Origin of the sequence: Kaistella solincola (assembly GCF_000812875.1) — a bacterium.
Classification (GTDB): Bacteria; Bacteroidota; Bacteroidia; order Flavobacteriales; family Weeksellaceae; genus Kaistella; species Kaistella solincola.
Map to the genome: position 1 here is coordinate 922746 of NZ_JSYK01000003.1, position 57671 is coordinate 980416.

Below are 57671 nucleotides of genomic sequence, written 5' to 3' on the forward strand. Positions count from 1 at the left end.
TCCACACGGATTTTTTCAAACTCGCTTTTTGCAGATTCCGAAGGATACGTAATCAGCACAATATCTTCGCTTTTTTTATGGAAAGAAAAGGAGCTGATGGCGTTGTAAATAATGATGTCGCGTTGTTGTAATTCTTCCAGAAACTTTTGCCATTCAGTTTGCAAATCTGTTTCGCTGAAATGCTGGCTTGGTAAAACTTTTTTCGCTTCGGCGTTAAAAATTTCCGGCTGTTCGTCGGTTTTTTCCAGCGCTGCGCTGATGCTGAATTTCGAAGCTTTTTTTTGAATTCCAGTTGGAGCAGAAGTTTTTTCGAAAGTTTTCGGAACTTCTACGTGATTTTCTGTTGGATTTTTTACCGGCTTTTCTGCTATTTTTTGTTCAATTTCTGTTTGAACATATTTAAGAAAAGGTGCTAAAATCAGGAATTTTTTTTTTTGGAATCTTGCTGATTTGCAGTGAGTGAGCACAATTGCATTAAAGCAATTTCTACCGTTAAACGCGGGTTTTTTGAGTTTTTATAATTGATGTCGGCGTGATTACAAATTTCCACCGCATCCACCAACTGTTGCGAAGACCATTTTCTGCTTTGCTCGGTGAACCTCTGTTTGGTTTTTTCTCCAACTTCAATTAAATCCACAGTTTGCGGTTGTTGCGCCATCATCAGATCACGGAAATGATTCCCTAAACCGGCAATAAAAATATGTGGATTAAAACCTTTTTTAATGATTTCGTTCAGCGCAAGCAAAGATTCAGCAATTTTGTTTTCGTGCGCAAGATCTACAATATTCAAATATTGCTCGTAATCAAGAACATTTAAAACTTCTGCAGCTTTTGCTAAAGTGATGTTTTTCTGGGAAAAAGTTGAAAGCCGGTCGAAAATTGAAAGCGCATCGCGAAGAGCACCGTCAGCTTTTTGCGCAATCAGATACAGTGCGTCGTCTTCGTAATTTATTCCCTCCTGTTCGGCTATTTTTTTTAAATGTAGCTGAATGTCTTCAATCGTAATTCTTTTAAAATCAAAAATCTGACATCGCGATAAAATCGTGGGAATAATTTTATGTTTTTCCGTGGTCGCTAAAATGAAAATCGCGTGCGCCGGCGGTTCTTCCAAAGTTTTCAAAAACGCATTGAAAGCGGCTGATGAAAGCATGTGAACCTCATCAATAATATAAATTTTATATTTCCCCACCTGCGGACCGAAACGCACCTGATCGGTAAGTTCGCGGATGTTGTCCACTGAATTGTTGGAAGCGGCATCTAATTCAAAAATATTGTAAGCAAAACCATCTTCGGAAGTTGAACCGTCGCGCTCATTTATTTTTCTTGCTAAAATTCGTGCGCAGGTGGTTTTTCCAACGCCGCGTGGACCGCAGAAAAGTAAGGCCTGCGCCAAATGGTTCGAAGTGATGGCATGTTCTAAAGTTTCTGTTATATGCGCCTGCCCCACAACAGTATCAAACTCTTGCGGACGGTATTTGCGGGCAGAAACTACGAAATTTTCCATGGGGTCAAAAATAGACAAATAAATGAGAAATAAAAAATTGTACTGCTAATTATTAAGCAGCAAAAAGGAGAAAAAACATCAAAATAGCGGCAAATAAATTCCAAGAAAAACTCCCGAAAAAATTCCGGGAGTTTTGGCATTTTTTTCTGAAATTCCTACCCTTCTTCAAGAAGTTCGCGGTTTTGATATTCCTGAACCAAATCAATCGCATTGGTCACTACATCGCTTAATGCGGTGATGAAAGTTCCTTCTTCCGCCATGCTCATTGCATGTTTCAGTGCTTCTATTTCTTTCGGAATGATTTCATAACTCACGTTTTTTCCGGCTTGCTGCATTCCGGTGATGATGAGTTCGTTTATTTCATCTTCAGTGCGGCCGCGCAAATGTTTTTCGTTGCGGATGATGATATAATCGAACATTCTACCGGCGATTTTTCCGCATTGGCGAATGTCTTCATCTCGTCGGTCGCCAACACCGGAAATAATTCCGATTTTTTTCGTGGCTTCTACGTTTTTCAGATATTCTTCAATTGCTTCGTACCCCGCTGGATTGTGCGCGAAATCAATAAGCACCTGGAATTTTTTAAATTTAAATATATTCAGCCTTCCTGGAGTAAGCGCGGGACTTGGTATAAATGTCCGAAGTGAATTCGCGATATCGTCAATAGCAAAACCGTGTAGATATGCGGATAAACTTGCAGCAAGGACGTTCGCGATCATGAACTTCGCTTTAGCTTCCATCGTAATCGGAACGTGTGTCGCTTTGATGATCCGGATTTTCCAATCGCCTTTTTTAATGGTGATAAAACCTTCTTCATAAACACAGGAAATTTTGCCTTCTTTGGCGTATTTTTTCATGTGCGGATTTTCTTCATCCAAACTGAAAAGTGCCACTCGGGATTCCAGTTCCGGCATCAAACGCATCGAATATTCGTCGTCGGCATTCATTACGCTCCAACCATCTTTTTTCACGGAATCCATCACCACACGTTTAACTTTGGTCAAATCGCGTAGATTGTGAATATCATTCATTCCCAAATGATCTTCTTTAATATTGGTCAAAACGCCAATATCACACGATTTAAAGCCCAGACCGGATCGTAAAATTCCGCCGCGCGCTGTTTCTAAAACTGCAAATTCTACGGTTGGATCTTTCAGCACAAATTCTGCAGAAATCGGTCCGGTCGTATCGCCTTTTGTAAGCATCACGTTCTGGATATAAATTCCGTCTGATGTCGTAAAGCCAACACGGTAACCGTTATTTTTTACGATGTGCGCAATTAATCTGGTGGTCGTTGTTTTTCCGTTGGTTCCGGTAACAGCGATAATTGGGATTTTAGCTGGTTTTCCGGGTGGATAAAGCATGTCAACAACAGGCGCAGCGACATTTCGTGGCAAACCTTCGCTGGGCGCCAAATGCATTCTAAATCCTGGTGCAGCATTCACTTCTAAAATTGCTCCGCCGCTTTCTTTCAGCGGTTGTGTAAGGTTTTCTGCCATGATATCGATTCCGCAAACATCGAGACCGATTATTCGGGAAACACGTTCTGCCATGGTGACATTTTCCGGGTGAACCATGTCCGTAACATCTATTGAAGTTCCGCCGGTGGAAAGATTTGCTGTAGATTTCAGATAAACAATTTCACCGTTTTTTGGAACAGATTCCAAAGTATAATGCAGTTTTTCCAGCAGCTCGTTGGTGTCTTTATCGACGGTAATTTCAGTTAGAACTTTTTCGTGACCGTAGCCGCGAAGCGGATTAAGATTTTCCTTGTCGATCAATTCCTGGATGTCGAGTTTTCCATCGCCTATAACATGTGCCGGTACGCGACGCGCCGCCGCAACCATTCTATGGTTTATGACTAAAATGCGGAAATCATAACCCGTGATATAACGTTCTACAATTACATTTTGTGAAAAATTCTGCGCATGCTGGAGACCAATTAAAGCAGTTTCGAAGTCATTAACGTTAATTGACGAACCTTTGCCATGGTTTCCATCCAGCGGCTTTAAAACAATCGGATAACCAATTTTTTCAATAACGGTCCGTAAACCTTCTTCGTCGGAAACCAAATCTCCCGACGGAACCGGAATTGCAGCCTGGTCCAGCATTCTTTTCGTCAGTTCTTTATTGCAGGCAATTTCCACCGCAATGGAGCTGGTATTTCCGGTAATTGTAGCTTGAAATCTTTGCTGATTTACGCCATATCCGAGCTGAACAAGAGAATTCCTACCCAAACGAATCCATGGAATTCTTCTGCTCACCGCTTCTTCCACAATACTTCCGGTTGATGGTCCCAAGCGGTGTCTTTCACGGATTTCTCTTAAATTCTGGATGCACGCATCAATGTCATAATCAATATTTTCAATAAGACATCTTGCAATTTCTACGGATTGCTCTGCCGCGTACACGCCGGAATTTTCTTCGAGGTAACTGAAAACCACATTATAAACGCCCGGAGTTTTCGTTTCTCTGGTTCGCCCAAAACCAGTATCCATGCCGGCAACGGTCTGAATTTCAAGCGCGATATGTTCGATCACGTGGCCCATCCACGTTCCCATTTCTACGCGCTGAAAAAATCCACCTTCCACACCTTCGGAACAGCGATGCGTAATTAAGGACGGAATCAAACGTTCCAGTCGTTCACGAAAACCCGGTATTTTATTGGTTGGTAAATGTTCTATTTCTTCTAAATCCAAACGCATCTGAATAAGATTTGGACGCCTGATGCTCCAAATATTCGGACCGCGTAAAACTTGTATTTTTTCAATTTTCATAGAGAATAACTGTCTTTTTTTTAATGCTTTTATGTTTTTTCTACAATCAAAGATAATAGAAAAGCATAATAAATGGTTAAAAATTATTTTCAACGCTGGTTGAAAACCTTTTTTCGGAGCTAAAAAGGCTCATTTTCAGACGGAATCAACTCCGAAAAATTAACGGCAGAAATGGTATTTTTTTCTACATTTGCAAATATGGAAGCAGTTGGAAAATTAATGATTATCGGTGGTGCAGTAAATAAAGGCAGCTTTTCGGAAACCGATTATGATCAAAATATAGAAAAAAACCTTAATTTCTTCGAACGCGGAATCCTCCGTAAAATCATCAACGAATCGCGGTTGAAAGAAGATTCCGTCATCGAGATTGTTACCACCGCTTCACAGATTCCGCAAATCGTGGGACCCGAATACAAAAAAGCTTTTGAATTTCTAGGCGCTAAAAACGTAAATATTTTAGACATTACAACACGCGAACATGCAAACAGCGACGTCATTACAGATCGGGCAACTGCAGCGGACGTCGTAATGTTTACCGGTGGAGATCAGCTGCGCCTCACTTCTATTTTAGGTGGCAGCCGTTTTCACGATATTATTTTAATGAAATATCTAAAGGAAGATTTCATTTATGCCGGAACTTCTGCAGGTGCCGCAGCAGCTTCCGAAAATATGATTTATCAGGGCTCCAGCGGTGAAGCTTTGCTAAAAGGTGAAATAAAAACCACCCAAGGTTTGGGTTTTATAGAAAACGTAATTGTGGATACGCATTTCGTGCAGCGCGGCAGAATTGGACGTTTGTTCCAGGCTGTGGTAAACAATCCGCGGACTTTGGGCATTGGTCTGGGTGAAGACACCGGTTTGTACATTTATAAAGACAATATGACCGCGATTGGTTCCGGGCTTGTAATTTTGGTGGATGGCCGTTTTATTAAAGATACTAATTTGACTAACGTTGAGCTTGGCCAACCGATTTCAATAGACAATCTTGTGGTCCACGTATTATCGCAAAACGATTTTTATGATTTGAAGACCAAAGACCTTACAATCGTTAATTCTCAGTACAACCCAATTCCCCAGGTGAATTAAAGTAGAAGTTATTTTATCATTATTTAAATATTAAACGAAATCGCAGTTTTCGTTTTTTTTATTGTTTTTATTCCAAGTTTTTTTTAATTAAATGTAACTTTACTTTAACCAAAAACACTCATTATGAAAACTTTAGCTTCAATTCTCGCACTTCTGTTCCTGGTAAATTGCTATTCTTACAAAGCGGTTTCTGATACTACTTCGACCGTTCCGGATGTAGATAAAACCTACGAAATCTCTCTGAAAAACAATGAAAAAATGCGCGTAACCGACCTGAGGAAAGACGGTGACCAATACACATACACCGACAAAGACGGGCAAACGAAAGCGATTTCTGAGGATTCCGTTCTGTTGCTTCGCGAAAAGAAATTTTCTTACGGAAAAACCATCGGTTTGGTCGCAGGAGCTGTAGGTGTCGTTGTAATTATTGCCGCAGGCATGGCGGTAGCCGAATTTGGTGGTGCCATTCAATAAATCTGCCTTTTTTAAAGCAAAAAAATATCTTTTTTGTTTAATTATATTTGGAGAAATAATACACGCTATGAAAATTATAATTCACGGTGGTTTTTTCTCGGAAAGCGACCAAAGTCACGAAGTAAAAGTTGCAAAACAGGATTCACTAAAATCCATAGTCAAAAAAGCTTTTGATTATCTGGAGACACACAGCGCGGCGGAAACTGCGGTTTTTGCCGTTACACTTCTGGAAGACGACGAACTTTATAACGCCGGAACCGGATCGCAAATTCAGAGCGACGGAAAAATACGGATGAGCGCTTCGCTGATGAATGGCGAGACGCAAAAATTCTCGGGCGTCATCAATATTCAAAATGTGAAAAATCCGGTGGAAATCGCGGAATTTTTAACGAAAGAAGACGACCGCGTTTTAGGAGATCAGGGAGCTAAAAACTATGCGACCAAAAACGGTTTTCCCGACTACTCTACCGAAACTGCGCAGCGCCGAAGAGAGTTCGAAGAAAAATCGAAAAACGGCGGCAAAGGAACGGTTGGTTGTGTGGCTTTCGACAAAAGGGGAAAAATTGCTGCTGCAACTTCTACGGGCGGAAAAGGTTTCGAGCTTGAAGGAAGAATTTCAGATTCCGCGACCGTTGCGGGTAATTTTGCAAATAAATTTTGCGGCGTAAGCTGCACTGGAGTTGGTGAAGATATCGTCAGTAATGCCACGGCAGCAAAAATTGTAATCCGCGTGACGGACGGAATGTCTATTAGTGAAGCTTTCGACAAAACATTTGCCGAGCTGAAAGAAATTGATGGTTTTGCAGGCGCAATTGCGATTGATCATTTAGGAAATATTCAGCACCGGGATTCTCATCCGACCATGGTTTTTGCAAGCTTCGACGGACAGCAATTCGAAGTTTTTGAATAGCTTTTTAAAAAGAAAAGATTTGCTGTTTTAAGGCCGAAAATTTTTAATTCTTCAAAACTGCATAATCTTTGCTGAACACTTCGGAACATTAAAAATATCATTATGAAAAAGTTGATTTTATTTGCCGTTTTAAGCGGAGTATTTTTCGGAAGCTGTGCGCAGAAAGAAGAACAGCGCGAAGAATACAAAGAAGAGCACAGCGTGGAAGAAAAGCGAAATGCGGGCGTAGATTCTGCGGCTTTCGATGATGAAGATCAGGTGGAAGATTCGCTTGAAGCAAGATAAAAATGCGTCGGTTGACGCATTTTTTTTAGTTAAAAATTTGCTGCTTTAAAGGCGTTTTTTTTCAAAATTTGAAAAAGAGAAAAATTTGATGTTTTAACGGCAAATTTTTCTGATTTAGAAAACAAAATTCGCTGTTTAAAAAGCAAATTTTTTCTGATTTAGAAAACGAAAATATTCATTGTTTTAGCGGCGGATTTTTTAAAGATAAAAACAAAAAAATTTGCTGTTTTAGCAGCAAATTTTTATTTCTAAAATATTTTTATTTCTAAAATTCAAATAAGACGGAACCCCAGGTAAATCCGCTTCCAAAAGCTGAAAGCAAAACCAGATCACCGCGCTTTATTTTTCCTTCCTGAATCGCTTCGCTCAAAGCAATAGGGATTGAAGCCGCCGTGGTATTTCCGAAACGCTGAATGTTGTTATACACTTTTTCGTCCGGCAAACCAAAACGTTGCTGAACGAACTGCGAAATACGCAGATTCGCCTGGTGTGGAATAAACATATCCAAATCTTCAGGAGTTTTTCCCGCTTGCTGCAAAGCTTCGTTCATGGTTTCCGGAAAGCGTGTTACCGCATGTTTAAAGACAAAATTTCCGTTCATTATCGGGTAAATTTCCGCATCGGTAACATTTTCAGGTTCCAGACGCATACGGTCGCTCCAGCCAAATTTTGAACCCGGGAATTTCGTACACAATTCTTCAGCATGTTTTCCTTCGGAATGCATATTCGTTGCTAAAATATCGCCGCTGTTTTCGTCTTCCGAAGCCGACAAAATTACAGCGCCGGCACCATCGCCAAAAATCACCGAAACTCCGCGGCCAGCATCAGAAAAATCAAGTCCGAAGGAATGAATTTCAGCACCGACGACGAGAATGTTTTTATACTGACCAGCTTTAATAAAAGCATTCGCCACGCTCATTGCATAAATAAATCCGGAACACTGATTGCGGACATCCAGCGCGCCGATGGTTTCGCAACCTAACATTTCCTGAAGCAAAACTCCACATCCCGGAAAAAAATAATCCGGCGAAAGTGTCGCGAAAACGATAAAATCCAAATCCTTAGCCTCAAGTCCGGCCATTTTTAAAGCCGCTTCCGAAGCTTTGAAACCGAGAAAAGCCGTAGTTTCTTCGGAGTCATTTCGGTTTTTGCGGTGGTGCCGTTCTTTGATGCCGGTTCTTTCGGTAATCCATTCATCATTTGTCGTCATTAATTTTGACAAATCATCGTTGGTCACTATATTTTCAGGGACGTAATGGCCGATCCCCTTGATGGAACTTTTTATCATAAACTTTAGGTTTTAACAAAGATAAAATATTTTGCACGATTGCCGGTTTTTTCCAGAAAAATCTAATTTTATCCTACATTTGTGTCATGGCGATAGAAATACTTTTTAAAAATTCAAAATGCGAGTGGGTTGATGTTGAGCACCCGACAGAAGAAGATTTCGCTTATCTGCAGCAAAGATATCAGATCAACAGCCTGCTTTTGGAAGATACGGTTGACGTGAATCATTTGCCTAAGTTCGAGCAGGACGGAAATGTTGAATTTTTTCTGATGCGCGAAAATACGCAGTCGGAACGCTCGAATTTAAATACCATCAGCGATGTATCAACAAAACTCGGTGTCTTTCTGCTTGATAAAGTGATTATCACAATTCACCGCATGAACAACCGAAGTATTTATGAATTTAAAAAAGAAATTCTGCTGCCGGAAAATAAAGATATTTCTCGCGACACGATTGCTCTGAATCTGGCTTTAAAGGTGATGAAATCGTATGATGACGAGTCGAATAATTTGATGGAAATTATGGACCAGCTTGAAAACGAGATATTTTTAAAGAACACGAATCATTCCACGCACATTCGTCGTTTGTACCGTTTGAAAAGAAAATCGGGACTGAACGCGAGAATTTTAAATATTTCATCTGTTTGGGTGGAAAAATTTAAAATGCTGGATTTGAAAGATGCTTCAGTTACGGATCTCAAAGATAAATATAAAGATGTCGTCGGAGATTTTGATCATTTGAATGCGCAGGTGACGAACTTAATTTCGATGTTTCTGGCGATGAGCGACCAGAAAGCAAACCAGGTGATGAAAGTGCTTGCGATCTATTCCATGTACTTTTTCCCGATTACTTTTATCGCCGGAATTTACGGAATGAATTTCGATGTGATGCCGGAACTTGAAGCGAAAAACGGTTATTTTATTACGCTCGGCGTGATGGGTGTAATCGCGCTTATAACTTTCGTTTATGTTCGCAAAAAAGGCTGGTAAATGCCACTTTATAAAACGGAAAAATCCCCGCTTTTAGCAGGGATTTTTTTTGATTTGAGTTTTTAGAAATTTAAAACACGAACTGCAATTCTGCGGTTTTGTGCTTTACATTCGTCGGTGTCGTTTGCCGGACAAACCGGGAATTGAGAGCCGTAACCTTCCGCTTCGATTCGGTCTGAAGCGATGCCTAATTCCAGCAATTTCAGTTTCGCAGACTGGGCACGAAGATTAGACAGTTTCATGTTGGTATCTTCATTTCCACTATTATCGGTGTAACCACCTAATTTAATTTTTGCATTTGGATAAGCGTTTAAAATTTCAGCTAAATTTTGCAGCTGCTGCTCTGCACCAGGTTTTAAATTACTGCTGCCGATTTCGAAAAATAAATTTTCCAGCGTGTACCAACGCTCCGGCACCAAGAGGGCTTTATCCTGCAGTTTCAATCCGTTATTGAGTGCATACAGCTGGCTGTTTTCGCCAAGCACGATGGATTTATCACCAACTTTTACTTCCTGCACATTTCCGGTGTCGTAAACATAATCGCCATCCTCATTTAAAGTTCCAACCGCAACAGCCGCAGGAACGCCTGCATCCATACCTTCAACAGCAACCGGCTGAACAGCAGCGCCGGACATTTTCTGAAGTGATTCCAGTTTCTCGGCTCTATTGCTGTCGATTGTGTCTTTATGTAAAACTGCAAGTGTAGGCGCGATTACCAAAGAAACGATTGACATTAATTTAATTAAAATATTCATCGACGGACCAGAAGTATCTTTGAAAGGATCACCAACAGTGTCACCAGTTACAGAAGCTTTATGAGGATCGGAACCTTTGTAATACATTTGTCCGTTGATATCTACGCCTTTTTCGAAAGATTTTTTAGCATTATCCCAAGCGCCACCGGCGTTATTTTGGAACATACCCATCAACACTCCGGAAACGGTTGCTCCTGCTAAAAATCCACCTAAAACTTCAGGACCGAAAATAAAGCCCATCAATAATGGAGAGACCAAAGCAATTGCGCCTGGCAGCAACATTTTTCTAATTGAAGCGTCAGTAGAAATAGCGACACATTTTTCATATTCCGGAACGGCTTTCCCTTCCAAAATTCCCGGAATTTCACGGAACTGGCGGCGAACCTCCTCTACCATCGCCATTGCAGCCTCTCCTACAGCCTTTATCGCCAAAGAAGAGAAAATGAATGGAATCATAGCGCCGACAAATAATCCGGCTAAAACATCGGCACGGTAAATATCAATACCATCAATTCCGGCAATACCTACGAACGCTGCAAATAAAGCAAGTGCTGTTAAAGCTGCAGAAGCGATTGCAAAACCTTTTCCGGTTGCAGCAGTTGTGTTTCCTACAGCATCTAAGATATCTGTTTTTTCACGAACTTCTTTTGGTAGTTCACTCATTTCGGCAATTCCACCTGCGTTATCAGCAATCGGTCCGAAAGCATCAATTGCAAGTTGCATCGCGGTAGTTGCCATCATCCCGGCAGCAGCAATGGCTACTCCATAAAGACCGGCACATAAATAAGATCCATAAATACCACCGGCAAGAACTAAAATAGGAAGAAAAGTAGATTCCATACCGACAGATAGCCCACCGATAATATTGGTAGCATGACCTGTTGAAGACTGCTTGATAATGCTTTTTACAGGACGTTTGCCCATTGCTGTATAATATTCCGTAATAATGCTCATCAGCGTACCTACAAGCAAACCAACCATTATGGCGCCGAAAACACCCATTTTGGTGAATTCATGACCACGAAGTGACATTGTATCCGGCATTAAATAATTAACCAGGAAATAAGATGAAATTGCGGTAAGCACAATACTCCCCCAGTTTCCGAGATTTAAAGCATTCTGAACCGGCGCAGTATCCAATTCGGTATTTTCGCTGATTTTCACGAATAAAGTACCGATCATTGAATAAATAATTCCGGTACCAGCGATTAGCATTGGTAAAAGAATCGGTGCAAAACCGCCAAAAGCATCATCGGAAAAAGTTTCGCGGCCTAAAACCATCGTTGCTAAAACCGTCGCAACATAAGAACCGAACAGATCGGCGCCCATACCGGCAACATCACCTACGTTATCACCAACATTGTCTGCAATAGTTGCAGGGTTTCGCGGATCATCTTCCGGAATACCCGCTTCAACTTTACCTACCAGGTCAGCACCAACGTCAGCAGCTTTTGTATAAATACCACCACCAACACGCGCAAAAAGTGCTATTGATTCAGCACCCAAAGAAAAGCCTGTTAAGATTTCGATGGTTCTTTCCATCTCTACAGAATCCACGCCGGCACCAGGTGCAAAAATTTGTTTCAGGATTAAATATAATCCGCCTAAACCTAAAACCGCTAAACCAGCAACACCCATTCCCATTACAGAACCGCCGGTGAAAGAAACTTTCAGCGCTTTTGAAAGGGAAGTCTTTGCAGCTTCTGCAGTTCTAACATTTGCTTTAGTCGCGATACGCATTCCGATAAAACCTGCTAAAGCGGAAAGAATGGCCCCTAAAATAAATGAGACACCAATTGTCCAGTGCGAATTTTCATTGGAAGCTCCCATTAATGCAAGTAAAACCGCCACAATAACCACGAAATAAAGCATGATTTTGTATTCGGCTTTCAAAAATGCCATCGCACCATCGGCAATGTGACCGCTGATTTCCTTCATACGGTCGTTTCCGGCATTTTGCTTTTGCACCCAGGCACTCTGGACGAAAGTGTAAATTAAGGCGAGAATACCAAAGATTGGTACCAAAATAAATAAATCCATATTTTAATGTTTAATGTTAATTATTTGTTAAATTAAATATAACCCGAAAATACACATTTTTTTGTACAATCCGTGGAGATTGCTAAATTAAAAAAGACAAATGCAAGCATTTGTCTCATAAATATTCGATTTTCGTAAAAATTTATCCGCCGAATTTATCAGCGTAATCTTTCTGCGAAGCGGTAATCACTTTTTTAGCATGTTCAGCACCGTAAACTTCCTGAATTCTACATTTTGCCGGCTCATCTGGCAAATTTTTGTAAGTCAGGAAATAGTGCATCAGTCTTTTTACTTCTGCCTGCGGCAATTCCGTAATATCACGGAAATGACCGAAAGCGTGATCGCCTTTCATCACCGCTACAATTTTATCATCAGCTTCACCTTTGTCGATCATTTTAAAACCTCCAATTGGAATAGCTTCCATCAACAAACCGCCCGCATGAATGTTATGCGAGCTTAAAACGCAGATATCCAGCGGATCCAAATCACCGGAATCAACATCTGTAGCGCCGCTTTCGATTGCTAATTTCAAAACTTCGTCATGGCAGTAAGTTCGCGGTACAAAACCGTATAAAGCGGGAATAATATTGGAAAACTGCTGCGGACGATCAACTTTCAGATAACCACTTTGTTTATCAACTTCATATTTTATCGTATCGCTTGGAACAATTTCCACGAATACATTTACAACATTTGGAGCTTCCTCGCCGACCGGAATCCCGTGCCACGGATGTGCTTTAAAATTAGGTATCATTTATTTTAATTTACAATTAAGTTTTCTTTTCGTAAGTCTTCGATTGAGGCAGAAATATAATCCTGCTCATTCATGTAATTCATCAAAAAAACCGTTTTAAAATCCTGCAATGTACTTTCGTTGCTGAGGTTTTCATAAGTTTTATGAAGCAGATGAAGAATATTATTTTTACAGTTCACCACTTTGTTCCATGAATTTTTTGTTAAATAAAGCTGCTGAGAAGCATTATAATCAAATTCTTCGTTAATGGTTTTTTCAAGCAAAAAAAGATATTCGTGCGTCGCCAAAGATTCATCAAATTTCGAAACCAAGTTCGCAGGTTTCAGTCTTTCCAGAAAAAGTGTAATGCGTTCATAGGCGTGAATGCGCTGTTCCGACTGCCCTTTAACGGTCATTAGATTGATCTGCTGTTTTTTTAATTTGATGGATGTGTACACAAACTGCCGCATATAAATTAAAAAAGGCAGCGCCAAAAGCAAGGCAAAAGCGTACGGAAAATAAGGCGAATCAATCATGTTTTTTGCGAAAGCACAAAATTACGAATTTTAGCCCTTTTTTAGCAGTTTTTTAAGTAAATCTTTAGGAGAATTTTCGATGATTGCGTACTGCTGAAGTTCGGCGCCGAAACTTTTAAAAAACACTTCCAAACCACGGATATTGCCACCCATAAAATCGAAGGATTTCTCCGCGATATTTTCCTGCAAAAGTGAATCAACCAAAAACGAAGCGCCGTTCTCTGCTTTGAAATTTTCGTCATTTACCAAACCTAAAAGCGACAGTTTTTCATTCGTAGAAATCAGGATCGCGAGACTTATAATTTGATTTTCTTTGAAGGCTCCGACAATTTTAAGCAAATTAGATTTTTCCAAAAATTTCAGATAATTAATGAATTTCCTTAAATCCCTTTTCTTGGGTAAACCTTTAAAATTATGCTGTATAAATGGCAAATTTTCTTCAAATGAAATTTCTTTTAAAACCAGATTTTTTGCCATTTTAACCGCCGATTTTCTGCCTTTGAAATATTTTTTTCGAAGCTTTTGATAATCGGATTTTGGAATAAAATAATTTTTCTTTTTCGCTAAATCTGAATTAAACTCATTGGAATGATGAAAAGCGTAATAAATAATTTTGTAATTTTTGGTCAAATAAAGGCGGAATTTTTCTTCAATATCCGCGTCAAAACGCGGCCCCGAAATCCCAAGTTGCTGGCAGAAAAGCGGAATGATGACAAATTTAAAACTGTATTTTTTCTTCACCGGAACGGGCATCACAAATTCGTAATCACGAAAAACCAAAAGGTCCCAACTTTCGCAAAGCTGGTTTAGAACAGAAGATTCTGCGTAAAAATTTTGCTGAACGGAATTTTGTAAAGTATTTTGATATTTCTCAAAATCAATTTCCGAATGCTGAATCTTTTTAATCATAATAAATTTTCATCAGCAAAACTGAGGTAGGAATTTTGCGCAAGAATCAGGTGATCCAGCAGCTGAATATTGAGAATTTTACCGGCTTCCGCGATTTGTTTTGTGATTTTTAAATCTTCCTGACTTGGCTTCAGATTTCCCGACGGATGATTGTGCGCTACAACCAAACCCGTTGCAAAATGCTCCAAAGCAGTTTTGAAAAGAATGCGGATATCAACCACGGATTGGTTAATTCCGCCGGATGACAAGCGGCTTTTACCGATTATTCTGTTGTTTTGATTTAAGAAAATTGCCCAAAATTCCTCGGTTTGTAAATCTGCCAAAAAAGGTGCTAAAATTTTGTAAGTTTCCTGGCTGTTTGTAATCTGGATTTTTTCCGGAACTTCCTGCGCGGCGCGGCGTCGTCCGATTTCCAGCGCGGCTACAATCGAAATGGCTTTTGCTTCGCCAACACCTTTGAATTTGGTAAGATCAGAAATCTGTAAAACCGATAAATTGTGCCAGTTATTTCCGACAGAATTGAGTATTTTTCGGGCTAGTTCCACGGCTGAATCTTCGCGGTTTCCGCTGCCCATAATTATTGCCAGTAACTCCGCGTCAGAAAGCGAATTTTTACCTTTCAGCAAAAATTTTTCCCTCGGTCGGTCGTCTTCAGCCAGTAATTTAATGGACATTTACAGCTCATTTACAAATTGAATTTAAAATTAAGAAATAAAATTTAATTCAATTTTAAAGTCCCTGAATTATCATGCCGTCTTTCATCACCAGTTTTCGGTCGGTTGTATCTGCAAGATGTGTGTTGTGTGTTACGATGACAAAGGTTTGATGATATTTGTCGCGCAAATCGAAAAAAAGTTGGTGCAAATCATCCGCATTTTTGGAGTCGAGATTTCCGGTCGGTTCATCCGCAAAAATAATTTTCGGCGAATTGATGAGCGCGCGCGCCACAGCGGTTCTTTGCGCTTCACCACCGGACATTTCGTTCGGTTTATGGTGAATCCGGTGCGCGATATTTAAATCTTCGAATAAAGAATAGGCTTTTTCCAGCGATTCTTTTTCGTTTTTTCCGGCAATTCTGGTTGGTAAAAGTACGTTTTCCAGCGCTGTAAATTCCGGTAAAAGCTGGTGAAACTGGAAAACAAAACCAATATTCTGGTTTCGGAAGCTCGACAGCTGGCGGTCGCTCATATTGATGAAAGACTGTCCAGCCAAATCGATTTGCGTATCGAATTTTTTTGGTGTGGTCGGTTTATCCAAAGTTCCTAAAATCTGCAAAAGTGTAGATTTTCCGGCACCGGACTCACCAACAATTGAAATAACTTCACCTTCTTCAATGTGCAGGTCTACCCCTTTCAAAACTTCCAAATCGCCGTACGATTTATGAATATTACGCGCTTTAATCATGGTTTCAAAAATACTAAAAAATAAGGTAAAATAGCCGGTAAAAAACATGGTTGTGCTATAAAAAAAGTCCTTACCATAAGGAAAGGACTTTTATTTATTTTAGAAAATTATTAGAGCAACAACGTTAACGGTTGTTCCAGATAAGTTCTTAAAGTCTGTAAGAATTCGGCACCGGTTGCGCCGTCTACTACTCTGTGGTCACAGGCTAAAGAAAGTTTCATAACATTTCCGACCACGATCTGACCGTCTTTTACTATTGGTTTTTCCACGATTGCACCTACCGAAAGAATTGCAGAATTCGGTTGGTTGATAATCGAAGTAAAAGTTTCAATACCAAACATTCCAAGATTAGAAATTGAGAAAGTAGAACCTTCCATTTCATTGGCTTTTAAACCTTTTGATTTTGCTCGTCCAGCCATATCTTTCACTGCAGCAGAAATCTGGTTGTAGTTCATCTGATCCGCATTTTTCAATACAGGAACCACTAATCCGTCCGGAATTGCCACTGCAACACCCACATTAATATTTCCGTGGTGGATGATTTTATCGTCTCTCCAGGTTGAATTTACCTGCGGATGTTTTCTTAAAGCAATTGCTGTTGCTTTAATAATCATATCATTAAATGAAATCTTAGTATCTGGTAAAGAATTGATTTCCTTTCGCGCTACAATTGCTTTATCCATATTGATTTCAACAATCAGATAATAATGCGGAGCTGTAAATTTGCTTTCTGCAAGTCGTTTCGCGATAATATTCCGAACCTGGGAGTTTGGTGTTTCGGAATCTTCACCCTGCACAAAATTAATTGGAGCAGGCGCTGCAGCTTCAACATTTTTCGGTGCTGAAACGGCATTTTTTTCCGATTTAGCTGCTGGTGTTTCAGACTGATAATTTTCAATATCTTTTTTGACAATTCTGCCGTTTTCACCAGTACCTTTTAGAGACTGAACATCAATACCTTTATCTTCCGCCATTTTTTTGGCTAAAGGTGAAATCGCCAATCTTTCGCCGGTTGCGTTATCTGAAGATGTAGTTTCAATTTTTTCCTGCTGAGAAGCAGGTTTTTCTGAATTTTCCGAATCGGCAGATTTTGGCGCAGCTTCTTTTGCACCATCGGTTGTAAGACCGGAAACATCGGTTCCCGCAGGTCCGATAATTGCTAAAACGGTATCCACCGGGCTGGCTTCACCTTCAGCAACGCTGGCGTAAAGCAAAGTTCCTTTCACTTCAGACTCAAAATCCTGAACTGCTTTATCGGTTTCAATTTCAGCTAGAACATCACCTTCTTTTACTTCATCACCTACTTTAAAGTGCCATTTTGCCACTTTACCTTCGGTCATTGTATCGGAAAGTCTTGGCATTGTAATTACTTCCACACCTGCAGGAATTTCCGCAGTTGTTTCTTCAATACTACTCGATTCGTTTTCTGTTTTATGTTCTTCGTCTATTTTCTTTTCTTCTTCTTTCGGGGAAACACCTACATCAGCATTTCCACCTGTAAGCTGGGAAATATCTTCACCAGGCTCACCGATGATCGCTAGAACAGAATCTACGGGAGATGAACCGCCTTCTTCGGTTCCTACGTAAAGCAGTGTTCCGTTAAATTCAGATTCGAAATCCTGTACGGCTTTATCGGTTTCAATTTCGGCCAGGATATCGCCTTCTTTGACAGCATCACCTACTTTCTTGTGCCATTTCGCCACCTTACCGTCGGTCATTGTATCAGAAAGACGGGGCATTGTAATTACTTCTGCCATATTTTTGATTTGTTTTATATTAAAATGAAGAAGAGCTTAGCCAATAAATACCGAGGTAATTTGGCAAAAAATCTCAATTCTTCAAATTGATTTAGTTATTTTCAAGCTTGTTCACGAACGGATAATCTTCCTGTGCGTACACGTAATCGTAGATTTTAGATTCATCCGGATAAGGTGACTGCTCCATAAATTCTACACATTCTTCCACAAAATCTTTCGATTTTTCATCGATAGCAGTCAACTCATCTTCAGTCGCCCAGTTTTGTGATAAAATTTTATGTTTTACGATTTCAATTGGATCGTCTTTTTTGTTTTCCGCAACTTCTTCCTTGCTTCTGTAAGGTTCCGCATCAGACATCGAGTGACCTCTGAAACGGTAAGTTCTGGCTTCAATGAAAGTTGGGCCGTCGCCACGTCTTGCTCTTTCAATCGCTTCATAAGCAGCTTCTGCCACTTTTTCAGGATCCATTGCGTCTACTGGTAAACACGGCATTTCGTAACCTAAACCTAATTTATAAATATCTTCGTGGTTCGCGGTTCTTTTAACCGAAGTTCCCATTGCATACTGGTTATTTTCAACCACAAAAACCACAGGTAATTTCCAGTTCATCGCCATATTGAAAGTTTCGTGAAGTGAACCCTGACGCGCCGCACCATCGCCGAAGAAACAAATGTTTACGCCACCGGTTTCAAAATATTTATCCGCAAAAGCGATACCTGCACCTAGTGGAATCTGCCCGCCAACAATACCGTGGCCGCCATAAAATCTTTTTTCTTTGCTGAAAATGTGCATTGAGCCGCCCATTCCACCTGAAGTTCCCGTTGCTTTACCACAAAGTTCCGCAAGAATTCTTTTCGGGTCTACGCCCATCGCCATCGGGTGAATGTGGCAACGGTACGCCGTGATCATGCTGTCTTTGGACAAATCCATGGCGTGGGTAAATCCGGCTGGAATCGCTTCCTGACCGTTATATAAATGTAAAAAACCTCTGATTTTCTGTTTGAGATAGAGCGACCGGCATTTGTCTTCAAATCTTCTCCACATCGTCATGTCTTCATACCACTGCAGGTAGACTTCTTTCGAAAATTCTTTCATGTGTTGATTTTGCTATTTTAATAGGCACCTCACCTTTCGGCTTGTGTTGGTTATAAATATTCAGCAAAAATAATAAAAAACTTTGTCTTTATAGGTAGCATAGCAGGACAATTGTCAGGTTTTAGTTATTTAAAAATATTACTTTTGGTCACATAAAAATATTTATGACAGAATCTTCCACGAAAACTTCAGAACGCGTTTCCAAATGGCTTTCGAATTTTTTCAATCCGATGAATTCTCTGGTCATTTATTTCGTTTTATTCAGCATTAAAAATTTAGGTTTAAAGGAAGCTTTCCAGAATTTTTTACCGATTTTTTTTCTGATAATTGCCCCGATTTCCGGCTGGATTTTCTGGAAAGTGAAAAGCGGTGAATTTTCAGATACCGATGTCTCCGACCGGCATCAACGCAAGAACTTATATTTCTTTATCGCCGGCGCCATCATCATTTATTTAATGTACGTTTTCTTCCGTTTCGAGCGTGTAGATTGGGTGCTGTTTTTCCTTTTGATTTTGCTGATAATTTTACAGATCAGCAATTACTTTATTAAAAGCTCCATGCATACCGCTTTAAATGTTTTTGTCGCTGCGCTGATGTTCACTTTAGATCCGTTGCTTGGCGCTGGTTGGATCATCATTACAGCGGCAGTTGCGGTTAGCAGAGTTGTTTTAAAAAGACACACGTGGGCCGAAGTAATTTCGGGCGCGGTAATCGCCACTGCAATTTCTTTTATTTACCTTTATGTCCAGATTCAATTAACCTAAAAAAATCATGAAAATTAGCGAATTAACTGCCGGCGAAGAACAACTAATGAATGTTTTGTGGAAACTAAATTCCGCTTATATGCGGGAAATTATTGAATCTTATCCTGAGCCGAAACCGCATCCAAATACCATTTCTACCTTTCTGAAAATTTTACTTGAAAAAGAATTTGTTTCCTCAACACGTGAAGGCAGAGTTTTCAGATATTCGGTCGCAGTTCCGTTCGAAGAATACAGGAAATTTAAGCTTCAGAATTTTCTGGCGCATTACTGCGAAAATTCCGCAAAAAACCTGCTGAAAATGATGTTCAAAGAAAAGTTAATTGCGCCGGTGGATTTCCAGGATTTTTTTGAAGTAAAAACTACGCTTCATTCCACGCACAAAAAAGAAGAAAACGAATCCGACATCAGCGATTTCATTGCGGAAATTACTGCGCCAAAAGCAAAAAAAACCGACAAAGAAGGCAAGAAAAAAAATAAAGCCGAGAAGAAGAAAAGCAAGAAAAAGAAAAAAGATAACTAAAAAATCTAATTTTTTACAACAAAAAATGCTGAACAAATTGAAGGATATTTTAGGAAAAACCGGTGCTGTATTTCAAAACTATGCTATGGTTTTGGTCATGGCATTCATTTCTGCCATTTCAATGATTTGTTTTGTAGAGTCAAACGTTCCGAAGACTGAACCGACTTTTGAATTTCTAAAAGTAGCGCTGGTTTCAGCGTTGGGAATCTCGCTTTTTTTCGGGCTTAAAATGCTTTCGCAAAGAATTGGGCGCGAACTGGTTTTACAGTTAATCGGCATTTTAGTTCTGGTCGTTATTTACTTTATTTTACCTGCTCGAGAAAAAGATTTTACCGAAGTTTACGCGTTTGTGCTGATTCCGGTTTTCCTGCTCTCACATCTTTTGGTGTCTTTCGTAGCGTTCATCGGAAAAAATAAAGAGCTGAATTTTTGGCAGTATAACAAGAATCTTTTCATCAATACTTTTCTGACAGGCATATTTACCGGCGTTCTAACGGGCGGAGTTCTATTGGCAATTTTGGCGGTCGACCAGCTTTTCGATTTCAATTTCGACCAACGTTATTACGGTTACATCTTTACTTTTTTTTCCATCTTCGGAAGCTGTTTTATTTTCCTGCTTTTTAATGAAAAAGGCTTGCAATATTTAGAGCGCAATGGTGATTATCCGCTTGTGCTGAAATTTTTCACACAGTACATTCTCATCCCGCTTTTAATTATATACGCAATTATCTTATACTTCTATTCCGCGAAAATCCTTATCAATTGGGAATTGCCGCGTGGTTGGGTTTCCTATTTAATCCTTGCTTATTCTGTAGTAGGAATTTTCGCAATTCTACTCGTGCATCCGTTAAAGGAAAATTCTGCTAAATCATGGGTAAAAATGTTTTCGAAAATATTTTATTACACGCTGATTCCTTTAATTATATTGCTTTTCACCGCAATTTTTACCAGAATTTTAGAGTACGGCTACACCGAACCAAGATATTTCGTTCTGATTATCGCGCTTTGGCTTACGTCAGTTGTATTTTACTTTATTTTTATTTCGCGCCCGACAATTAAATTTGTACCGATCAGTTTGTTCGCTTTTGGTTTATTTGCTTTGATTTTTCCTTATTTTAATGCTTTTTCAACTGCAAAACGCAGTCAGAAAAGTGAACTCACCAAAATTCTCACAGAAAATAAGTTGGTCGATACGAAAACGATTGATTTTTCGAGCAAAGTAAAAAGTGATGTCGCAGATGAAATTGCGAATAAGATCAAATTTTTGGTGGTGAGAAAAGAAATTAAATATGTATTGCCCTTACTGCCCGCTAATCTGCAGAAAAATCTTATCGGCGCGATAGACGATCGTAATTTTTATCAGATTGCTAATCTCATTCGTAGCGAATTTAAAAATGTAAGCTATGATCTTAATGCTCCCGTACCGGCGCAAGTTTCAAATAATACTACATTAATTGCAAGAACTTTCACCGCAGATATTTCCACCTATCAATATCTTTTCAAAGTCTATAATTATAAGCGAAATTATTTTGATTTTGAAAATAATTCGGTGGAAATTAAGATGCCAGTTAGCCAGTTTGGCTCGGAACTGAATTTAAAAGTGAACGGCAAAAACTATAATTTGGTTCCTGAACTTTTACAACTATTTAGCAATTATCCTAAACATGGCGAAAATTTCGTGGACAATCTCTTCTTCATCAAAAACATTGATGGTTACGAGTATAAGATTATGCTTGATTCGATTATTTTGGTAAATGCAGCTGGGAAAGGCGCAGAGTTTGTAATTAATTCAGAGTCTATCCTAATTCTCATCAAGAAAAACTAAAAAATTACTCTAAAAAAAGAACAAAAAAAAGCGACTTTAAAAAGTCGCTTATGTTTATAAAGGTAAATCTTACCAGTTAGAACCGCCACGGCTTGAACCACCGTATCCGCTTCCACCACCACGATTTCCACCTCCGTAACCACCACCGCCAGAACGGTTGTTGTCAAAGCTTCTTCTTGGTTTGTCTTCTCTTGGCTTAGCTTCAGAAATGTTAAGTTCTTTACCATCCAATTCTTTCCCGTTTAGAGCTTCGATAGCGTTTTTGCCATCTTCGTCGCTCATCTCTACGAAACCAAATCCTCTTGATCTCCCAGTTTCTCTGTCCGTAATGATTTTGGCAGACTGTACGTCACCAAATTCTGAAAATAAATCTTGCAACGACTGTTCTTGTGTTGCGTAGTTAATGTTTGAAACAAAAATGTTCATCTTAAAAAAAAATTAATTATTAATACTGTTGAAATTATAGTTGAAAGTCAACAATTGATGAACAAAAATTGATTTCAGGATATAAAAACGGTTGCAAGATACAATATTTTATTACATATGCAATTATTTTTGCGTTTATTTTAGTCAGCTTCTTTTCCACTGCTCGCTTCCAAAAGCCAAAACCAATCTTCCCGGTCAAGTTCTAAATCCAGAGATTTTTTCAGCTCCACTATCTTTTCCGCGCGCGAAGTTCCGATTACAGGCAGTATACGTGCGGGATGTTTTAAAATAAACGCCAGTAAAATCTGGTTTTCTTCCGCGTGGTATTTTTCTGAAAGTTCTGAAGTCACTTTCTTAATTCGCAAATTTTGGTCAGAAATGCCGGTAAAATAATTTCCTAAAACCGACCATGCCATTGGCTGTAGGTTTTTAAGCATCATTTGGTCTAAAGTTCCGTCGTAAAAAGCTTTTGTTTCGTTTATCGAAATTTCTACCTGGTTTGTAATTAAAGGAAAAGCGTCGTTAATCAAATCAAACTGCAACGGTGAAAAATTGGAAACACCGAAATGTTTCACTTTTTTTTCTTCGCGCAAGATTGAAAAAGTTTCTGCGATTTCGGTCGGATTCATTAATGGTGACGGGCGGTGCAGCAAAAGAACATCCAGAAAATCGGTTTTTAAATTTTCCAAACTGGTGTCGACAGATTTTAAAATATGTTCTTTTGAATAATTATAAGATTTCACCTTAAAATCGCGGTTGCTACAAGGCATTTCGATTCCACATTTTGAAATAAACTGTACAGAAGTGCGGTCGATTTTCATTTCTGAAAAAGCATCGCCGAAAAGTTTTTCGGTCGTATAATCGCCGTAAATATCGGCGTGGTCGAAAGTCGTGAGATTTTCTGCGAGCGAAGTTTCGATGAGATTTTGCACGTCGCGCGTGGAATGATTGGCGCCCCAAATTCCCCAGCGCATGGTTCCTATGATAATTGGAGAAAAATTCATGAGTACAATTTAGAAAAATTTGCCGCTTTAAGGCGGTTTTTTTTGGTTTTGAATATTGCTGTTTGAAAGCTTTTTTAATTTCTGAAAAAATGCCCGTTTTAAGGCGGTTTATTTTCTTTGAAAAATTTTGTGCTAAATGGCGGTTTTTTTTCGGTTTTGTTAAAAGTGAAAAATCTCCCGAAATAGCAGCTATTTTTGTTTAAACTAAAATGTTTCAAGAGCGGTGCGACCCGACTTGACTGGATCCCGATGTAAAATCGGGAGGGAACGGAAGGCGCAATAGTCGCCCAAAAAAAATAAAAAATTTGCCGTTAAAACACCGAAAAAATTTGTTTTTAAAAGCTTAACGGTAATATAATAAAAACTTTGTAACCTTTCTGCACTTCTCAGCGTATAATCTATTGCAGTCCTAAAGTGGACCCTATTTACTACATGAGACAATTAAAAATTACCAAACAGGTTACCAACAGAGAAACCGCTTCGCTTGACAAGTATTTGCAGGAAATTGGAAAAGTTGATTTGATAACGGCCGATGAAGAAGTAGAATTGGCACAAAAAATCCGCGCCGGCGACCGTGTGGCGCTGGAAAAACTAATAAAAGCCAACTTGCGTTTCGTGGTTTCTGTTTCTAAACAATACCAAAATCAGGGTCTTTCCCTACCCGATTTGATTAACGAAGGAAATCTCGGTTTGATGAAAGCCGCGAAAAGATACGATGAAACCCGAGGTTTTAAATTTATTTCCTACGCGGTGTGGTGGATTCGCCAATCTATTTTACAGGCGCTGGCAGAACAGTCCAGAATTGTACGTTTGCCATTGAATAAAATTGGTTCCATTAACAAGATCAACAAAGCGTACGCGCACCTTGAGCAGGAAAATGAAAGACCGCCGTCTCCGGAAGAATTAGCGGAAGTTCTGGATATGAGCGAAGACGACATCAAGGAATCAATGAAAAATTCCGGGCGACATTTATCGATGGATGCGCCGCTTGTGGAAGGTGAAGATTCTAACTTATACGACGTTTTACGTTCCGGTGAATCTCCAAGTCCTGATAAAGATTTGATGTTGGAATCACTTCAAATTGAAATCGAAAGAGCTTTGCAGACTTTAACGCCACGTGAAGCCGATCTTGTCCGACTTTATTTCGGTTTGAACGGCAAACATCCGATGACTTTGGAAGAAATTGGTGAAACTTTCGACCTGACAAGAGAACGCGTTCGCCAGATTAAAGAAAAAGCGATAAAAAGACTGAAACACAATACCCGAAGCAAGATTTTGAAATCTTATTTAGGTAAATAAATTTTTAGATAAAATAGAAAAGGAACTCAATTGAGTTCCTTTTTTTTATGAAGTCTGAAAATTTTTCCTGGCCAATTCTTTACGCACACGACTCAAACTTTCTGGTGTAATTCCCAAATAGCTCGCCACCATCCACTGCGGAACGCGCTGCAAAATATCCGGATACATTTTAATGAAAGTCATATAACGCTCTTCTGCAGTGTCGGCCAGCAAAGAATTTACGCGGTTTTGCAGATTGCGGATGTGTTTCTGCAAAAGCAAATCGTTATTTTCTGCGGTTTGCGGAAATTTCTCCATCATACGCGAAAAGAAATCATCTTTTAGCAACAAAACCTGGGAATCTTCCGTGGCGTCGATGTAATAATCCGATTTTTCATTGAAGTAAAGCGAACTTCGGTCTGAAATCAGCCAGCTTTCTGGCGCAAACTGTATGATGTGTTCTTTGCCGTTTCTGTCGATGGAATACATTCGCAACAAACCTTTCTCCACGAAATAAGTTTCGCGGCAAACATCGCCCGGCTGCAGCAAAATTTCATTTTTTGCCACATTTTTCATCGAATAATGCGCGCTGCAAGGATCCATTAAATCTTTCGGAACTTCTAAAACCTCAGAAAGATAAGTTGTAATATTATTCATCGGTTAAACTAAACTTAAAGAAATATTGCTGTGCGACGCGTTTTTCACTGCTTTTCCGTTTTCTAAGACAATGATCTGTGGACTTTGATGCGTAACATCCAGATCGTCAGCAATTTTATTTGAAATCGGGCGGTATTTTATTAAATCCAAGAAATAATACGTTGCATCTTTGTCCGAAGCTTTCACTTCCGATTCAAAATTGCTTAAAACCCTTTTACTGATTTGGCACCGTGTGGAATGTTTGAAAATTACCACTTTTTTATCGTTAGATTCCGCAATTGCTTTATCTAAATCTTCTTCGGACTGAATATTTTTCCAAAACGTATCTGAAGAATTTGCGGAACTGTCGCTGCTAAATATTTTATCAAAAAAACTCATAAATCAAAAATTTTAATTCGTAAAAATATGCCGCTTTTTACCAGTTTTTTTCTTTTTTTAACTGGTCGATGTGGGCAAAATGATGGTCACAATGCCAGGCGCAGAAAGCGAGATTTTCTCTCAGGCTGATGCTTTTATTTTGACCCGGATGAAAAAACGTACTTTCGAATTCTTTATTGGTTAAGGATTTCAGCTCGTACACCCAACGTTTATGTACGCCTTTCAGCGTTTGTATTGCAGGTTTAATTTCAATGCTGAAACTGTCCTGAAGTTCCGCCCATTGCTGTTCATCATATGGTTTTATGGTCGGATTTTCCTCTGTTAAAGCCAGTTTAAAGCGCATGTAACTGTTCATGCTGCTGTCCGCAAGATGATTGACCAGCTGCCGGACTTTCCAGCCGCCTTCGCGGTATTGCGTATCCAATTGCTCATCCGTCCAGGACTCTACCACGTTTTTCAACTTATTCGGAAAGTCTTTCAAAGTCTTGATATAGCCATCGATCTGCTGGTCAGAAATTTCCGAAGGTTTCGGAAATCTGCCGATTGGATATTTTTTTTGTTCAATATTGTCCATTTTAATTCTTCAGTTAGACTATTTGGCGCAGCCACAGAATTGGCGGGCGATTTGTGTTTAGTTCTGTAAATTTACTACAAAAAATACGTAATCTCTTCTGATTTACAAAATTTAATAAATATGAAAAAAGCCCTGATTATAGTTGATGTTCAAAACGATTTTTGCGAAGGTGGCGCGCTTGCGGTGCCCGGCGCTAATGAAATAATTCCGTACATCAACCTTCTGATGCAGGATAATGAATATGACGAAATTGTTCTCACCCAGGACTGGCATCCCGCAGACCATAAAAGTTTTGCCTCCAACAACGGAAAAAAAGTGGGTGAAACCATTATTTTAAATGGCATTCCGCAATTTATGTGGCCCGACCATTGCGTGCAGGGAACGCACGGCGCGGATTTTCACCCGGATTTAAACCGCGAAAAAGTGACGCATATTGTCCGGAAAGGAACCAATGCTGAATTCGACAGCTACAGCGGATTTCAGGACAATAATCACTTTGTAAAAACCGGCCTTGATGATTTTTTAAAGTATCATGACATCCAGTTGCTGGAAATTGTGGGGCTTGCGCTTGATTATTGCGTGAAGTTTACCTGCCTGGACGCGGCGCAACTCGGATATGTTACGTGTCTACATTTCAACGGAACGCGCGCGGTGAATGTAAAACCGGATAATGGTAAAGATGCTATTTTCGAAATGCTTCAAAACACGGTGACGGTTTTAGGCTAAAAATTAATTAAAAAATTTCCCCTTCGAAGGGGATTTTTTTTCGTTTTACTGAATTAAATATTATTTTTAGCAAAATTAAAATTTGAAAAATTTCCTCCTTTTTGCCGGTTTTTTTTTGCTGACGTCGTGTATTTCGGTGAAGAAATTTAATGAAGGATTAAAGAAGCCTGTTTCCGCTGAAAAGCTAAAAGCAGACGTGGATTTTGCGCAGCATCAGCTGGAAAAACTGCATCCGAAACTGTATTGGTACATCAGCAAAGAAGACTTGGATTTTAAATTTGACAGTTTAAAAACCACGATTAATAAACCCTTAAAACCAAACGAATTTTACCAGAAGCTTGCGCCGGTCATCGCTGATATTCGAGAGGGTCATCTCCGTTTATATTCCGCTGAAAAACGCTTGACCAAAAAAGAAATCCGTGATCTGAAAAAGCAAAAAGGTTTGCTTTCGCGCTATAATTTTGTGGTGGACGGTAACCGTGTTTTCGTAAAAGACAATCCGGATAAACTTCCAAATATGAAAGTCGGAAGCGAAATTATCAGCATTAAAGATATTCCCGTAAAAAATTTAATTGAAAAATATAAACCTTTTGTAAATAGCGACGGTTTCAACACCACTTTTCAAAAATATTCCATGGCGCGGCGCTGGCCAACATTTTTTACCGAAGAATTCGGCATTCTAGACAGCGTAAAAGTTGAAACATTATTTGAAAATCAAAAAAATACATTTTATCTGCGCCGCGAAAAAATATCCGAAAAAGAGCTGAAAAGCAAGGAAAAGCAGGAGAAAAAACTCACCAAAAGCGATTCGGGAAAAACCAAAGATTATAATATCATCACCAAAAGTTTCAACCGCGATCTGCAGTTTCCGCAGAAAGATTCTTCGGTTGCGTACATGAAAATCAAAACTTTTTCAGGCACCTATTCGCGGAAATTTTACCGCCAGAGTTTTGCTGTTTTAAAAAAATCACCGGCAAAATATTTAATTATAGATATCCGTGATAATTTGGGCGGCTCGCTGGCGGAAATAAATAACCTTTATTCCTACTTGGTTTCCGAGAATTTTCAGTTTATCAATGATATCGAAGTTACATCGCGCGCTTCGATGTTGCAGGCAGATTATTTCCGCGAGTTTCCGACTTTGCTGAAACCGTTTGCCGTTTTGGTTTATCCGTTTTATTTTGTGGGTTCTGCCCTTTCGGTGAAAAAAGAAAGCGACGGATTTTTTCTTAGAAATAACAGTTTTTTCTCCATAAGAAAACCAAAAAAAGACCATTTTACCGGCAAAATTTATGTTCTGATAAACGGCAGCAGTTTTTCGGCCTCCTCGATTATTGCTTCGAAATTAAAAAATGATCAACGCGCTTTTTTGGTTGGTGAAGAAACCGGCGGCGCAAATGACGGCACCGTTGCCGGAAGATATTCTACGAAAAAACTGCCGAACAGCAAGCTAAAATTACCGATTGGTTTAATGCTGATTCAACCTAACATCGATTTTACTTTTACCAAAAAAGGTGTACTTCCCGACGAAAAAATTTCCCCTACTTTGGACCAAATTTTCAAAAAAAATGATGTGCAGCTGCAATGGATTTTCGACGACATTAAAAAAGACAAATAGCAAAAAACTCCCGAATTTGGGAGTTTTTTTTATTTTAGTTATAATGTTCTACACTTAAAATCTCGATTTTTTTATCGCCATCTTTAAACGGCCACGTAATTACATCGCCAACTTTATTCCCTACCGTTGCAAGCGCCATCGGCGATAAAATGGAATATTTTCCCTTTTTTACTTTTTCTTTGCTCGTCTGCACAAAAAGGAATTTTTCCTCTTCTTCGGTTTCCAAATCTTTCACCGTAATCGCGCGGTTTACCGTTACAACGTCTTCGGGCAACTCGCGGCGGCGCAACTGTTTTGCGTGTCTCAGCTGGTTTAAGAGAATTTCTTCTTCTTCGATGGTTGTAGATTTTCTGCGTAAATGTTCTTTAATTAAATCGTAAATACCTGTGGTTAAAATGATTTGTTCGGACATGTTGATTTCTTTTCTAAATTTAAATTCTTGAATACCAAAGCTGATTCAGACAGAAACTTCAAACAACATTATTGGTTAAATTTTCTGCGTAAGCATTCAAAATTGATGGATTGAGTATTTAATTTTGGAAGTTCCCTGCCCTGAACCGCGACAGGGAGGATTAAATAAACTCTTTAGAATTTTTAAGAAATTTGTCGTCAAGCAGATAGCACAAAAATGACGACTTTACATCGTCTGAAAATTTCTCCAAAAAAAGGTAAATTAACGTCATTTTTTTTCTTCTGAAAAGCAAAGATAGGACTTATATATTAGATTTACAAACAGTTACATTTTCCACATTGCTAAATATTTATTTGCCGCTAAAAGCACCAAATTTTTACTTTTTCTAAAATTCGAAAATAAAACCGAAATATGGCAACGGCGTAGAACCGTCATTTTCACCGGTTTGAAGCAAATAATACTGTTCGTTTTGTGGCGCTTCCGGATTGGCGATAATTCCGTTGTTATAAGCGTCGCGCTGTAAATTCACGACAGGCAAACGGCTCGGGCTTTTTGACCCATATGCGTTTACAACATCGATGTACGCTGTAAACTGCCATTTACTGAAAATCCATTTCTTTTCAGCGCGCAAATCCAGCTGATGCGAAAGATTTCCGCGTTGAGAATTTAACTGGTTAAAATCCTGCAACGGACCATTGGAAATATTCCAGATGCTCACCAAAGCGCTGCGCTGCAAATCATACGGCGTTTCCGGCAAACCGGATTGCAAACGGAAGCGCGCGCCCAGGTTCCAGTTTCGGTTGAAATATTTTCCGGCGGTAAGCGCCAAAATATGTCGCGAATCCCAGCTGGACGGCAACAGATTTCCTTCACCATTCGAAAACTTCGAGTAACCAAAAGTGTACGCCATAATTCCGTAAAAATTATTTACCGTTCTTTTTTGAACCAAAAATTCCAAACCATAAGTTTCACCAAAACCGCGTGAATCCAGTGGCTCATTTCCAACTACGCCAAAACCTCCGCCCACATTTGCTAAAGAAATTTGGTTACGAAGCGAAAACGGATAATTTTTGTATTTTTTAAAATAACCTTCCACCGTAAAGCGTAGATTATCATTACCATTATATTCCACACCACCCACCAAATGGGAGTTTCTGATGTATGTTAAAGAATTTTTATTAATGAATTCACCGTTTTCTTCATATCCAAGCGACGTGTACGCCGGAAGCTGGTAGAAAATTCCGGTGTTGAAGTTCAGGGAAACTTTTGGCGTAAGTTTATAACTTAATGAAAAACGTGGTGAAAACTGGTCTAAAGGATTGTTGGTTTCATCGGAATAATTGCTCGCATCAACACGAAAACCTCCGGAAAGCTGCAGCCTGTCGCTGAAAAATCTTTTCGAAGTTTGCGCATACAAACCATACTGCACAATATTAAGCTCAGAAAAAATTTCATCAAAATTTACCGCATTTTGCGTTACATTTTTGATGGTTGAATTATTGAAATATTTCGCAAAATTAACGTTCGTTCCAGCGCTGAATTTATAATCATTCAGAGAAAAACTACGGTCAAAGCGCACTTTATTTTCGCTTTCCTGAGATTTATAATCATAAAGCAAGTTTTCAGGAACTTCAATATTTCGGTAATATTTTAAAGCCTGATTATCGAGCATATTTCGGCTTGCGGTCAAAAGCCAGTTTCCGTTTTCGGCAAGGTGACGGTAACCCGCGCCGATGGTATAATTCCATTGTGGTGAAACCGGAAGCTGCTCAATCAAAGTTAGATTTGATAAAGTATTTTCTGCGTTTTCATTGAATTTAAAGCTGTCTTTTGCGCCTAAACCCAGGAAAAATAGTTCGTCACCAGATTTGAATTTTTTAGCGACTTTAAAAGTGGCGTCGTAATAACTTGGCAAAAACGGTAAACCGATGGCTTTGAACAAAAGCTGCAAATTAGATTTTCTTACGCTGAAAAGTCCGGTCCAGGATTGATCTTTCGAAAGCGGACCGTCGGCCATCAGCTGCATATCGTCTAAACCAATGACGGCTTTGTAACCTAATTTATCTTTTCTTGCCTGCTTTAAATTAAATTCAAACAAGGAAGACAAAACGCCGTTTCGTGCAGCCGGAAAAGCACCGCTGTAGAAATCTACATCTTTTACAAAATCGATAGTGATGATGCCACGCGGACCGCCGGAAGCGCCTTGCGTTTGAAAGTGGTTGATTACGGGAACTTCAATACCGTCGATGTAAAATTTATTTTCAGAAGAACTTCCACCGCGGATAAATAAATCATTTCTGAAAGTTGCGGTGCTTCCAACACCTGGAAAACTTAAAATCGCTTTGGAAACATCTCGCGTTGAACCTGCATTTTTCTGCACTTCTTCGCTCGTAATATTTCGCAAGGAAAGCGGACTTTCTGCCGTGGTTTTGTACTGTTTTTTGGTGATAACAACTTCGTCGATTTTTTGCGCGACTTTATTTAAACCAATTGAATACGTTAAATTTTGATTCGGAAGAATATTAATGTCCTTTAAAAAGCCGGTTTCATAATCCGCGGAGCGAATTTCAAAAGTATAATTTCCGGACGGAAGATCGCTCACCGTAATATTTCCCTCACCGGTAAATGTGCGCCCATCGTTTGAAATCGAAACTATAGCTGGAAGTGCTTTTTTGCTGAACTCATCGTATACGTTGATATTAATGCTTCCGGTTTGCGCCGAAAAAGCGACTGACACGGCGATTAAAAAAAAGGAAAAGAGAAACTTCATAAAATTTTTTTGGTAAAATTACAATAAGCGCCCCGAAAATAGGACGCTTACATTAAAAACTAACTACAAAAACACTATAATGAAACTAAAACTACTTTTTTAAAGTGGCAAAAACCAAAAAATTCGGCACTTTAAGCGATAATTTTTATGGCTTGTAGGTCAATATTGCTTTTACAAAGTTAGTACAAATATAATCTAAAACAAAATAATTAGTAAATATACATACCAAATGTTTTTTCCGATCTGAAATGACATTTTTTTTAAATATAGAAAACCTCGCATTCTCGCGAGGTTTTTGTTAATTATCGACCTTTTTTTTGATGCTGAACTTTAATTTTTTAAACGTATTAATTAACGATCTTCAATAATAAATTCGGATCGGGGCAATTTTCTTTATAAAAACCTAAATCTTTCGAACTGCAAACGCCTGGATAATCACCTTTTTTATTCTCGATATTCTTAATGATCTGAAAATGCAAATGCGGCGCATAATCTCCATTGACCGGTGCTTTTCCGAGCTCCGCGATTTTTTCTCCTTTCTTTACGAGTTGTCCTTCTCTTTTTCCGTTTAAACTTTCCAGACTTAGATGTCCATACAACGTGTAAAAAGTAACGCCGTCAATTTCGTGTTCCAAAATAATGGTCGGGCCGTAATCTCCAAGGGAAATATTGTTTTGAAAACTGTGAATTTTTCCGTCCAATGCGCTTAAAACGGAGGTTCCCGCCTTGATCCACAAATCCAAACCGATGTGAATGTTTCGTTCCTCGGTATTTTCGCTGTTAAAAGTTTCACTTCTTTTATATAGATTTCGTCTTTCAAGGTAACCGCCAAAAGCCACTTTCGCATTGTTTGCTGAAAGATGATTTTCTACAAACTCTTCGAACTTTTCGGCATCGGTTAAGTCTAAATTAAGTTCATCCGTATGTTTTGCAGAAAGATCGAAAGGGACATAGTTTTTGTAAATGCTTGTTGAATCAATTACATAGACGTCTTTTTGGTCTTCCAGAATGTCTTTTATTGTTTTCATCGTTTTAAAATAAACGTTCATCTACAAAGTGCGGCAACGTAACCTTTAGATGCGGTTCAGCTTCCATGGCTCGCTTGATGGCGAAAACCGCACCTTCGTTCCGTGCCCAGCTGCGCCGCGCGATTCCGTTATTAACGTCCCAGAACAGCATGGATTTTAAGCGTCGTTCAGCATCCGGACTTCCGTCAAGCAACATCCCGAAACCACCATTTATAACTTCGCCCCAGCCAACGCCGCCACCATTATGAATGGAAACCCAGGTTGCACCACGGAAACTATCGCCGATGACATTTTGAATCGCCATGTCTGCCGTGAAACGCGAACCGTCGTAGATATTGGAAGTTTCGCGGTACGGAGAATCGGTGCCGGAAACATCGTGGTGATCACGACCTAAAATTATTGGGCCTATTTCTCCTTTTTTTATGGAATTATTAAAAGCTTCCGCGATTTTCATGCGACCTTCAGCATCAGCATAAAGAATTCGCGCCTGCGAACCGACAACCAATTTATTTTGCTGCGCGCCTTTAATCCAAGTTATATTATCCTGCATTTGCTGCTGAATTTCTGCCGGCGAATTCTTCATAATTTCCTCTAAAACCTCACAAGCAATCTCATCAGTTTTTGCTAAATCTTCCAGTTTTCCGCTTGCACAAACCCAACGGAACGGTCCGAAACCGTAATCAAAACACATCGGTCCCATAATATCCTGCACATAACTCGGATATTTAAATTCTCGCCCAAGACACGGATTTTCCGACATTACATCAGCGCCTGCTCTGCTCGCTTCCAACAAAAATGCGTTTCCGTAATCGAAAAAGTAGGTACCGCTTTCGGTGTGCTTATTTATTGCCGCAGCGTGTCGTCGTAAACTTTTCCGAACTTTTTCTTTGAATTCTTCCGGATTTTCTGCCATCATTTTATTGGCTTCCTTGAATGAAATTCCGACCGGATAATAGCCTCCTGCCCACGGATTGTGCAACGAAGTTTGATCAGAACCGATGTCAATTTTTAGCCCTTCAAAGTCAAATTTTTCCCAAACTTCCACCACATTTCCAAGATAAGCCAAAGAAACTGTTTCATTATCTTGCTGTGCTTTTCGAACTCTTTCAACCAAATCGTCAAGATTTTCATGAATTTCATCAACCCATTTCTGCTCGTGCCGGATTTTGGCAATTTTTGGATTCACCTCGGCACAAACTGTGATACAGCCTGCAATATTTCCGGCTTTTGGCTGTGCGCCTGACATACCGCCCAAACCGGAAGTCACAAAGATTCCACCTTTCGGCGATTTTTTTATTATTCTGAAAGCATTTAAAACTGTAATCGTGGTGCCGTGTACAATTCCCTGCGGACCGATGTACATAAAACTTCCGGCAGTCATCTGGCCATATTGTGAAACGCCCAAGGCATTAAATTTTTCCCAGTCATCTGGTTTTGAATAGTTTGGGATCACCAAACCGTTGGTTACTACCACACGTGGCGCATCTTTATGGCTCGGAAATAATCCCATGGGATGCCCGGAATACATTGCCAACGTTTGCTCATCTGTCATTTCCGAAAGATATTTCATGGTCAAAAGGTATTGCGCCCAGTTTTGAAAAACCGCACCATTTCCCCCATAGGTTATCAATTCGTGTGGATGCTGCGCCACCGCATAATCCAGATTATTTTGAATCATGAGCATGATGGCTTTCGCCTGCTCAGATTTTCCGGGATATTCACCGATATTTTTCGCTTTCATATCATATTCCGGGCGGAAGCGGAACATATAAATACGTCCAAAATCTTCCAGCTCCTGACGGAATTCCGGCAATAATTCCGCATGAAATTTCGGATCAAAATAGCGCAAAGCGTTTTTCAGCGCCAAGACTTTTTCTTCGGCTGATAAAATATCTTTGCGTTTCGGCGCGTGATTGATTTCTGAATTGTAAGGTTTCGGGTTTGGCAAAAAATCGGGAATTCCCTGCTGTATTTCTTCTTGAAAAGTCATGGTTTTGTTTTTCGAAATTAACGGTTTTTCTGTTTTTAAAGATATTCAAATTAAGAAATACAAAGCAAATCGCAGACTTTTTCCAGAAAAAAACCTTACTGAAAAGTAAGGTTTTAATTTAGCCTAAAAGATCTTCGTTGGTTTCTTCGTGATTGTCTTCGTTATCACTAAGACTGTAGAAATTATTTTCTTCATCCTCCGAACCGATTTTTTCCATTGCGTCGTCGGCTGCGCTTCCGGGAACATCCAGGTCATCACCCATCCGTTCTTCATCAGGTTGCTCGTTCAGAATTGGATTTCCGTCGCCATCAAGCGGAACATGTTCTTCCTGATTGAAAATGTCCTTATCCGGACTGTAATTCATTTGTTTTAACTTTTCGTTTTGTTCTTCGATATTGTCTGAAAGTCCCATAATTTTTATAATTTTTTGGTTGATGTTTGATGCTTTTTTTTAAAAATCACTCCTTTATATAATAGCTCTTAATTAATCATCGTCCAGTTCCCGGTTTTTATTATTTTCCCAGGCGTCATTATATGCTTTTTGCTGGTTTTCCCAGGAATCCGGCGGAACGGCGTTTTCCGCAACTTTGCGATTTCGGTTATCAACTATGCTTTTTAATTTTCGTTCTTCCTCGGTAAGCAATCTTCGCTCATTTATTGGTAATCCGCTTTCTATAGATTTTTCGGTGTCTTCCGGAAGGTTTTTATTATTTTCCATGACTTCGGTTTTGTATAATTAATGAAATACTGAATGCGCAATTGAAGTGCAATTATTACGCCTTGCTGAAAATTTCATTCTAAAAAAATTCTGAAACTAAATTTTAAGCAGTTAGCCGTCAGAATTTAAAATGAAAAATTTGGCTCAAAAAGCAGCAAAAAACTGAAATTTCTATACATCATTTTTAAAGCAAAATATTGCTGAAATTCCGAAATATTATCCACCACAGCCGAAATTAATTGAAATATATTATTAAATTTGTCCACATTGATATTATGGAAAAAAGCGCTAAAAAAACGCCATCCGCCGCGATGGACCAAAACAAAATCCTTTCTAAACCTCGTATATTTTTCGGTATTTTATTTCTGCTCCTCTCCGTGGTGGCGGCACTTTCTTTCGTTTCATACCTCATGAACTGGAAGGCCGACCAAAGCCAAGCCGGAACCATGCTGGACAAAACCATAAAATCATCGAATTTCTTCGGTAAAATCGGCGATTGGCTGGGAAATATTTTTATTTTCGAAAGTATTGGTGTTGCGGCTTTTTTAGTAGCATTTCTGTTTTTTGTCTGTGGTTTAATTATTCTTAAAAAAAATTATTTCAAACCCTGGAAAACAATTGGACATTCGCTGTTTTTCATTTGTTGGTTGCCGATTTTTTTCGGAGCGATCACCCAAGGCGAAGGCGTTTTAAGTGGTGTTTACGGTTTTCAAATCATGGATTTCCTGAATTCTGTCATCGGAACTGCCGGTTTGTGGCTGGTGATTCTGGTAAGTATTGCGCTGTATTTTATTTTAGAATTTAATTTAAATCCGAATAATATCAAATCAAAACTGACGGATTTAAACGACAACACCGTCGGCCGCGTGAAAGGAATGCTGCCGAAATCTGCTGAAAGTTTTGAAGCGGATGAAGAACTTGAAAATTTTTCGGAGGTTGAATCGCCTTTAATTACCGTAACCGAAAGTGCCGGAATCCAGAAAGAAAATCATTCAGCGCCGGTAAAAAATAGTGCGCCAGAGTCGGAATTTGAGACCATAAAAACACCGAACCAAACTTCGTTTGATGGTGAAACTGCTGGAAATTCACTGAATTTAAATTTAGATAATACGCCGGCAAAACTGGAAAATTTGCCTGTAGAGGAGGAAATAAATTTTAAAGTTGAAGTTGCGAAACCTGTAGATGTGTTGGACGAATCTGATTTAAAATCCCAGGAATTGGTAGATAAGCACGGTTACTACGACCATAAACTTGATTTGGCAAAATTCCAGATGCCGACCATCGATCTGCTGCGTGATTACGGAAACGAGGAAATCTCTATAAATAAGGACGAATTAGAGGAAAATAAAAATAAGATCGTTGGACTTCTTAAAAATTTCAATGTTGGGATTGCGGAAATTAAAGCGACAATCGGACCGACTGTTACGTTGTATGAAATCGTTCCGGAAGCCGGAATTCGCGTAGCTTCAATTAAAAAATTGCAGGACGACATCGCGCTGAACCTTTCCGCGCTTGGAATCAGGATTATTGCACCGATGCCCGGAAAAGGGACAATCGGAATTGAAGTCCCGCGGAAAAATCCTTCAATGGTTTCGATGCGCAGCGTCATCGCCTCGCAAAAATTTCAAAATACAGACATGGATTTGCCGGTAGTTTTTGGTAAAACCATTTCGAACGAAATTTTCATCGCAGATCTAGCTAAAATGCCTCACCTTTTGATGGCTGGAGCAACCGGACAGGGAAAATCGGTTGGTATTAATGCGATTTTAACTTCATTGCTTTATAAAAAACATCCGAGCGAACTGAAATTCGTGATGGTGGATCCGAAAAAAGTGGAACTTTCACTTTACTCAAAAATTGAACGACATTATTTAGCAAAACTTCCGGATGGCGAAGACGCAATTATCACCGATACACACAAAGTAATTAATACGCTGAATTCTCTTTGCATTGAAATGGATCAGCGTTACGATTTGCTTAAAAATGCATTTTGTAAAAATCTCAAGGAATACAACAAGAAATTTTCTGAACGCAAACTGAACCCGGAAAACGGTCATCGATATTTGCCTTACATCGTTTTGGTGGTGGACGAATTTGCTGATTTAATTATGACTGCCGGGAAAGAGGTGGAGTTACCAATCGCACGTTTAGCACAGCTGGCGCGCGCTGTGGGAATACACTTAATTGTAGCGACACAAAGACCGTCGGTAAATGTAATAACGGGTATGATTAAAGCAAATTTCCCTGCCCGAGCTGCTTTCCGAGTAATTTCAAGTGTAGATTCAAGAACAATTCTGGATTCACCGGGTGCGGACCAACTTATCGGTAAAGGTGACATGCTATATTTTAACGGAAACGAAATTATGCGTTTGCAGTGTGCTTTCGTTGATACGCCGGAAGTTGAAAAAATAGCTGAATTCATCGGAGAACAAAAAGGTTATGCAAGTGCTTTTATGCTGCCTGAATATTCAAGCGAGGAAAATATTTCCACAGTTGCTGCTTTTGATCCGAATGAAAAAGATGTACTTTTCGAAGATGCTGCCAGAATTATTGTTTCAACACAGCAAGGTTCTACATCGATGTTGCAGCGTCAGCTGAAACTCGGCTATAACCGAGCGGGCAGAATTATGGACCAGCTTGAAGCCAGCGGTGTTGTAGGTGGTTTTAATGGTGCAAAAGCGCGTGAAGTGCTGATTTCAGACCTCAATTCTTTGGAACAGTTTTTGGAAGGTTTGCGCAAATAAAGCTTGATTTTAAACAAAAGTTTAACTTCGTTTTAAAATTTTAATCCAAAACGCAAATCACAAATAATGCAAACACTTTTTAGAAAAATATCAGTAGGAATTTTAGTCATCGCAGCCACAGCAAGTTTTTCAGCACAAAAAATAGATGCTAAAGCAAAAAGCATTTTGGATGCTGTTGCGAACAATTATAAAAGCAAAAAGAATGTTTACTTCAAATTTGTTTACGGAACTGGAACAGGACAGAAAGTTACCAAAACAGAACCCGGAATTTTTTACTCTGCAGATGATCAGTACAAACTGAAAATTATGGGTACGGAGCAGATTTTTGACGGAAATAAAATCTATAATATTTCTGCGGAAGACCAGGAGGTAACCGTAGCAAAGCCAACCGTCGGCGAGCAAATGTTTTCACCACTGAATTATATTGAAGAATATAAAAAAGGTTATAACGTAAATTACATTGGGAAACGCAGTGTAAACGGCGTTAACGCTGATTACATTAAGCTGACGCCAGCGAAAAGCAAAGGAATTAAAGAAGTTAGAATTTATGTAAACGGCCCGAAAAAGCAGCTTGTAAAAATCGAGCAGTTTTCTGCAGATAATAACGTTTCGGTAATTGCGATTCAGGATTATCGCGAAAACCAAAATCTAAGCAGCAGCATGTTTAGCTTTAATAAAGATAATTACAAGAATTATTTAATTACTGAGCTGTAAAAACCAGCTACAATCATATTAATAAGTCACAAAGCCAAATACTTTGTGACTTTTTTTGGTAAATTTGACGCATGATAAAAAAACTTGACGGCTACGTCATCAAAACTTTTTTCGGCCCGTTCGTTTTCATTTTCAGCGTGCTGTTTTTCATTTTCGTGGTTAATATTATCTGGATCCGCCTGGCGCAATTCACCGGAAAAGGTTTGAGTTACTGGGAAATCCTGAAACTCCTCTCCTACCTTTCTGCTATTGTGGTGCAATTGGTTTTGCCGCTTACCATTTTGCTCTCATCTATTATGACTTTCGGTGATTTCGGTGAGCGTTACGAGCTTGCGGCGATGAAAGCCGCAGGAATTTCGCTGACGCGAATTATGTTGCCGCTGTTTTTTACCACGCTATTTTTTTCCCTGCTTTTATTCGTTTTTTCCAATAATGTCGTCCCCGATTTCCAGCGGAAAGCCAAAAATATGCTCTATAATATCGCGGCTTCAAAACCTGCCCTAAATTTCACACCCGGACAGTTTATTCAGCAAATTCCGGGTTACAGTGTAAAATTTGACAGAATATCCGGCGATAGCGGCGAAAATTTAACCGGCGTTTTCATTCACAGAATGGCGAACTCTTTTGAAGACCAGCAATCTATCGTAGCTGAAAAAGGAAAATTTGTTCCGGCCGCAAACCCGAATTTTCTTAAGTTGGTTCTGTTTAACGGTCATGTTTACGAAGATCAATTAAGCGGCGCCGATTATAACCAACGTTTAAAACAGCCGGACCAAGCGATAAAATTTGATACTTTGGTTTCCCATTTTAATATTTCGGAAATCATCAATAAAGCCATCGAAGCTGAAAAAATCACTGATGACTACTCTTTCCAGAATATCTTGGAGTTGAACAGCACCATCAAAGAAACCAAAAAAAGCAACGAAAATATCCTGAACAACATGACTTACGAATTGGTGAGCCAGGCGAACAGCTATGTGACGTACATTGATAATACAAAAGCACAGACGAAAATTACCGCGCCACCGAAAGTTGATTCTATAAAGCAAAAACAAAAAAACGAAATGCTTTTTTCAGCGTACAACAAAATCGAAAATGTAAAGCTTACGACTTTGGGAAAAGATTCGCAGATTAAAGATATGCACGGCTATTTTTCGCGTGTAATTATGCATCAGCAAAGGATTGTTTCCTATTCCGTGACGTGTATTATTTTCTTTTTAATCGGCAGCAGTTTAGGTTCAATTATCCGCAAAGGCGGTCTGGGACTTCCGGTAGTTATTGCGATTGTGGTATTTATCCTGTTTTATTTGCTTAATTTATCGGCAGAAAACTTCGCATGGGCTGGCGAAATGGATCCGTATTTAGCGGCGTGGCTCCCGAATATGGTGCTGTTTCCGTTCGGAATTTGGCTCACTTATAAAGCATTGACAGATTCTCAACTTTTCGATATTGAAAAATATAAAGCGCTTTTCAAACCAATTATTGCAAAATTCTCGAAAAACAAAGAACACCAGCGTTATCGCTAAGTTAAAATTAAATAGGATTAATATTTATTCATCCTTTTTATTTGCCGTAAAACGTGCACTATTTTGTATTTTATTTAGAAGCTATTTCCGGCTTTTCGCTGTATCTTTTGCTGCGCTGCGCTCCGCAAAAGGATGCCGCTTCAATCCGGGCTAGTGAAAACTCGGTGGATATTAGCGCTCGCTTCGCTCGCGCGTTTAAATATACAAAACCGAAAAATTTGGCTAAAAAGAAGCTAAAATTTATTCCTATCACAAACTTTCGTAGACATCGGCGCGAGCGAAGCGAGCGTCATTTCACAATTATATAGCTGAATCAAGTTTTTACAAAACCAAAAAATTTGACTACAAAACAGCTAAAATTTAATAATTCACAAAGCTTTGACAACATTGACGCTCGCTTCGCTCGCGCCACAAAAAATTCAACCATATTTATTCCCCACTAAACAACCGTTTTTTTTCCAAAAAAAAAGTTTACAGACGAATCTGTAAACTCTATAAAACAGTAAAAAAGCTGCTTTTTACTTTAAAAATTTTGTAATCGCGTCGCTGTCCGGTTTTGTGGTGCTGATATATGAATCGATTAACTTTCCGTTTTCATCCACCAGAAATTTGGTAAAATTCCAAAGAATAGCGGTGTTTTTTACTCCGTTCAAATCTTTTTCAGTCAGATATTTAAATATCGGTGCGATGTCGTCACCTTTCACCGAAACTTTAGCAGCCATCGGGAAAGTTACGCCGAAATTTTTCTCGCAAAAAGCTCCGATTTCTTCATTTGTTCCTGGTTCCTGCCCACCGAAATTATTTGCCGGAAAACCTACAACTACAAGTTTGTCCGCATAATCTTTCGAAAGTTTTTCCAGATCAGCATATTGAGGCGTAAAACCACATTCCGAAGCGGTGTTTACGATCAACACTTTTTTGCCCTTAAAATCGGCAAAATTTATTTCTTTACCGTCCAGACTTTCTACTTTGTAATCGAACAGAGATTTGTTCGCTGTTTCGTTTGTGCTCATGTTTGCGGTATTTTTGTTAATGTTTTTGCAGCTTTGGAGCAACGCGCCGCCTGCTAAAAACAAAATAAATAATTTTTTCATCATATTAAAATTTAAAAGTATTCGCCGGGAAAACTTTGTTGGTTTCTATTTTATTTAAAATCATCACGTAATCGCTGTCCTTTTTCGGCGATGTAGATTCTATCCGGAAAGGCATCATCAAATTTCCGACCGCACGGTAGTCATCATACGTTAAAGTTTCATCTTTCTGCACTTCCTTTATTAGCATGTACGTTTTAGCATTGAAAAAATACAGGGTTTTATTGACGTTTTTTGTCAGTTCCACTTTAAGACAAACGATGTCGCCCACTTTTTCTTTACCTAAAAATTCAGCTTCAAAACCTTTGTTTTCCCAATCGATAAAATCATTGTCAAAACTTTCGGGCGAATAATTCGGGTATTCCTGGATTTTATTGGTCGCATAATTCATCGCGTAACCTTTTGTACCATCATAACCTTCCACCGCAGATTCTTTTTTACCAATCATAATCGTGGTTTTGGTAAGATTTGGTCTTTGCTGATAAATTTTTATCGGATAATCATCATTAATTCCCAAAGTTACTTTTCCCTGCAGCAAAACGGAATTCAAAAGTTTCCAATTGGTAAGACCGCCCGAAACTTCGATGTTTTTATCGATAATTTCCTTTGCGGTTTGTGCTGAAATAATGGTGCTGAAAGCGAGTAGAAAAACTGAAAAAATCTTTTTCATTATAATCATTGGCAATATTAAAATTGCGTTTTTAAAAAATTACGTGCTTTAAGGGCTAAAAAATTTAATCCCAAAAAAGCGACCAAATATATACTTTTTTAATTGAAAGAAATTATAATCGCAAAAGTCTGCGCGCTTCCTCCAAATCCGCAGGAACGTCTATTCCCACGCCAACAAAATCGGTTTCTATGATTTTTATTTTCATGCCGTATTCGAGAAAGCGCAGGCATTCGATCTTTTCGGCGATTTCCAGCGGTTTCATCGGCAGTTTCGTGAACTGCTTCAAAGCTTCTTTTCTGAAAGCATAAACGCCGATATGTTTAAAAAATTCTGTATCCTCCATTTTACCGCGCGTGTACGGAATTACCGAGCGGCTGAAATACAGCGCGAAACCGTCGCCGTCGGTAATAACTTTCACATTATTGGCATTTTCGATTTCGCTTTTCTTGGATAATTTTATCTTTAAGGAAGCCAGCGAAATTTCCTTGTTAAAATCAGAATGAAAAACTGAAATTAATTTTTTCAGCGGTTCCATTTTCAGAAAAGGTTCGTCGCCCTGAACATTTACCACGATATCGCATTCGATATTTTGAACGGCTTCCGCAATGCGGTCGCTGCCAGTTTCGTGTTGTCCGGTCATTACAGATTTTCCACCGAGGGACAAAATTTCTTCAAAAATTATTTCGGAATCTGTTGCGACGAAAACTTCATCAAAAAGCTGCGTTTCTACTACGTTTTGGTAAGTTGTAGAAATCACCGTTTTATCGCCCAATTTTTGCATTAATTTTCCCGGAAAACGCGTGGCTTCGTAGCGGGCCGGAATTACAGCGATAATTTTCATATTTTATTGTGATTTTAAATGATAAAAAAAGCCTCTTTTTTAGGCTAATTTTTCTAAAGCAGCTTCTAATCTCGGCAACATTTTTTTTATTTCATCAGCTGATAAACCACCCGCTGATGCCCTAAACCAAGGCATATTCCGTGAATTTCCGAACGCCGAAAATGGTACCAGCGCCACACCAGCTTCGTTGATCAGATAAAATACAAGGTCAGACGAATCCGCAATCTGCGAACCATCGGCTTTTGTTTTGCCTAAATAATCAAGCTCGATGGTGAGATACAGTGCACCCATCGGTTTAATACTGTCGACCTGCAACCCACGGGATTTCATTTCCTGAATTCCTGTATGCAGAATCTTTAAACTGTCAGTGATTTTTCCCTTAAAGTCATTCACAAAAAAGTCTAAATGTTCCGTCTCACCCAAAAATACCGAAACGGCTTGCTGCTCAGGTTTTGGCGCCCAGGCCCCGATGTGGCCGAGTAATGCTTTCATTTTGTCAATAATTTCCGTAGGACCAAAACTCCAGCCTACTCTGACTCCCGTTGCCGCAAAACATTTTGAAGTTCCGTCGATAAAAACGGTGTATTTCTTCATTTCCGGGAAAAGAGAAACCGGATTGAAATGCTCTTCATCAAAAGTAAGCATCGCGTAAATCTGATCATACATCAGATAAAGCGGTTTTTCATTCTCATCGCGTTTTTTATTCTCTTCCAGAACAAGTTCACAAATTTCGGTGAGCTGATCTTTAGTAAACATTGTTCCGGTCGGATTCAGCGGAGAACATAAAGCCAGCAGAACTGCACCTTCCAAATGAGGTTTCAATTCTTCTGCAGTCGGCAAAAAGTTATTGGACTGAGCCGTTTCAACTTCAATTTTTTCAGCGTGAGTCAAATAGGCATAATGGTTGTTGTTCCACGAAGGAATTGGATAAACCACTTTATCACCTTCATCAACAATCGTTTTGAAAGTAGCATAAATTAAAGGTCTGGAGCCGCCTGCCACTAAGATTTCATCTGCAGAATATTTAAGATTCCAGCGATTTTTTAGATCTTCGGAAACAGCTTTTCTCAGAGACAAAAGGCCGTTTGCCGGCGGATAATTGGTCAGGTTATTTTGGTAAGCTTTCTGAATTTCTTCTTTCAGCCTTGCGGGAATCGGGTAAATATTGGCATCCAAATCACCGATGGTAAGATTGGCGATCTCGGCGCCTTGCGTTTTCAGATCATTTACCTGATTACCAATTTTAATAATTTCTGAACCGATAAGATTTTGGGCGAGTTTTGATACTTTCATATGATTGCTCAATTAGTTAATTTAATTTTTGAGTTTTAAAGCTTTAAATCTGCTTTTACCTGATTAATTTTCTGTTCTAAAACAACAAGCTTTTCACGGAAATCCTGCTCAGAAGCGATTGAATCCTTCACGGAAACATAAAATTTAATTTTAGGTTCCGTTCCGGAAGGACGCACGCAGACTTTTGTTCCGTCTTCGGTGTAATAAATTAAAACATTGGATTTTGGAATGTCGTCCATCGTGGATTTTTCGTTGTTCAAAAGATTTAATGATGTTTGTTCCTGGAAATCTTTCACCGTTGCCACTTTGGAACCTGCGATCATTTCTGGCGGATTTTCACGGAAATCTTTCATCATTTGCTGAATTTCTTCTGCACCAGTTCTGCCTTTTCGCACCACATTTACCAAGCCTTCGTAATATAAACCAAGGTCTTTGTAAATATCAATCATGTATTCGAACATTGTGCTGCCATTGGCTTTGCACCATGCCGCGATCTCACAGGCCAATAAAATAGAACCGCAGGAATCTTTATCGCGCACGAAATCTCCGGTCATAAAACCGAAACTTTCTTCGCCACCGCAGATGAATTGTTCCTCGCCTTCGAAATCGCGAATCATTTTTCCAATCCACTTAAAACCAGTTAAACCAACTTTGCAGTCCACACCGAATTTCTCAGCAATGTCATAGAAAATATCAGAAGTCACAATGGTTGATCCAATAAATTCTTTACCCGTAATTTTCCCGGCTTTTTTCCACTGATCGAGGATATAATAGGTTAAAATCGTGTTGGTTTGATTTCCGTTCAGAAGCTGCATTTCACCATCCAAATTTCGCACTGCAATTCCCAAACGGTCGCCGTCCGGATCCGTTCCGATAACAATATCACCATTGGTAATTCTGGCTAAATCCAGCGCCATTTCCAGCGCGGCCGGTTCTTCCGGATTTGGTGAAGCTACGGTCGGGAAATTACCGCTGGGAATCATTTGCTCGCGCACCAGATCAACTTTTTTAAAGCCTGCTTTTTCCAGCGCCTTTGGAACTGTAGTGTAAGTCGTGCCGTGAATGGAGGTGAAAACGATATTTAAATTATCGCGACCTACATTTTGATACAAAGAATTTTTCATGCATGCATCGATGTAAACATCGTCCTGCTCCTCGCCGATCCATTCAATTAAATCGTCATTTCCTTCAAATTTAATTTCCTCAAACTTCACGGAATACACTTCGTTAATAATCGCTTCGTCATTTGGCGGAACGATTTGCGCGCCGTCATTCCAATATACTTTATAGCCGTTGTATTCCGGCGGATTGTGCGACGCGGTTAAAACAATCCCGGCGTTGCAATTTTTATCTCTAACAGTAAAGGAAAGCTCCGGAGTTGGGCGGTGCTCTTTGAAAATTAAAACTTTAATGCCATTTGCCGTTAAAACATCCGCGCACATTTTACCAAATTCTTTTGAATTGTGGCGCACATCGTAAGCAATAGCAACTTTTATATTTTCGTTTGGAAACTGCTGATGAAGATAATTTGCAAGCCCTTGCGTTGCCTGACCTAACGTATATTTGTTTAAACGGTTTGTGCCAACGCCCATAATGCCTCGCATTCCGCCGGTGCCGAATTCCAGTTCTCGGTAGAAAGAATCTTCCATTTCATCGGAATCAGCTTCGATCCACTGCCGGATTACATTTTGGGTTTCCGCATCGAAAGTATCTGTGAGCCAAAGATTTGCTTTTTCTAAAGTGGTCATATTTTTTAATTTCTATTATTCGGAAGTAAATTATAAATCTAATTTTCCGTGTTGAACATTTGCAGTTTTTTCAATTTTCAAAGCCTGAATCGGATCGCCGTAATACGTGAGTTTTGCGGTTTTTTCGACGGAACCCTTTAAAGAATCGGTTACATTTATTTCGGTATAGCTGCCGTTTTTTGCTGAAATTTTTGCACTGTTTATCATCCAATATGGTGCAATGATGCTGGCGGTATCCGAGACTTTTAAAACTGCTTCGGCGCTTTTGCCCAAAAAGTTTGCTCTGCTTTTTTGGTTCATTTCCACTTCGGCACGCCTTGTATTCACCGATCCAATAAATTTAGCATTATTTTTTAAATTCAGCCGGAAATTATCGGTCTTAATTTCGCTGGATATATTCAGTTCTACGGAATTTGAAGCGGAAACTTTTTCTAAATTATATTTTGAATAGATGGTAACATTATAGAAATCTACACCTTCTGTTTCGCGGCTTTCGGTGATATTTAAAGTTTTGTTTTTTACCTTTAATTTCAGGTTTTTGCTTACGTTTCTATACGTTTCAATATTCACGTAACTGCTGTCGCCTTTCACATAAAAAGCGCGGAATTTTCCATCTAAATTAAGGTTTACAAAATCTTCCACTTTAGCATCGGTGCTGGAAATATCGCCTTTCGGGCGCACTTTTCCGCAGGAAAGAATCGAAAATGAAAGTAAAAGGAAAAACAGATTTTTCATAAAAAAGGGGTCAAATAGCAGGTAATTTTTAAATCACTTCTTCCACATGATAATTTTCGTGCGGGCGGTTGGTACGGATCAGCATTTCGCCTAAAAAGCCGGCGATAAATAAAAGCGTTCCCAAAATCATCATGGTTAAAGAGATAAAAAACCACGCATTATCCGTTAATAAATGTCCGTAAATTCCTCTTGAAACATCGATTAATTTTGAAATTCCCAGCCAAAGTGCAGAAAGAAAACCGACGATAAACATGACCGTTCCTACGGCGCCGAAAAAATGCATCGGCCGACCACCAAAACGGCTGACAAACCACAATGTTATTAAATCTAAAAAGCCACGCACAAAACGCTCGGTACCAAATTTTGAAGTTCCGTACGGTCTCGCCTGATGTTGCACGGCTTTTTCGGTAATCTTCCGGAAGCCTGCATTAGCTGCTAAAACCGGAATATAGCGGTGCATATCGCCGTATACATCGATGGATTTTACGACTTGTTTTCTGTATGCTTTCAAACCGCAGTTGAAATCGTGAAGTGAAACTCCGGAAATCCCTCGCGCCGCAGCATTAAAAACTTTGGACGGAATATTTTTAGTCATTACATTGTCAAAGCGCTTTTTTTTCCAGCCCGAAACAATATCGTAACCTTCGGTTTTCACCATATAGTACAGCTCCGGAATTTCTTCGGGAAAATCCTGTAAATCTGCATCCATAGTGATAATAACATCGCCCTGCGCTTTTTCAAATGCAGCGTGAAGCGCCTGGGATTTACCATAATTGCGCGAAAATTTAATTCCGTGAATTTGTGGATTCTGAACGCGTAAATTCTCAATAATGCTCCACGACAAATCGGTGCTGCCATCGTCTACAAACCAGATTTCGTAAGACAAACCTTCCGAATTACACACTTTATCAATGCGGGAAAAAAGTTCTTCTAAAGATTCTTCTTCATTAAGTAACGGAATGATGATCGATAAATTCATTGATAAAATTAGATTTGACACAAAATTAAGGCATTATTTCTTTGCAGCATTCATTTGAATTAAAGTTCGGTTCTGCTTCTGAAAAAACTGGCGAAAAAGGTGGAAAGAATTATATAAAAAACCAAGACTGCGGCGAAATAATACGCAAACTGGCGGAAACTAAACATGTCCTTTCCTTCAATCATTTTTGGTGCAAAACTTTCCTTTCTTTCCTGATATTTTTTATCGAGTTCCGCTTTTTCTTCGGGCGTTTTTACAAACTGGCTGGCTTTGGCGTATTCCGCTTCAAGCTCGGTTTTTTGCCGCTCGATGTATTGAAAATTAAGTAAATCTTTTGCGATAGGATCAGCAAAATTCAAAAATAAAAACATCGTGATGATCGAAAGAAGTCCGCCGATGAACATTGGTTTAAAAGCACGGCCGAAAGCGTCGCGAAAACCCATTTTTATACCGGCTTTTCGGAGAGAATTTACCGAAACATAAGCGCCGCCGAGATAAATTACGGGAAGTATAAAAGCGTTGATGAGAAGCGAATTGTTAAAATAATCGGTATTCATGCCGAAAAAATACAGTCCCAGAAAAATTGCCATGGTAATTAGAAAGAGCACAAAACCAATGGTGTAAATGTTTTTAGTCATATTTATTTTAATAAAATTTGCCTTTTTAAGGCGTAGAATTTTGAATTTTGAATTAAAGGCGTATCTTTGCAACGGCAAGTCCTAAACAACCAGCTCCTGAAACTCCTCCAGGGTGGGAACGCAGCAAAGGTAATCGGTTGTAGCGGTGTGATTTAGGTAGCTTGCCATTTTTTATTTCTTCTCTTTCTGAGTTTTTATTTCACTTAAAGTCTTTACGTTTTTCCAATTTTCTCCCGTTTTTATGCGGTGAATTTGCATATCTGAAACTTTAAACTGTTGTGCAAGTTCGCGAAGCGTTTTTCCCTGAGCAAGTTTTTCTTTGATATAAAGTACATTTTCTACGGAAAGTTTTTCGTTGGCCGATTTTTTTCTTTCCGCGCCGAAAGTTTTTTCCGCGTATTTTTTCGTTTTGTAATACGGATTATCGGCATAACGCGCGAAAGCTTCTTCTTTTGTCGCCCACTGCAGATTACTTGCGTGGTTATTTTCTTTATTAAAATCTTTATGTATCACCACTTCAGCATCAGCGGGTTTTTCCAGGAAAAGTTCTGCCACCGCACGATGAATTAAGAAATGAGAAAAAACCTGACGCTTACGGTCGGTTTTTAAAATATATTTTTTCCGCTTTGCAATTACAGAAAGCCTTTGGTTTTTCAACTCTTCTATTTCCGCAATTTCTTCCGGTGTTTTAAGGCTTTTTTTAACCAGTGTTCTTCTTCTGTCTTCCAGAAAAGCAATAAGTTCATTCAGCGCTTCAATTTTTTCGGCGACATCTAAAGGTCTTTCTTTAAATAATGTAAACCGAACAATGGGATAACCGCCTTGCAGTGAACCTTTAATTAAACCTCCGTCCGGACGGTTTTTATTATACGTTTTCACACGGCCGAAGTTAGAAACTTCTACGCGATACTGCGAGTCGTTTTCCAAATTCAGCGGATATTCTTTCCATATTTCGGTCGGATACAGCATTTTTTAGATTTCAAATTCTTCACCTAATTTTGGTAAGGTAAAATCAATGTTTTTTTCTTTAAAATGTTGTTCAGCTTCGTCGTGATTGATGGTAATCGGGGGAAAAGTATCGAAATGACAGCCAATAACGCGCGGCGTTTTCAGTAATTCCAGAGCTGCAAAACTCGCTTTTCTGGCGCTCATGGTGTAATGTGAACCCACGGGAAGTATCGCTAAATCAATAAAACCAAAAAGTTTCGGAAAAATTTCCATATCAGCCATAACGCCGGTATCGCCGGAAAAGTAAATATTCTTGCCCGGAAGGCGGAAAAAATATCCTGCAGGTTCGCCACCATAAGTTCCATCGGGGAAAGAACTGGTGTGACTTGCCGGAACCATTGAAATTTTCAGATCATCGATTTTTGCAGAACCACCGAAATTAATATCAACTGAATTTTTATGCCCAAAATAGCCGCAAATTTCCGGCTGACCGATAATTTGCGCTTCCGGGTGGTTTTCCAGAACTTCTTTCACATCGGCAATGTGATCGCCGTGCGCGTGCGTAATTAAAACATAATCGATTTTCTGCGCAGCAATATCAAACCCTGATTTTTCTTTCTGGTAATTGTAAAAAGGATCAGACAGGATATTTTTGCCGTTATAAGTGAACAAAAAACAGTTTTGTCCCAAAAATTTAAATTTAATTTTAGCATCCATCATCTGTGTGTTTTTTAATTAAAATAATTAAGTCCAAATGCGACTAAAACCGCCATCGTTAAAGCGATAATTCCAACCTGTTTTAAAAACGGATCCAGTTCTCTTGGCGTGGTGACCTGCATAATTTTGCGTCGCAAACCGGTCAGCGGTAACATCAGGATAAAAAAGATAAAAGCATAATATTTTCCTTGGGTGTGCAAGCCGTTCATCATCATAAATACCAAAACGAAAAGCAACGGCAGCTGCAAAAGAATGATTTCGTAAACCATTGCTTTTTTGAAACCAAGACGCAACGCCAATGTTTTTTTACCGCTTAATTCGTCGCTTTCAATATCGCGCATATTGTTCAGATTCAAAACAGCAGCGCTTAGCAAACCAATTGCCGATGCCGGCAATAAAGTGTCCCAGTGAAATTCTTTGGTGAAAAGAAAATAGCTGCCACACACCGAAACCAAACCAAAAAATATAAATACAAAAATATCTCCCAAACCCATGTATCCATAAGGTTTTTTACCGACGGTATAGCCAATCGCCGCTAAAATACACGCAATGCCAAGACCGACAAAAGTGTAAAATTCCGTGATAAAACCATCCTTAAAAAACGCAAAATATAAAAGCGCAATTGTGGCTGCTAATGATAATATAGAAAACAATATTACCGCATTTCTCATTTGGTTTGCAGTAATTTTTCCTGAAGCTACGGCGCGCTGTTCGGCTTCATTTACACGCAATTCATCGGTCCCACGAATGCCGTCGCCGTAATCATTTGCGAAATTGGAAAGGATTTGATACAGCAAAGTCACTAAAAGTGCCAACGCAAAAATTCGCCAATCCCAGTCTCCGCCGGCTTCCACAACACGCCAACGCGCGATAAAGGAGCCGAGAATAATGCCGCTTACCGAAAGTGGCAAAGTCCGCAGCCGCGCTGCTTTTATCCAATTTATCATATATTCAGTTGTCAGGTGTCAGGTGTCAGGTGTAGGCTGTCAGTTGTTAGGTTCCAGATGGAATTTTTGATTTCGGACTTCAGACTTCTGACATCTTTCTTCTATCTACGAAATCCAGTTATTGTCGCCGAAATCCGGTTTTCTTTTTTCCAGGAAAGCGTTGCGTCCCTCCTTGGCTTCTTCGGTCATATATGCCAAACGCGTGGCTTCGCCTGCAAAAACCTGCTGGCCTACCATTCCGTCGTCAGTTAAATTCATTGCGAATTTCAACATTCGGATGGACATTGGCGATTTGCCTAAAATTTCCTGAGCCCATTCGTAAGCAGTATTTTCCAATTCTGCGTGCGGAATTACAGCATTTACCATTCCCATATCTGCAGCTTCCTGCGCAGAATAGTTTCTGCCTAAAAAGAAGATTTCGCGTGCTTTTTTCTGTCCGACCATTTTCGCGAGATAAGCGGAGCCGTAACCGCCATCGAAACTGGTGACATCTGCATCCGTTTGCTTGAAAATTGCGTGCTCTTCGCTGGCTAAAGTCAAATCACAAACGACGTGCAATGAATGCCCGCCGCCAACTGCCCAGCCATTCACCACGGCAATGACCACTTTCGGCATAAAACGGATCAAACGCTGAACTTCTAAAATATTTAAACGATGTCTGCCATCTTCACCTACGTAACCCTGCTCACCACGCGCTTTTTGGTCGCCGCCGCTGCAAAAAGCGTGGCCGCCGTCTTTCTGGCTTGGACCTTCGCCGGTGAGCAAAACGACACCTACGGAAGAATCTTCGGAAACGTGGTAAAAAGCGTCATATAATTCGGAAGTGGTTTTCGGGCGGAAAGCGTTACGAACTTCCGGACGATTTATTGCGATTCGGGCAACGCCGCCACTTTTTTGGTACGTGATGTCATCGTACTCTTTTACGGTTTTCCAGTCTGTCATTTTACGAAAAAATTTTGCGTAAAGATAAGGAATTTAAAGGGCGAGCACAAAGAGAAATGTGGTTGTGTGGTTTAAAAATTATAATTAATGGCGTGGAAATTTGATTAAAGAATAAAGTAAAAATTTGCCCAAAAAGCAGCTAAAATTTTGCGGCGTTATTGCAGTTGACAGCCGGATTTTTTAAAAACGAAAAATTTGCCTTTAAAGCAAGTATAATTTTAGGAAATCGATGTGGAATAATTTAAAATGCAGATTGAAAAAAAATGCCGTTTTAGTGGCAAATTTTTTGGTTTTAAACACAAAGTTTTGACAAACTCGATGCGTATTTTTAGATGCGCAAAGGCATTACATTTAGCAAAGCGGCGACCTTGTGCACCTCGTGGTTTTTAGCGCTTTGGTCCTTTGTGGTCTTTGTGGTCTTTGTGGTCTTTGTGGTTAAAAATAGAATGAAAAGCCGGAATAGCTTCAATAGTTAATTCTAAAAAAAATGCCGTTTTATCGGCAAATTTTTGAGTTTTAAATGCAAAGCTTTTAGACAAAATTACCGCTTATTTTAAGAAGCGCAAAGGCATTACATTTAGCAAAGCGGCGACCTTGTGCACCTCGGAGTTTTAGCGTGTTCGAGTGCTTTGTGTCCTTTGTGGTTAAAAAAAGCAGGTAAAAAAGCAGAAAATTCTTCAGTAGTTTAATTTAAAAAAAAATGCCGTTTTAGCGGCAAATTTTTTTGAGTCTTGAATTTATAATTCCTTGAAATCTTCGTCGGTGATTTCGTCGTTTTCCTGCAGAATTTTTTCCGCGGCTTCGAAATCGCGTTCGCTGACCATCAGGAAATAATTTTGCGACATCGGAAAAACCGCGATGTTATTTACGAATTCATTTTTTATATAACTCGGAATTTCGCGCGAAGCCAACTTGGTTTTCGCCAACTCGATTTCATATAAGTAAGAGGACTGAAAAATTGGGACCAACTCTGACATATTTCTTTTTCCGAAAGTTAATGATTTTTTGCTGAAGTGCTTTCGGTAAAAAAAGGTGAAAGAAGGAAGAAAAGAACTTCTAGCCCCGGTTGGAGCAATTGTTTGAGCTCTTTTTTGGTTGCGGCGGCAAAGCCGCCGCAACCAAAAAAAGCGAGTGCGGAAAACGGGTTGGAATCTTCGAGCACATGAAAAATCTTGGTGCTTCTAAAGCATTTTTTCGGCCTTATTTAGCTCAATTTTTTCTTATTGATGAACCAATAAACCGGCACACCAAGCAAAATCAGGATGAAGCCCGGCCAGGTGTACTGCGGCTTGAACCAGACGAGAAGTACGCAAAATGCGGTCCCGATAAGCAAATAAAGCAGTGGTGTTACTGGATAAAGCCAGGTTTTATAAGGTCTCTCGAGGTTTGGTTTTTTGATGCGCAAGTAGATGACGCCAAAAACGGTGATCATGTAAAAGAGCACAATTACGAACGAAATCATGTCGAGCAAATCGCCATACTGGCCGCTGAGTGCTAGAACAGATGCCCAAATCCCCTGCATCCAGAGGGATTTTCCGGGTACGCCATTTTGGTTATTTTCAATGGCGGATTTGAAAAACAAGCCGTCTTTTGCCATGGTTTGAAAAACGCGCGCGCCGGCGAGAACCAAACCGTTAATGCAACCAAACGTGGAAATCATGACCAAAATCGCCATAATAACGGTGCCGAGATTACCGAAAATAACTTCGGAAGCGGCAACAGCAGGTCGGTTTTTATCTGCAAAAGCAATGGCGTCGCGGTCCAAAGCGTTGAGATACACGAAATTGACGAGCATATACAAAACCATCACGATCGTGGTTCCCAAAACCATGGATTTTACAACATTTTTTCGTGGATTTTCGATTTCACCAGAAACAAAAGTGACATTTTCCCACGCCACAGAACTGAAAACGGAACCAACCATCGCGGCGGCAATTCCACCCAAAAGCGTAATGCTGCCGATGGATTTCCAGCCGGTTGGCAGCAAATCGTTGCCGACTTCTTTACCAAAATCCTGAAAACTGTTCCAGCCAAAGCTCATGTTGCTCGCCCACTGCGAATCTTTCACCAAAAGAAAACCGAAAAAGATAATGCCGAGTAAGGCGATAATTTTCGATGTTGTAAAGAGATTTTGTAATATTTTTCCGTTTTTAACGCCTTTGGTATTGATGAAAGTCAGAAATAAAATGACGACAATTGCTAAAATCTGCACCCACGTTATGCGGAAAGTTCCGCTTTGGAAAATGGGATCGGAGTTATTAAGCGCGGGAATGAGATAGGCGGTAAACTTTCCGAAAGCCATTGCCACCGCGGCAATTGTTCCGGTCTGAATTACCGTAAACAAACCCCAACCGTACAAAAACCCGGTCATTTTGCCGAAAATTTCTGTGATGTAGGTGTACTGCCCACCCGCTTTTGGAAACATTGAAGAAAGTTCTCCATAGGAAATTGCAGCTGCAACCGTCATGATTCCGGTAATTACCCAAACGGTGATCAGCCAGTAGCCGGAACCTAAATTCCGCATCATATCTGAACTCACAATAAAAATTCCGCTGCCGATCATGGAGCCCATGACGAGCATTGTGGCGTCCCAAAGGGAAAGTTTTTTATTCATAAAATAGTGTAAAAATATTTTTGTAATGTTTTGATAATCAAGTTCAAAAAAATTCTCCGCTAAAACGGCATTTTTTTAAAGTTTCCAAGCTGCGGTAAAAAGGTAAAAAACTAAACTTTTTCGCTTTGAAAGCGGTAAATATATAAATTTTCTGCACCTAACCGCGCATTTTATTTGGAATTATGAAAAGCATCGAAAAATTTTAATTGCTGAATATTTAAAAAGTGTATTTTTGTTCAAATATCAATTATGAAAAAGTTTGCAATTGTTTTATCGGTGATGTTCGCTACAACTATTTTGGCTCAGGAAACGCCCGCTCCACCGGCGGGAAAAGCTTTGGTTGGTGATTTTTACGGTGCTCAAGTTTCAGCAAAAGCAGAAAAAATGGCCATTTCACCAGCAGAATTAGATCAGAAACTCTCAAGTTCAGCAAAGCTTGAAAATATTGCTGTGAAAGGGAAAGTGGTAGAAGTCTGTGAAAATAAAGGCTGTTGGATGACCATTAAAACCGATAATAACGAAAGGTTTTTCGTTAAAATGAAAGATTACGCTTTCTTCGTCCCAACGTCGCTGGTTGGAAAAAATATCATTTTAGAGGGAAATGCGGAAACGAAAACCATTTCGGTAGAAGAGCAGCGCCATTACGCGGAAGACGCGAAAAAACCGACCGCGGAAATCGAAGCGATTACAAAACCTAAAGAAGAAATCCGGTTTCTGGCAAGCGGAATCCGGGTGGTGAAATAAATTAAAAAGCGAAGCGTTTGTCTTCGTTTTTTTATTCGATGGTAAAATCTACTTTCTCATTCAGTTTCGGAAAGCGATGTTCGGAAACAAAAGTTTTCCCGGTACAGTCAATTTCCTGCCAGCCTTTTTTTCTACCGACATCACCAACTTCGACCACAATCGGTTCGAAAGAGATTTCGGTTTTTCCGGGTTCAATGATTTCCTTTAACTGCACGGCGATATCTAATACACAGAGATATTCGGTGTTTAATTTTACGTTACGATAAATGATATCGAAATGCGTCTCTTTATTCTGAGGTATTTCCTTATAATTTTCCCAACCTTCTATACTTCCGTTCAAGTTCGCCATGGCATTTAAAGCTTCGTATAAAGCGATTGTGTAGTACTTACGCGTTTCTTTACGCAAATAATCGTTTTGGAAATGCCCGCCTTCAAATAAAACGTTTGGAATTCCCTTTCTCATCAGATTATCACCTAACGATGTCGGGTAAAATTCGTCCGTATAACGTGCAATTTGGTTCTGCAACAAAGGATTTAATTTCTCAAACATTCTGCTGATTACCGCCATTGATTTTTTACGGCCAATAGTTACCGTTCGCTCAAAATCCTGAGATGGAGCCAAAAAAGATAAGGTCGCCGGATGAACACCGTCGGTGCTAAAAATAGTTCGCTGCTCGTGCAAATTCAGCGCGTAATCATACTTTTTTTTGGTGTAAAGTTCTTTCAGTATTAAAATCTCCTTGCTCGATTCCTTTAAAAAATCACGGTTGATATCAATATCAAGCGCATTTCTGCGCGTCCATTTTTCAGAGCCGTCTGGATTTAACATTAAAACAAAATCGAGCGAAATTTTCGAGAATAATTCTTCCTTTAATTCAGCATGATTTCTGAAAATTTCAAGCAAGTCGAGAATAGCGTGTGTAGCATTTGATTCGTTTCCGTGCATTTGCGACCACGCCAAGATATTTACATCACCATTTCCCAAGCTTAACATATAAATCGGTTTGTTCAAATCCGAAGTTCCCACCTGTTGAATAAAGTCGCTGTAGTTCTGCTGTAGGAAAAAAAATAGTTTTTCCGGGGAAATATAGCGCTTTGGAAAGTTTGGGTTTTCGATATAATATTTAGAAATCGACATGTGCTTAAAATTTACATTATCAAATTTAAAACTTTTATAGCAAACTAAGACAATTAACTTTTGTAAATTCATTAAACATGACTAAATGTCAGTTTGTCTGTTGATTAATTTGTGGATTGCATTAATTTTAATTTAAATTTTTAATATTACTTAAAATCAGTTACTTAAAGAGAATAATTAAAGTAAAATATTAATTGCACTTTAAGAGCAATATTGCCGGTAAAAGCCTATTTGACGGTAATTATCATAAACATTGACCCGGTAATAAATATTGTATCTGTTGCATGTTTTTACAATTGTAACATGTATTAATTTTGGTCAAATTCAGTATATTTGCTTTTTAACATATAATATGGCAAACGAGACTATTTTCCTACTGGGTTTCCTGGTATTCATTATTATTATTTTGGCACTGGATCTGGGTTTACTCAACAAAAAATCCGATACGGTATCAATGAAACAGGCAGGGCTGATGAGCTTTTTCGTCGTTGCGCTTTCCATGGTTTTTTATTTTGTACTCACCCATTACGGTCACCTACTCCACGGCATCGACAGTATTGAAAAACTTCAGGAAGTGGTTTCGCGCCATCACCATCCCGTGAAAATTATTCCGGGAAACCTGGAAGACAGTATCTATTTATATAACCAGAATTTAGGGTTGGAATATCTCACCGGATATGTGGTTGAATACGCGCTCTCGGTGGATAATATATTTGTGATGGTGCTCGTCTTTACCGCGTTCGGTGTAGCGCCGAAAAACTATCATCGTGTGCTGTTCTGGGGCATTCTGGGCGCTATTGTAATGCGTTTCATCTTCATCTTCGTTGGCGCGGCCCTAATTCAGAAGTTTGAATGGATTATGTACGTCTTCGGTGCTTTTCTGGTATTTACCGGGGTGAAGATGTTTCTGGAAAAAGATCATGAAGATAAAATTGATGCGCACAACCACCCAGTGGTAAAGTTCGCCAATAAGCATTTCAAAGTTCATAACCAGTTTGTGGGAAACAAGTTTTTTGTAACCATGAATGGTGTGAGAAAAATGACGCCGTTATTTTTGGTTTTAGTCATCATCGAGTTCACCGATTTAATATTTGCGGTGGACAGCATCCCGGCGATATTTTCAGTAACAAAAGATCCGTATGTGGTGTTCTTTTCCAACATCTTTGCGATCATCGGACTTCGTTCCATGTTTTTCCTTTTAGCCGGTATTATTGACAAATTCAGATATCTAAAAGTAGGTTTGGCTTTACTCTTAACATTCATCGGTTTGAAAATGTTATTCCACCATTACCTGGATGATATTGGTTTTTCAACCACCGATTCACTCTTTATAATTGTAGGAATTTTAGGTGGAAGTATATTTCTTTCGCTGGTTTTACCTGAAAGAAAAAAATTAAGAAAACTGAAATAC

General features: G+C 39.3%; 55 protein-coding genes and 1 other RNA gene (2 of these 56 cut by a window edge). 17 read left to right on the forward strand and 39 right to left on the reverse strand.

Going from position 1 to position 57671, the window contains the following annotated elements; all coding sequences use genetic code 11:
- From OA84_RS11555 to cphA, 3 genes are all read right to left on the reverse strand, one after another.
- On the reverse strand, positions 1 to 467 hold the 5' portion of the coding sequence (locus OA84_RS11555; RefSeq protein WP_233701832.1) for a hypothetical protein. Its footprint begins 175 nt before the window's first position; 467 of the gene's 642 nt are visible here — the first part of the coding sequence; its start codon is at positions 465 to 467; the stop codon falls past the left edge of the window.
- The gene (gene dnaX / locus OA84_RS08270) at positions 419 to 1504 is read right to left on the reverse strand and encodes a DNA polymerase III subunit gamma/tau (RefSeq protein WP_039344673.1); all 1086 of its coding nucleotides are present in this window, start codon (positions 1502 to 1504) and stop codon (positions 419 to 421) included. Before dnaX ends, OA84_RS11555 begins: the two co-directional genes overlap by 49 nt.
- A gap of 155 nt (positions 1505 to 1659) precedes the next feature.
- A complete protein-coding gene (gene cphA / locus OA84_RS08275; RefSeq protein ID WP_039344677.1) occupies positions 1660 to 4281 on the reverse strand; it encodes a cyanophycin synthetase in 2622 nt (873 codons plus the stop codon).
- Between the two features lie 198 nt (positions 4282 to 4479).
- On the opposite strand from cphA, the gene OA84_RS08280 reads away from it, so the two are divergent.
- The 4 genes from OA84_RS08280 to OA84_RS08295 all read left to right on the forward strand — a co-directional run bounded on the left by OA84_RS08280 (position 4480) and on the right by OA84_RS08295 (position 7036).
- Positions 4480 to 5367, forward strand: coding sequence for a cyanophycinase (locus tag OA84_RS08280; protein WP_039345914.1), 888 nt, complete (start codon positions 4480 to 4482; stop codon positions 5365 to 5367).
- A gap of 123 nt (positions 5368 to 5490) precedes the next feature.
- Positions 5491 to 5841: a hypothetical protein gene (locus OA84_RS08285; RefSeq protein ID WP_039344680.1), complete on the forward strand. Its 351-nt coding sequence runs from the start codon at positions 5491 to 5493 to the stop codon at positions 5839 to 5841.
- Between the two features lie 67 nt (positions 5842 to 5908).
- Positions 5909 to 6751 carry an isoaspartyl peptidase/L-asparaginase gene (locus tag OA84_RS08290; RefSeq protein ID WP_039344682.1) on the forward strand — a complete coding sequence of 281 codons (843 nt, stop codon included), beginning with the start codon at positions 5909 to 5911 and terminating at the stop codon, positions 6749 to 6751.
- Positions 6752 to 6853: 102 nt separating this feature from the next.
- On the forward strand, positions 6854 to 7036 hold the full coding sequence (locus OA84_RS08295; RefSeq protein WP_039344683.1) for a hypothetical protein: 183 nt from the start codon (positions 6854 to 6856) through the stop codon (positions 7034 to 7036).
- Between the two features lie 265 nt (positions 7037 to 7301).
- Here OA84_RS08295 and OA84_RS08300 read toward each other — a convergent pair whose 3' ends face one another.
- On the reverse strand, positions 7302 to 8324 hold the full coding sequence (locus OA84_RS08300) for a 3-oxoacyl-ACP synthase III family protein (RefSeq protein ID WP_039344685.1): 1023 nt from the start codon (positions 8322 to 8324) through the stop codon (positions 7302 to 7304).
- 86 nt (positions 8325 to 8410) lie between these two features.
- Between OA84_RS08300 and OA84_RS08305 the strand changes: the two genes are divergently transcribed.
- Entirely contained in the window at positions 8411 to 9313 is a 903-nt protein-coding gene (locus OA84_RS08305) for a CorA family divalent cation transporter (protein ID WP_039344687.1), read from the forward strand.
- Positions 9314 to 9375: 62 nt separating this feature from the next.
- Here OA84_RS08305 and OA84_RS08310 read toward each other — a convergent pair whose 3' ends face one another.
- The 8 genes from OA84_RS08310 to pdhA form a co-directional block, all read right to left on the reverse strand.
- On the reverse strand, positions 9376 to 12108 hold the full coding sequence (locus OA84_RS08310; protein WP_039344689.1) for a sodium-translocating pyrophosphatase: 2733 nt from the start codon (positions 12106 to 12108) through the stop codon (positions 9376 to 9378).
- A gap of 142 nt (positions 12109 to 12250) precedes the next feature.
- Positions 12251 to 12862: an inorganic pyrophosphatase gene (locus tag OA84_RS08315; protein WP_039344691.1), complete on the reverse strand. Its 612-nt coding sequence runs from the start codon at positions 12860 to 12862 to the stop codon at positions 12251 to 12253.
- A 5-nt stretch (positions 12863 to 12867) separates the two neighbouring features.
- Positions 12868 to 13377: a DUF7935 family protein gene (locus OA84_RS08320; RefSeq protein WP_039344694.1), complete on the reverse strand. Its 510-nt coding sequence runs from the start codon at positions 13375 to 13377 to the stop codon at positions 12868 to 12870.
- A gap of 30 nt (positions 13378 to 13407) precedes the next feature.
- A complete protein-coding gene (locus OA84_RS08325) occupies positions 13408 to 14286 on the reverse strand; it encodes a hypothetical protein (RefSeq protein ID WP_039344696.1) in 879 nt (292 codons plus the stop codon).
- Positions 14283 to 14960 carry a RadC family protein gene (gene radC / locus OA84_RS08330; RefSeq protein WP_039344698.1) on the reverse strand — a complete coding sequence of 226 codons (678 nt, stop codon included), beginning with the start codon at positions 14958 to 14960 and terminating at the stop codon, positions 14283 to 14285. Before radC ends, OA84_RS08325 begins: the two co-directional genes overlap by 4 nt.
- Positions 14961 to 15015: 55 nt before the next feature.
- Positions 15016 to 15690, reverse strand: a complete 675-nt coding sequence (locus OA84_RS08335) for an ABC transporter ATP-binding protein (RefSeq protein WP_039345917.1) — start codon at positions 15688 to 15690, stop codon at positions 15016 to 15018.
- Positions 15691 to 15800: 110 nt separating this feature from the next.
- On the reverse strand, positions 15801 to 17447 hold the full coding sequence (locus tag OA84_RS08340; RefSeq protein ID WP_039344700.1) for a 2-oxo acid dehydrogenase subunit E2: 1647 nt from the start codon (positions 17445 to 17447) through the stop codon (positions 15801 to 15803).
- A 91-nt stretch (positions 17448 to 17538) separates the two neighbouring features.
- Entirely contained in the window at positions 17539 to 18543 is a 1005-nt protein-coding gene (gene pdhA / locus OA84_RS08345) for a pyruvate dehydrogenase (acetyl-transferring) E1 component subunit alpha (protein WP_039344702.1), read from the reverse strand.
- Positions 18544 to 18707: 164 nt separating this feature from the next.
- On the opposite strand from pdhA, the gene OA84_RS08350 reads away from it, so the two are divergent.
- From OA84_RS08350 to OA84_RS08360, 3 genes are read left to right on the forward strand one after another with little or no spacing between them, the layout of a single operon-like run.
- Positions 18708 to 19307 carry a phosphatase PAP2 family protein gene (locus OA84_RS08350; RefSeq protein WP_039344704.1) on the forward strand — a complete coding sequence of 200 codons (600 nt, stop codon included), beginning with the start codon at positions 18708 to 18710 and terminating at the stop codon, positions 19305 to 19307.
- A 7-nt stretch (positions 19308 to 19314) separates the two neighbouring features.
- On the forward strand, positions 19315 to 19827 hold the full coding sequence (locus OA84_RS08355; protein ID WP_039344706.1) for a BlaI/MecI/CopY family transcriptional regulator: 513 nt from the start codon (positions 19315 to 19317) through the stop codon (positions 19825 to 19827).
- A 25-nt stretch (positions 19828 to 19852) separates the two neighbouring features.
- The gene (locus OA84_RS08360) at positions 19853 to 21652 is read left to right on the forward strand and encodes a DUF4153 domain-containing protein (protein ID WP_052252153.1); all 1800 of its coding nucleotides are present in this window, start codon (positions 19853 to 19855) and stop codon (positions 21650 to 21652) included.
- A gap of 69 nt (positions 21653 to 21721) precedes the next feature.
- On the opposite strand, the gene OA84_RS08365 is transcribed toward OA84_RS08360, so the two are convergent.
- Together OA84_RS08365 and OA84_RS08370 are read right to left on the reverse strand one after the other, a co-directional pair.
- Positions 21722 to 22078, reverse strand: coding sequence for an RNA recognition motif domain-containing protein (locus OA84_RS08365; protein WP_039344707.1), 357 nt, complete (start codon positions 22076 to 22078; stop codon positions 21722 to 21724).
- A 140-nt stretch (positions 22079 to 22218) separates the two neighbouring features.
- Positions 22219 to 23082 (reverse strand): aldo/keto reductase, encoded by an 864-nt coding sequence (locus tag OA84_RS08370; RefSeq protein ID WP_039344709.1) that lies wholly within the window; start codon positions 23080 to 23082, stop codon positions 22219 to 22221.
- A 432-nt stretch (positions 23083 to 23514) separates the two neighbouring features.
- Between OA84_RS08370 and OA84_RS08375 the strand changes: the two genes are divergently transcribed.
- Positions 23515 to 24381, forward strand: coding sequence for a sigma-70 family RNA polymerase sigma factor (locus OA84_RS08375; RefSeq protein ID WP_039344711.1), 867 nt, complete (start codon positions 23515 to 23517; stop codon positions 24379 to 24381).
- A gap of 45 nt (positions 24382 to 24426) precedes the next feature.
- Here the strand turns inward: OA84_RS08375 and OA84_RS08380 are convergent, their stop codons facing one another.
- From OA84_RS08380 to OA84_RS08390, 3 genes are read right to left on the reverse strand one after another with little or no spacing between them, the layout of a single operon-like run.
- Positions 24427 to 25017 (reverse strand): Crp/Fnr family transcriptional regulator, encoded by a 591-nt coding sequence (locus tag OA84_RS08380; RefSeq protein ID WP_039344713.1) that lies wholly within the window; start codon positions 25015 to 25017, stop codon positions 24427 to 24429.
- 3 nt (positions 25018 to 25020) lie between these two features.
- On the reverse strand, positions 25021 to 25395 hold the full coding sequence (gene ytxJ / locus OA84_RS08385; RefSeq protein WP_039344719.1) for a bacillithiol system redox-active protein YtxJ: 375 nt from the start codon (positions 25393 to 25395) through the stop codon (positions 25021 to 25023).
- A gap of 37 nt (positions 25396 to 25432) precedes the next feature.
- A complete protein-coding gene (locus OA84_RS08390; protein WP_039344721.1) occupies positions 25433 to 25969 on the reverse strand; it encodes a YfiT family bacillithiol transferase in 537 nt (178 codons plus the stop codon).
- Positions 25970 to 26089: 120 nt separating this feature from the next.
- On the opposite strand from OA84_RS08390, the gene pncA reads away from it, so the two are divergent.
- Positions 26090 to 26695: a bifunctional nicotinamidase/pyrazinamidase gene (pncA, locus tag OA84_RS08395; protein WP_039344723.1), complete on the forward strand. Its 606-nt coding sequence runs from the start codon at positions 26090 to 26092 to the stop codon at positions 26693 to 26695.
- An 82-nt stretch (positions 26696 to 26777) separates the two neighbouring features.
- Positions 26778 to 28313 (forward strand): S41 family peptidase, encoded by a 1536-nt coding sequence (locus OA84_RS08400; protein ID WP_039344727.1) that lies wholly within the window; start codon positions 26778 to 26780, stop codon positions 28311 to 28313.
- Positions 28314 to 28347: 34 nt separating this feature from the next.
- Here OA84_RS08400 and OA84_RS08405 read toward each other — a convergent pair whose 3' ends face one another.
- The 6 genes from OA84_RS08405 to OA84_RS08430 form a co-directional block, all read right to left on the reverse strand.
- Positions 28348 to 28725: a GreA/GreB family elongation factor gene (locus OA84_RS08405; protein WP_039344730.1), complete on the reverse strand. Its 378-nt coding sequence runs from the start codon at positions 28723 to 28725 to the stop codon at positions 28348 to 28350.
- 385 nt (positions 28726 to 29110) lie between these two features.
- The gene (locus OA84_RS08410) at positions 29111 to 31495 is read right to left on the reverse strand and encodes a TonB-dependent receptor (RefSeq protein WP_039344733.1); all 2385 of its coding nucleotides are present in this window, start codon (positions 31493 to 31495) and stop codon (positions 29111 to 29113) included.
- A 347-nt stretch (positions 31496 to 31842) separates the two neighbouring features.
- Positions 31843 to 32523, reverse strand: coding sequence for a peptidoglycan DD-metalloendopeptidase family protein (locus OA84_RS08415; protein ID WP_039345923.1), 681 nt, complete (start codon positions 32521 to 32523; stop codon positions 31843 to 31845).
- Between the two features lie 4 nt (positions 32524 to 32527).
- The gene (locus OA84_RS08420) at positions 32528 to 34513 is read right to left on the reverse strand and encodes a urocanate hydratase (protein WP_039344736.1); all 1986 of its coding nucleotides are present in this window, start codon (positions 34511 to 34513) and stop codon (positions 32528 to 32530) included.
- A gap of 118 nt (positions 34514 to 34631) precedes the next feature.
- A complete protein-coding gene (locus OA84_RS08425; protein WP_039344739.1) occupies positions 34632 to 34925 on the reverse strand; it encodes a hypothetical protein in 294 nt (97 codons plus the stop codon).
- A 72-nt stretch (positions 34926 to 34997) separates the two neighbouring features.
- The gene (locus OA84_RS08430) at positions 34998 to 35231 is read right to left on the reverse strand and encodes a hypothetical protein (protein WP_039344743.1); all 234 of its coding nucleotides are present in this window, start codon (positions 35229 to 35231) and stop codon (positions 34998 to 35000) included.
- Positions 35232 to 35506: 275 nt separating this feature from the next.
- Here OA84_RS08430 and OA84_RS08435 point away from each other — a divergent pair, with 275 nt between their 5' ends.
- From OA84_RS08435 to OA84_RS08445, 3 genes are all read left to right on the forward strand, one after another.
- Complete coding sequence (locus OA84_RS08435; protein ID WP_039344746.1) at positions 35507 to 37975, forward strand: FtsK/SpoIIIE family DNA translocase; 2469 nt, start codon at positions 35507 to 35509, stop codon at positions 37973 to 37975.
- A gap of 66 nt (positions 37976 to 38041) precedes the next feature.
- Complete coding sequence (locus OA84_RS08440) at positions 38042 to 38689, forward strand: LolA family protein (protein ID WP_039344749.1); 648 nt, start codon at positions 38042 to 38044, stop codon at positions 38687 to 38689.
- A 71-nt stretch (positions 38690 to 38760) separates the two neighbouring features.
- A complete protein-coding gene (locus OA84_RS08445) occupies positions 38761 to 40215 on the forward strand; it encodes an LptF/LptG family permease (RefSeq protein WP_039344752.1) in 1455 nt (484 codons plus the stop codon).
- 518 nt (positions 40216 to 40733) lie between these two features.
- Here OA84_RS08445 and OA84_RS08450 read toward each other — a convergent pair.
- The 8 genes from OA84_RS08450 to OA84_RS08485 all read right to left on the reverse strand — a co-directional run bounded on the left by OA84_RS08450 (position 40734) and on the right by OA84_RS08485 (position 48210).
- Positions 40734 to 41309: a glutathione peroxidase gene (locus OA84_RS08450; RefSeq protein WP_039345925.1), complete on the reverse strand. Its 576-nt coding sequence runs from the start codon at positions 41307 to 41309 to the stop codon at positions 40734 to 40736.
- 4 nt (positions 41310 to 41313) lie between these two features.
- Positions 41314 to 41976, reverse strand: a complete 663-nt coding sequence (locus tag OA84_RS08455) for a LolA-like protein (RefSeq protein ID WP_185093403.1) — start codon at positions 41974 to 41976, stop codon at positions 41314 to 41316.
- 112 nt (positions 41977 to 42088) lie between these two features.
- Positions 42089 to 42817: a 3-deoxy-manno-octulosonate cytidylyltransferase gene (gene kdsB, locus OA84_RS08460; protein WP_039344755.1), complete on the reverse strand. Its 729-nt coding sequence runs from the start codon at positions 42815 to 42817 to the stop codon at positions 42089 to 42091.
- Between the two features lie 39 nt (positions 42818 to 42856).
- A complete protein-coding gene (locus OA84_RS08465; RefSeq protein WP_039344758.1) occupies positions 42857 to 44110 on the reverse strand; it encodes a pyridoxal phosphate-dependent aminotransferase in 1254 nt (417 codons plus the stop codon).
- A gap of 35 nt (positions 44111 to 44145) precedes the next feature.
- Entirely contained in the window at positions 44146 to 45858 is a 1713-nt protein-coding gene (locus OA84_RS08470; protein ID WP_039344762.1) for a phospho-sugar mutase, read from the reverse strand.
- A 30-nt stretch (positions 45859 to 45888) separates the two neighbouring features.
- Positions 45889 to 46593, reverse strand: a complete 705-nt coding sequence (locus OA84_RS08475; protein ID WP_039344764.1) for a GIN domain-containing protein — start codon at positions 46591 to 46593, stop codon at positions 45889 to 45891.
- Between the two features lie 28 nt (positions 46594 to 46621).
- Entirely contained in the window at positions 46622 to 47572 is a 951-nt protein-coding gene (locus tag OA84_RS08480; protein WP_039344767.1) for a glycosyltransferase family 2 protein, read from the reverse strand.
- A 59-nt stretch (positions 47573 to 47631) separates the two neighbouring features.
- Positions 47632 to 48210: a DUF4199 family protein gene (locus tag OA84_RS08485; RefSeq protein WP_039344769.1), complete on the reverse strand. Its 579-nt coding sequence runs from the start codon at positions 48208 to 48210 to the stop codon at positions 47632 to 47634.
- A gap of 72 nt (positions 48211 to 48282) precedes the next feature.
- Here OA84_RS08485 and ffs point away from each other — a divergent pair.
- Positions 48283 to 48380: signal recognition particle sRNA small type (gene ffs, locus OA84_RS11330), an RNA gene on the forward strand.
- 1 nt (position 48381) lies between these two features.
- On the opposite strand, the gene OA84_RS11240 is transcribed toward ffs, so the two are convergent.
- The 7 genes from OA84_RS11240 to OA84_RS08515 all read right to left on the reverse strand — a co-directional run bounded on the left by OA84_RS11240 (position 48382) and on the right by OA84_RS08515 (position 54378).
- Positions 48382 to 49179, reverse strand: coding sequence for an NUMOD4 domain-containing protein (locus OA84_RS11240; RefSeq protein ID WP_052252154.1), 798 nt, complete (start codon positions 49177 to 49179; stop codon positions 48382 to 48384).
- Positions 49180 to 49182: 3 nt separating this feature from the next.
- Complete coding sequence (locus OA84_RS08495; protein WP_039345935.1) at positions 49183 to 49863, reverse strand: metal-dependent hydrolase; 681 nt, start codon at positions 49861 to 49863, stop codon at positions 49183 to 49185.
- Positions 49864 to 49889: 26 nt separating this feature from the next.
- Positions 49890 to 50822: a 1,4-dihydroxy-2-naphthoate octaprenyltransferase gene (gene menA, locus OA84_RS08500; RefSeq protein WP_039344772.1), complete on the reverse strand. Its 933-nt coding sequence runs from the start codon at positions 50820 to 50822 to the stop codon at positions 49890 to 49892.
- A 105-nt stretch (positions 50823 to 50927) separates the two neighbouring features.
- On the reverse strand, positions 50928 to 51764 hold the full coding sequence (locus tag OA84_RS08505; protein WP_039344774.1) for a 1,4-dihydroxy-2-naphthoyl-CoA synthase: 837 nt from the start codon (positions 51762 to 51764) through the stop codon (positions 50928 to 50930).
- 737 nt (positions 51765 to 52501) lie between these two features.
- Entirely contained in the window at positions 52502 to 52741 is a 240-nt protein-coding gene (locus tag OA84_RS08510; protein WP_039344776.1) for a putative signal transducing protein, read from the reverse strand.
- A 17-nt stretch (positions 52742 to 52758) separates the two neighbouring features.
- On the reverse strand, positions 52759 to 52926 hold the full coding sequence (locus OA84_RS11410) for a hypothetical protein (RefSeq protein WP_156965055.1): 168 nt from the start codon (positions 52924 to 52926) through the stop codon (positions 52759 to 52761).
- A gap of 42 nt (positions 52927 to 52968) precedes the next feature.
- Entirely contained in the window at positions 52969 to 54378 is a 1410-nt protein-coding gene (locus tag OA84_RS08515; RefSeq protein ID WP_039344779.1) for an APC family permease, read from the reverse strand.
- 249 nt (positions 54379 to 54627) lie between these two features.
- Here OA84_RS08515 and OA84_RS08520 point away from each other — a divergent pair, with 249 nt between their 5' ends.
- On the forward strand, positions 54628 to 55122 hold the full coding sequence (locus OA84_RS08520) for a DUF4920 domain-containing protein (RefSeq protein WP_039344783.1): 495 nt from the start codon (positions 54628 to 54630) through the stop codon (positions 55120 to 55122).
- Between the two features lie 31 nt (positions 55123 to 55153).
- Here OA84_RS08520 and OA84_RS08525 read toward each other — a convergent pair whose 3' ends face one another.
- A complete protein-coding gene (locus OA84_RS08525) occupies positions 55154 to 56260 on the reverse strand; it encodes a M14 family zinc carboxypeptidase (protein ID WP_039344785.1) in 1107 nt (368 codons plus the stop codon).
- 352 nt (positions 56261 to 56612) lie between these two features.
- Between OA84_RS08525 and OA84_RS08530 the strand changes: the two genes are divergently transcribed.
- Positions 56613 to 57671 carry the 5' portion of a TerC family protein gene (locus OA84_RS08530; RefSeq protein WP_039344788.1) on the forward strand. It continues 33 nt past the right edge of the window, so 1059 of the gene's 1092 nt are visible here — the first part of the coding sequence; its start codon is at positions 56613 to 56615; the stop codon falls past the right edge of the window.

What these genes read in the sequence shown, in the direction of transcription:
- OA84_RS08370 (WP_039344709.1), bottom strand. Translation starts at nt 23,082, where the DNA reads ATGAATTTTTCTCCAATTATCATAGGAACCATGCGCTGGGGAATTTGG.
- OA84_RS08305 (WP_039344687.1), top strand. Translation starts at nt 8,411, where the DNA reads ATGGCGATAGAAATACTTTTTAAAAATTCAAAATGCGAGTGGGTTGAT.
- OA84_RS08475 (WP_039344764.1), bottom strand. Translation starts at nt 46,593, where the DNA reads ATGAAAAATCTGTTTTTCCTTTTACTTTCATTTTCGATTCTTTCCTGC.
- OA84_RS08430 (WP_039344743.1), bottom strand. Translation starts at nt 35,231, where the DNA reads ATGGAAAATAATAAAAACCTTCCGGAAGACACCGAAAAATCTATAGAA.
- OA84_RS08420 (WP_039344736.1), bottom strand. Translation starts at nt 34,513, where the DNA reads ATGACTTTTCAAGAAGAAATACAGCAGGGAATTCCCGATTTTTTGCCA.
- OA84_RS08320 (WP_039344694.1), bottom strand. Translation starts at nt 13,377, where the DNA reads ATGATTGATTCGCCTTATTTTCCGTACGCTTTTGCCTTGCTTTTGGCG.
- OA84_RS08410 (WP_039344733.1), bottom strand. Translation starts at nt 31,495, where the DNA reads ATGAAGTTTCTCTTTTCCTTTTTTTTAATCGCCGTGTCAGTCGCTTTT.
- kdsB (WP_039344755.1), bottom strand. Translation starts at nt 42,817, where the DNA reads ATGAAAATTATCGCTGTAATTCCGGCCCGCTACGAAGCCACGCGTTTT.
- OA84_RS08520 (WP_039344783.1), top strand. Translation starts at nt 54,628, where the DNA reads ATGAAAAAGTTTGCAATTGTTTTATCGGTGATGTTCGCTACAACTATT.
- OA84_RS08390 (WP_039344721.1), bottom strand. Translation starts at nt 25,969, where the DNA reads ATGGACAATATTGAACAAAAAAAATATCCAATCGGCAGATTTCCGAAA.
- OA84_RS08365 (WP_039344707.1), bottom strand. Translation starts at nt 22,078, where the DNA reads ATGAACATTTTTGTTTCAAACATTAACTACGCAACACAAGAACAGTCG.
- OA84_RS08285 (WP_039344680.1), top strand. Translation starts at nt 5,491, where the DNA reads ATGAAAACTTTAGCTTCAATTCTCGCACTTCTGTTCCTGGTAAATTGC.
- OA84_RS08465 (WP_039344758.1), bottom strand. Translation starts at nt 44,110, where the DNA reads ATGAAAGTATCAAAACTCGCCCAAAATCTTATCGGTTCAGAAATTATT.
- radC (WP_039344698.1), bottom strand. Translation starts at nt 14,960, where the DNA reads ATGTCCATTAAATTACTGGCTGAAGACGACCGACCGAGGGAAAAATTT.
- OA84_RS08435 (WP_039344746.1), top strand. Translation starts at nt 35,507, where the DNA reads ATGGAAAAAAGCGCTAAAAAAACGCCATCCGCCGCGATGGACCAAAAC.
- OA84_RS08515 (WP_039344779.1), bottom strand. Translation starts at nt 54,378, where the DNA reads ATGAATAAAAAACTTTCCCTTTGGGACGCCACAATGCTCGTCATGGGC.
- OA84_RS08315 (WP_039344691.1), bottom strand. Translation starts at nt 12,862, where the DNA reads ATGATACCTAATTTTAAAGCACATCCGTGGCACGGGATTCCGGTCGGC.
- cphA (WP_039344677.1), bottom strand. Translation starts at nt 4,281, where the DNA reads ATGAAAATTGAAAAAATACAAGTTTTACGCGGTCCGAATATTTGGAGC.
- OA84_RS08425 (WP_039344739.1), bottom strand. Translation starts at nt 34,925, where the DNA reads ATGGGACTTTCAGACAATATCGAAGAACAAAACGAAAAGTTAAAACAA.
- OA84_RS08380 (WP_039344713.1), bottom strand. Translation starts at nt 25,017, where the DNA reads ATGAATAATATTACAACTTATCTTTCTGAGGTTTTAGAAGTTCCGAAA.
- OA84_RS08295 (WP_039344683.1), top strand. Translation starts at nt 6,854, where the DNA reads ATGAAAAAGTTGATTTTATTTGCCGTTTTAAGCGGAGTATTTTTCGGA.
- OA84_RS08375 (WP_039344711.1), top strand. Translation starts at nt 23,515, where the DNA reads ATGAGACAATTAAAAATTACCAAACAGGTTACCAACAGAGAAACCGCT.
- OA84_RS08440 (WP_039344749.1), top strand. Translation starts at nt 38,042, where the DNA reads ATGCAAACACTTTTTAGAAAAATATCAGTAGGAATTTTAGTCATCGCA.
- OA84_RS08510 (WP_039344776.1), bottom strand. Translation starts at nt 52,741, where the DNA reads ATGTCAGAGTTGGTCCCAATTTTTCAGTCCTCTTACTTATATGAAATC.
- menA (WP_039344772.1), bottom strand. Translation starts at nt 50,822, where the DNA reads ATGATAAATTGGATAAAAGCAGCGCGGCTGCGGACTTTGCCACTTTCG.
- OA84_RS08525 (WP_039344785.1), bottom strand. Translation starts at nt 56,260, where the DNA reads ATGTCGATTTCTAAATATTATATCGAAAACCCAAACTTTCCAAAGCGC.
- OA84_RS08450 (WP_039345925.1), bottom strand. Translation starts at nt 41,309, where the DNA reads ATGAAAAAATTATTTATTTTGTTTTTAGCAGGCGGCGCGTTGCTCCAA.
- OA84_RS08340 (WP_039344700.1), bottom strand. Translation starts at nt 17,447, where the DNA reads ATGGCAGAAGTAATTACAATGCCCCGTCTTTCTGATACAATGACCGAC.
- dnaX (WP_039344673.1), bottom strand. Translation starts at nt 1,504, where the DNA reads ATGGAAAATTTCGTAGTTTCTGCCCGCAAATACCGTCCGCAAGAGTTT.
- OA84_RS08350 (WP_039344704.1), top strand. Translation starts at nt 18,708, where the DNA reads ATGACAGAATCTTCCACGAAAACTTCAGAACGCGTTTCCAAATGGCTT.
- OA84_RS08415 (WP_039345923.1), bottom strand. Translation starts at nt 32,523, where the DNA reads ATGAAAACAATAAAAGACATTCTGGAAGACCAAAAAGACGTCTATGTA.
- OA84_RS08360 (WP_052252153.1), top strand. Translation starts at nt 19,853, where the DNA reads ATGCTGAACAAATTGAAGGATATTTTAGGAAAAACCGGTGCTGTATTT.
- OA84_RS08280 (WP_039345914.1), top strand. Translation starts at nt 4,480, where the DNA reads ATGGAAGCAGTTGGAAAATTAATGATTATCGGTGGTGCAGTAAATAAA.
- OA84_RS08445 (WP_039344752.1), top strand. Translation starts at nt 38,761, where the DNA reads ATGATAAAAAAACTTGACGGCTACGTCATCAAAACTTTTTTCGGCCCG.
- OA84_RS08505 (WP_039344774.1), bottom strand. Translation starts at nt 51,764, where the DNA reads ATGACAGACTGGAAAACCGTAAAAGAGTACGATGACATCACGTACCAA.
- ytxJ (WP_039344719.1), bottom strand. Translation starts at nt 25,395, where the DNA reads ATGAGTTTTTTTGATAAAATATTTAGCAGCGACAGTTCCGCAAATTCT.
- OA84_RS08325 (WP_039344696.1), bottom strand. Translation starts at nt 14,286, where the DNA reads ATGATTAAAAAGATTCAGCATTCGGAAATTGATTTTGAGAAATATCAA.
- OA84_RS08300 (WP_039344685.1), bottom strand. Translation starts at nt 8,324, where the DNA reads ATGATAAAAAGTTCCATCAAGGGGATCGGCCATTACGTCCCTGAAAAT.
- OA84_RS08480 (WP_039344767.1), bottom strand. Translation starts at nt 47,572, where the DNA reads ATGAATTTATCGATCATCATTCCGTTACTTAATGAAGAAGAATCTTTA.
- OA84_RS08290 (WP_039344682.1), top strand. Translation starts at nt 5,909, where the DNA reads ATGAAAATTATAATTCACGGTGGTTTTTTCTCGGAAAGCGACCAAAGT.
- OA84_RS08405 (WP_039344730.1), bottom strand. Translation starts at nt 28,725, where the DNA reads ATGTCCGAACAAATCATTTTAACCACAGGTATTTACGATTTAATTAAA.
- pncA (WP_039344723.1), top strand. Translation starts at nt 26,090, where the DNA reads ATGAAAAAAGCCCTGATTATAGTTGATGTTCAAAACGATTTTTGCGAA.
- OA84_RS08485 (WP_039344769.1), bottom strand. Translation starts at nt 48,210, where the DNA reads ATGACTAAAAACATTTACACCATTGGTTTTGTGCTCTTTCTAATTACC.
- OA84_RS08455 (WP_185093403.1), bottom strand. Translation starts at nt 41,976, where the DNA reads ATGAAAAAGATTTTTTCAGTTTTTCTACTCGCTTTCAGCACCATTATT.
- OA84_RS08335 (WP_039345917.1), bottom strand. Translation starts at nt 15,690, where the DNA reads ATGATTAAAGCGCGTAATATTCATAAATCGTACGGCGATTTGGAAGTT.
- OA84_RS08470 (WP_039344762.1), bottom strand. Translation starts at nt 45,858, where the DNA reads ATGACCACTTTAGAAAAAGCAAATCTTTGGCTCACAGATACTTTCGAT.
- OA84_RS11240 (WP_052252154.1), bottom strand. Translation starts at nt 49,179, where the DNA reads ATGCTGTATCCGACCGAAATATGGAAAGAATATCCGCTGAATTTGGAA.
- OA84_RS08310 (WP_039344689.1), bottom strand. Translation starts at nt 12,108, where the DNA reads ATGGATTTATTTATTTTGGTACCAATCTTTGGTATTCTCGCCTTAATT.
- OA84_RS08355 (WP_039344706.1), top strand. Translation starts at nt 19,315, where the DNA reads ATGAAAATTAGCGAATTAACTGCCGGCGAAGAACAACTAATGAATGTT.
- pdhA (WP_039344702.1), bottom strand. Translation starts at nt 18,543, where the DNA reads ATGAAAGAATTTTCGAAAGAAGTCTACCTGCAGTGGTATGAAGACATG.